At 64.8% G+C, this 46485-nt stretch carries 42 protein-coding genes, 1 tRNA gene and 2 pseudogenes (1 of these 45 running past the window's edge); 23 read left to right on the top strand and 22 right to left on the bottom strand.

Features of this window, described 5'->3' with window-relative positions; all coding sequences use genetic code 11:
* Positions 1-1269, bottom strand: a pseudogene (locus tag ACZY08_RS28845) (multicopper oxidase family protein); it reaches 247 nt to the left of the window's first position.
* A gap of 255 nt (positions 1270-1524) precedes the next feature.
* Between ACZY08_RS28845 and ACZY08_RS28850 the strand changes: the two are divergent.
* Positions 1525-2457 carry a L,D-transpeptidase gene (locus ACZY08_RS28850; RefSeq protein ID WP_463748027.1) on the top strand — a complete coding sequence of 311 codons (933 nt, stop codon included), beginning with the start codon at positions 1525-1527 and terminating at the stop codon, positions 2455-2457.
* Positions 2458-2561: 104 nt separating this feature from the next.
* Here the strand turns inward: ACZY08_RS28850 and ACZY08_RS28855 are convergent, their stop codons facing one another.
* The 3 genes and pseudogenes from ACZY08_RS28855 to ACZY08_RS28865 all read right to left on the bottom strand — a co-directional run bounded on the left by ACZY08_RS28855 (position 2562) and on the right by ACZY08_RS28865 (position 3811).
* On the bottom strand, positions 2562-2879 hold the full coding sequence (locus ACZY08_RS28855) for a hypothetical protein (RefSeq protein ID WP_463748028.1): 318 nt from the start codon (positions 2877-2879) through the stop codon (positions 2562-2564).
* Positions 2880-3068: 189 nt separating this feature from the next.
* A pseudogene (locus ACZY08_RS28860) lies at positions 3069-3271 on the bottom strand (TrpB-like pyridoxal phosphate-dependent enzyme); the annotation flags it as partial.
* A 9-nt stretch (positions 3272-3280) separates the two neighbouring features.
* Positions 3281-3811 carry a CGNR zinc finger domain-containing protein gene (locus tag ACZY08_RS28865; protein WP_463748029.1) on the bottom strand — a complete coding sequence of 177 codons (531 nt, stop codon included), beginning with the start codon at positions 3809-3811 and terminating at the stop codon, positions 3281-3283.
* Between the two features lie 25 nt (positions 3812-3836).
* Between ACZY08_RS28865 and ACZY08_RS28870 the strand changes: the two genes are divergently transcribed.
* From ACZY08_RS28870 to ACZY08_RS28885, 4 genes are all read left to right on the top strand, one after another.
* Positions 3837-5234 carry an MFS transporter gene (locus ACZY08_RS28870; RefSeq protein WP_463748030.1) on the top strand — a complete coding sequence of 466 codons (1398 nt, stop codon included), beginning with the start codon at positions 3837-3839 and terminating at the stop codon, positions 5232-5234.
* 493 nt (positions 5235-5727) lie between these two features.
* Positions 5728-6582 carry an alpha/beta fold hydrolase gene (locus ACZY08_RS28875; RefSeq protein WP_463748076.1) on the top strand — a complete coding sequence of 285 codons (855 nt, stop codon included), beginning with the start codon at positions 5728-5730 and terminating at the stop codon, positions 6580-6582.
* A gap of 148 nt (positions 6583-6730) precedes the next feature.
* Positions 6731-7252 carry a nuclear transport factor 2-like protein gene (locus ACZY08_RS28880; RefSeq protein ID WP_463748031.1) on the top strand — a complete coding sequence of 174 codons (522 nt, stop codon included), beginning with the start codon at positions 6731-6733 and terminating at the stop codon, positions 7250-7252.
* Between the two features lie 189 nt (positions 7253-7441).
* Entirely contained in the window at positions 7442-7750 is a 309-nt protein-coding gene (locus ACZY08_RS28885) for a hypothetical protein (protein ID WP_463748032.1), read from the top strand.
* Positions 7751-7812: 62 nt separating this feature from the next.
* On the opposite strand, the gene ACZY08_RS28890 is transcribed toward ACZY08_RS28885, so the two are convergent.
* On the bottom strand, positions 7813-8679 hold the full coding sequence (locus ACZY08_RS28890) for a hypothetical protein (protein ID WP_463748033.1): 867 nt from the start codon (positions 8677-8679) through the stop codon (positions 7813-7815).
* Positions 8680-8865: 186 nt separating this feature from the next.
* Entirely contained in the window at positions 8866-9513 is a 648-nt protein-coding gene (locus ACZY08_RS28895) for a LysM peptidoglycan-binding domain-containing protein (RefSeq protein WP_463748034.1), read from the bottom strand.
* A gap of 205 nt (positions 9514-9718) precedes the next feature.
* Between ACZY08_RS28895 and ACZY08_RS28900 the strand changes: the two genes are divergently transcribed.
* From ACZY08_RS28900 to ACZY08_RS28910, 3 genes are read left to right on the top strand one after another with little or no spacing between them, the layout of a single operon-like run.
* Entirely contained in the window at positions 9719-10780 is a 1062-nt protein-coding gene (locus ACZY08_RS28900; RefSeq protein ID WP_463748035.1) for a hypothetical protein, read from the top strand.
* Between the two features lie 30 nt (positions 10781-10810).
* The gene (locus ACZY08_RS28905; protein ID WP_463748036.1) at positions 10811-11659 is read left to right on the top strand and encodes an alpha/beta fold hydrolase; all 849 of its coding nucleotides are present in this window, start codon (positions 10811-10813) and stop codon (positions 11657-11659) included.
* A gap of 7 nt (positions 11660-11666) precedes the next feature.
* The gene (locus tag ACZY08_RS28910; RefSeq protein WP_463748037.1) at positions 11667-12740 is read left to right on the top strand and encodes an isocitrate/isopropylmalate dehydrogenase family protein; all 1074 of its coding nucleotides are present in this window, start codon (positions 11667-11669) and stop codon (positions 12738-12740) included.
* A gap of 3 nt (positions 12741-12743) precedes the next feature.
* Here the strand turns inward: ACZY08_RS28910 and ACZY08_RS28915 are convergent, their stop codons facing one another.
* Positions 12744-14132, bottom strand: a complete 1389-nt coding sequence (locus ACZY08_RS28915) for a purine-cytosine permease family protein (protein WP_463748038.1) — start codon at positions 14130-14132, stop codon at positions 12744-12746.
* A 94-nt stretch (positions 14133-14226) separates the two neighbouring features.
* Between ACZY08_RS28915 and ACZY08_RS28920 the strand changes: the two genes are divergently transcribed.
* The 5 genes from ACZY08_RS28920 to ACZY08_RS28940 all read left to right on the top strand — a co-directional run bounded on the left by ACZY08_RS28920 (position 14227) and on the right by ACZY08_RS28940 (position 20131).
* Complete coding sequence (locus tag ACZY08_RS28920) at positions 14227-15693, top strand: MFS transporter (RefSeq protein WP_463748039.1); 1467 nt, start codon at positions 14227-14229, stop codon at positions 15691-15693.
* Between the two features lie 326 nt (positions 15694-16019).
* Positions 16020-17156 (top strand): ABC transporter ATP-binding protein, encoded by a 1137-nt coding sequence (locus ACZY08_RS28925; RefSeq protein WP_463748077.1) that lies wholly within the window; start codon positions 16020-16022, stop codon positions 17154-17156.
* Between the two features lie 58 nt (positions 17157-17214).
* On the top strand, positions 17215-18408 hold the full coding sequence (locus tag ACZY08_RS28930) for a polyamine ABC transporter substrate-binding protein (RefSeq protein WP_463748040.1): 1194 nt from the start codon (positions 17215-17217) through the stop codon (positions 18406-18408).
* Between the two features lie 5 nt (positions 18409-18413).
* A complete protein-coding gene (locus tag ACZY08_RS28935; RefSeq protein WP_463748041.1) occupies positions 18414-19289 on the top strand; it encodes an ABC transporter permease in 876 nt (291 codons plus the stop codon).
* Positions 19286-20131, top strand: coding sequence for an ABC transporter permease (locus ACZY08_RS28940; protein ID WP_463748042.1), 846 nt, complete (start codon positions 19286-19288; stop codon positions 20129-20131). Before ACZY08_RS28935 ends, ACZY08_RS28940 begins: the two co-directional genes overlap by 4 nt.
* A 2-nt stretch (positions 20132-20133) precedes the next feature.
* On the opposite strand, the gene ACZY08_RS28945 is transcribed toward ACZY08_RS28940, so the two are convergent.
* From ACZY08_RS28945 to ACZY08_RS28955, 3 genes are read right to left on the bottom strand one after another with little or no spacing between them, the layout of a single operon-like run.
* Complete coding sequence (locus tag ACZY08_RS28945) at positions 20134-20490, bottom strand: nitroreductase/quinone reductase family protein (RefSeq protein ID WP_463748043.1); 357 nt, start codon at positions 20488-20490, stop codon at positions 20134-20136.
* A gap of 19 nt (positions 20491-20509) precedes the next feature.
* On the bottom strand, positions 20510-21343 hold the full coding sequence (locus ACZY08_RS28950) for an EamA family transporter (protein ID WP_463748078.1): 834 nt from the start codon (positions 21341-21343) through the stop codon (positions 20510-20512).
* Between the two features lie 35 nt (positions 21344-21378).
* Positions 21379-21996 (bottom strand): TetR/AcrR family transcriptional regulator, encoded by a 618-nt coding sequence (locus tag ACZY08_RS28955; RefSeq protein WP_463748044.1) that lies wholly within the window; start codon positions 21994-21996, stop codon positions 21379-21381.
* Between the two features lie 212 nt (positions 21997-22208).
* Here ACZY08_RS28955 and ACZY08_RS28960 point away from each other — a divergent pair, with 212 nt between their 5' ends.
* From ACZY08_RS28960 to ACZY08_RS28970, 3 genes are all read left to right on the top strand, one after another.
* The gene (locus ACZY08_RS28960) at positions 22209-23561 is read left to right on the top strand and encodes an aromatic ring-hydroxylating oxygenase subunit alpha (RefSeq protein ID WP_463748045.1); all 1353 of its coding nucleotides are present in this window, start codon (positions 22209-22211) and stop codon (positions 23559-23561) included.
* 44 nt (positions 23562-23605) lie between these two features.
* Positions 23606-24070 carry a hypothetical protein gene (locus ACZY08_RS28965; RefSeq protein ID WP_463748046.1) on the top strand — a complete coding sequence of 155 codons (465 nt, stop codon included), beginning with the start codon at positions 23606-23608 and terminating at the stop codon, positions 24068-24070.
* An 80-nt stretch (positions 24071-24150) separates the two neighbouring features.
* The gene (locus tag ACZY08_RS28970) at positions 24151-24615 is read left to right on the top strand and encodes a GtrA family protein (protein WP_463748047.1); all 465 of its coding nucleotides are present in this window, start codon (positions 24151-24153) and stop codon (positions 24613-24615) included.
* Positions 24616-24621: 6 nt separating this feature from the next.
* On the opposite strand, the gene ACZY08_RS28975 is transcribed toward ACZY08_RS28970, so the two are convergent.
* Both ACZY08_RS28975 and ACZY08_RS28980 read right to left on the bottom strand, forming a co-directional pair.
* Positions 24622-25440, bottom strand: coding sequence for an acyl-CoA thioesterase domain-containing protein (locus ACZY08_RS28975; protein ID WP_463748048.1), 819 nt, complete (start codon positions 25438-25440; stop codon positions 24622-24624).
* Between the two features lie 44 nt (positions 25441-25484).
* Entirely contained in the window at positions 25485-26183 is a 699-nt protein-coding gene (locus ACZY08_RS28980) for an MBL fold metallo-hydrolase (protein WP_463748049.1), read from the bottom strand.
* A 50-nt stretch (positions 26184-26233) separates the two neighbouring features.
* Between ACZY08_RS28980 and ACZY08_RS28985 the strand changes: the two genes are divergently transcribed.
* The 3 genes from ACZY08_RS28985 (at position 26234) to ACZY08_RS28995 (ending at position 28413) form a co-directional block, all read left to right on the top strand.
* Positions 26234-27055, top strand: coding sequence for a tat pathway signal sequence (locus ACZY08_RS28985; protein ID WP_463748050.1), 822 nt, complete (start codon positions 26234-26236; stop codon positions 27053-27055).
* Positions 27056-27131: 76 nt separating this feature from the next.
* Positions 27132-27908 carry a DoxX family protein gene (locus ACZY08_RS28990; protein WP_463748051.1) on the top strand — a complete coding sequence of 259 codons (777 nt, stop codon included), beginning with the start codon at positions 27132-27134 and terminating at the stop codon, positions 27906-27908.
* Positions 27909-27918: 10 nt separating this feature from the next.
* A complete protein-coding gene (locus ACZY08_RS28995; RefSeq protein ID WP_463748052.1) occupies positions 27919-28413 on the top strand; it encodes an RDD family protein in 495 nt (164 codons plus the stop codon).
* A 31-nt stretch (positions 28414-28444) separates the two neighbouring features.
* Here the strand turns inward: ACZY08_RS28995 and ACZY08_RS29000 are convergent, their stop codons facing one another.
* Together ACZY08_RS29000 and ACZY08_RS29005 are read right to left on the bottom strand one after the other, a co-directional pair.
* Positions 28445-29866 (bottom strand): GntP family permease, encoded by a 1422-nt coding sequence (locus ACZY08_RS29000; protein ID WP_463748053.1) that lies wholly within the window; start codon positions 29864-29866, stop codon positions 28445-28447.
* Positions 29863-30390, bottom strand: coding sequence for a gluconokinase (locus ACZY08_RS29005; protein ID WP_463748054.1), 528 nt, complete (start codon positions 30388-30390; stop codon positions 29863-29865). Before ACZY08_RS29005 ends, ACZY08_RS29000 begins: the two co-directional genes overlap by 4 nt.
* A gap of 123 nt (positions 30391-30513) precedes the next feature.
* Here ACZY08_RS29005 and ACZY08_RS29010 point away from each other — a divergent pair, with 123 nt between their 5' ends.
* Together ACZY08_RS29010 and ACZY08_RS29015 are read left to right on the top strand one after the other, a co-directional pair.
* Complete coding sequence (locus tag ACZY08_RS29010) at positions 30514-31230, top strand: FadR/GntR family transcriptional regulator (protein WP_463748055.1); 717 nt, start codon at positions 30514-30516, stop codon at positions 31228-31230.
* Positions 31231-31238: 8 nt separating this feature from the next.
* Entirely contained in the window at positions 31239-32126 is an 888-nt protein-coding gene (locus ACZY08_RS29015; protein ID WP_463748056.1) for an SCO6745 family protein, read from the top strand.
* Between the two features lie 3 nt (positions 32127-32129).
* Here ACZY08_RS29015 and ACZY08_RS29020 read toward each other — a convergent pair whose 3' ends face one another.
* The 7 genes from ACZY08_RS29020 to ACZY08_RS29050 form a co-directional block, all read right to left on the bottom strand.
* On the bottom strand, positions 32130-32456 hold the full coding sequence (locus ACZY08_RS29020) for a YnfA family protein (protein WP_463748057.1): 327 nt from the start codon (positions 32454-32456) through the stop codon (positions 32130-32132).
* Between the two features lie 3 nt (positions 32457-32459).
* On the bottom strand, positions 32460-33206 hold the full coding sequence (locus tag ACZY08_RS29025) for an ABC transporter ATP-binding protein (RefSeq protein ID WP_463748058.1): 747 nt from the start codon (positions 33204-33206) through the stop codon (positions 32460-32462).
* Positions 33190-34044, bottom strand: coding sequence for an ABC transporter ATP-binding protein (locus ACZY08_RS29030; protein ID WP_463748059.1), 855 nt, complete (start codon positions 34042-34044; stop codon positions 33190-33192). Before ACZY08_RS29030 ends, ACZY08_RS29025 begins: the two co-directional genes overlap by 17 nt.
* Entirely contained in the window at positions 34041-35243 is a 1203-nt protein-coding gene (locus tag ACZY08_RS29035) for a branched-chain amino acid ABC transporter permease (RefSeq protein ID WP_463748060.1), read from the bottom strand. Before ACZY08_RS29035 ends, ACZY08_RS29030 begins: the two co-directional genes overlap by 4 nt.
* Complete coding sequence (locus ACZY08_RS29040; RefSeq protein ID WP_463748061.1) at positions 35240-36277, bottom strand: branched-chain amino acid ABC transporter permease; 1038 nt, start codon at positions 36275-36277, stop codon at positions 35240-35242. The genes ACZY08_RS29035 and ACZY08_RS29040 overlap by 4 nt, the downstream gene beginning before the upstream one ends.
* 83 nt (positions 36278-36360) lie before the next feature.
* A complete protein-coding gene (locus ACZY08_RS29045; RefSeq protein ID WP_463748062.1) occupies positions 36361-37572 on the bottom strand; it encodes a branched-chain amino acid ABC transporter substrate-binding protein in 1212 nt (403 codons plus the stop codon).
* A gap of 197 nt (positions 37573-37769) precedes the next feature.
* A complete protein-coding gene (locus tag ACZY08_RS29050) occupies positions 37770-38396 on the bottom strand; it encodes an ANTAR domain-containing response regulator (protein ID WP_463748063.1) in 627 nt (208 codons plus the stop codon).
* An 83-nt stretch (positions 38397-38479) separates the two neighbouring features.
* Between ACZY08_RS29050 and ACZY08_RS29055 the strand changes: the two genes are divergently transcribed.
* Both ACZY08_RS29055 and ACZY08_RS29060 read left to right on the top strand, forming a co-directional pair.
* Positions 38480-38556: transfer RNA gene (locus tag ACZY08_RS29055), tRNA-Leu, on the top strand.
* Between the two features lie 207 nt (positions 38557-38763).
* Entirely contained in the window at positions 38764-39438 is a 675-nt protein-coding gene (locus tag ACZY08_RS29060; protein ID WP_463748064.1) for a methyltransferase family protein, read from the top strand.
* Here ACZY08_RS29060 and ACZY08_RS29065 read toward each other — a convergent pair.
* On the bottom strand, positions 39332-46485 hold a 7154-nt coding region (locus ACZY08_RS29065; RefSeq protein ID WP_463781872.1), incomplete at its 5' end, for an amino acid adenylation domain-containing protein. The genes ACZY08_RS29060 and ACZY08_RS29065 overlap by 107 nt on opposite strands.

Raw genomic sequence — 46485 nt, forward strand, 5'->3', positions numbered from 1 at the left:
TGTCCTTCACGCACGGTCAATGGCTGCGCATCGGCGAACGCGCGGCCGTTGATCGTCCACTCGTAGTTCGCCATTGACCCGCCCAGTTCGACGGGCAAGTCCGTGTCCGCGGGCTTGGAGTCCAAGGTGGCCTCCGGAATTGCGGCGAACGTGCTCACCGTGCCGAGCCGCCCCTGCAACTGCGGAGGCGCATAGTCGAGCGGTGGGGTTGCGCCGTCAGCGGTGACCAACAGGGCCCGCGTCGACGCATTCTTACCCTCGGCTGCCGCCACGAGCGGGAATACCCCGTCGCGTGCCGTGACCACAACGTCGTAGCGCTCGCCCATCCCCAGCAGCACTGCATCTACCTCGGTGGGGACGACGGGGAACCCGTCGGTATGGGTGACGGTCATCCGGTGCCCGGCCAAAGCGACCCGGAACGCCGTATCGGAACCGGCGTTGATCAATCGGATCCGCACGCGTTGGCCGGGGCGCGAACGGAAGCTGTTGGGGTTCTGAGCGCTACGGCCATTGACGACGTACATCGGGTAATCGACGTCGCCGGCGTCGCCCCCGAGTGCCGAACTTGTATGACCGCCCATCGAGCCCATCTCGCCTTGGCCGTCCATACCCGGCATGTGGTGTCCTGCGCCCGACGGCTTGCGCAACCGGTCGTAGATCTGGGCAGGGCTTTCGCCGACGCCGTCGGTCCAATCGTCGAGCATCACAACCCATTCAGCGTCATATCGGCCGGGGTCATCGGGATCGTCGATGATCACCGGGAAGTACAGGCCGGTGTCGGCATCCAGTCCGGTGTGTGGGTGTGCCCAATAGGTACCGGGATGGGGTGCTGAGAATCTGTACGTGAAATCACGCCCATCGGGGACGTCGGGGGTGGCGGGCGCCGCCCCGTCCATGTCGTTGCGAAGCGCCAGGCCGTGCCAATGCGCCGAGGTCGCACGGCCGAGCCTGTTGCGCACCGTGACCTCCAACTCATCGCCGACCGAGGCCCGCAGCAGGGGTCCGGGCACCATGTCGTTATAGGCGATGGTCTCGGCGACCCTGCCACCGAGATCAATTTGCGTGCGTTGTGCGGTCAAAGTGGTCGACACGGTGCGGCCGCTGTGGGGGCGGCGGGCCTCGGTCGGCGATGGCATCCGGGGAAGTTGCGACGGTAGGGGTGGCGCTGGTTTCCCGCTGGCACGCCGCGATGGCCGTCGCGCTCAAGGTTGCCGTGACCACGAGGAACCCACGACGGCTGAGACGCGGCGGGCTGGTGGTGTCGGGCATGGTCGGCTCTCCAGTGGTTCTTCATGACGGGGTGAGGTGCATGGTGCTCGGTCTCCACCTGACCACCGGAGAACGGTGAATCGGTATGGGTTGTATGAAGATTTGTTGAAGAACGACGCCTCAGCGACGGCACAAGCGACTGCGCGAATCTGGCGCGATCTACTATTCCCGTACGTAGCTAGTAGACTGGTTGCGCAACCATGAATCCGGTCGAGCGGACATGGTCATCAAGGACAGCTCGTCAATGGAGGCCTCGTGCAGCACCGCGCCGGATATGTGTGGATCACCGCGATCGCGGCGACCGTCATCGTCACCGCATCAACCGTCACCGCTACGTCCGCACAGGCGGACCCCGTGGGGCCGCCACCGCCCGTCGAACCGGCACCACACTTCTCGCCGGCCGAAATACCTTGGCCCGCACCGTTCGGTGTGGCAGCTGATGTCGGTGTCCCGGCCGGGCAGAACCCGCTACCGTTCACCGGTGAGGCGCCGTTCTCGCCACCTGCGTTCAACCCGGCCAATGGCTCAATGGTCGGTGTCGCCAAGCCGATCTACATCACGTTTCAGCGGCCGATCGCCGACCGTCAGATGGCGGAGGACGCCATTCACGTCTCATCCAACCCGCCGGTGCCCGGCAAGTTCTACTGGATGAGCGACACCCAGGTGCGTTGGCGTCCCATCGATTTCTGGCCGGCCGGCACCCTGGTGAGCATCGATGCCGCCAGCACGAAATCGAGTTTCCGCGTGGGTGATTCACTGGTGGCCACCATCGACGACGACACCCATCAGATGCAGGTTCACCGTAACGGCAAGCTGGAGAAGACCTTCCCGGTCTCCCTGGGTAAGCCTGGCTACGAAACCCCCAACGGCACCTACTACGTGTTGGAGAAGTTCTCCGACATCGTCATGGACTCCTCAACGTATGGAGTTCCGGTGAACTCGGCCGAGGGCTACAAGCTCAAGGTCAAAAATGCCGTCCGCCTCAGCAACACCGGAATTTTCGCGCACAGCGCTCCCTGGTCGGTTGCCGATCAGGGCAAACGCAATGTCAGCCACGGCTGCCCCAATCTCAGCCCGGCGAACGCACAGTGGTTCTTCGACCACTTCGGCAGCGGCGACCCTGTCGTCGTCAAGAACTCCGTCGGCCTCTACAACCAGCCGGACGGGGCGCAGGACTGGCAGATCTGATCAACGCGTCGGCGCCGAGCCTTTGCGCATTGTCGCGTTTAATTTGTAGTGCGAATTGTCCACATTGAAATGCGAGCAATTGATTGTCAACGTTGGGCAGGCGGTCAGCGATTACACATGAGATCGACATATGCGGTGGTATAGCGCACGAGGTTGTTCACGTTGCCCGAAGGACCCCGCTGCACCCACGAATGCTTGACGTCGGTGCCCTGCCGGACCGCCGTCACGGTGCATTGGTCCATAGGCGCATTACCCACTTTGTTGAGGATCACGCGGAATCCCTGCGCTTCGAGATCGCTGATGGTCGCCTGGGCGGACGTCTGACCACTGGGCGCAGCATTTGCCGGCACCGATGCGGCAAACCCGAGTGCCGCCGCAACCGAGGCAACGGCGACGGTATTCAAGAGCATATTGTTCGTCATCCAATTCCCTTTCCGGCCAGTCGATAAGCCGACCTCGTATTCCTGAGGCGTCTACATCGAGCCTACGTGCGAATACGAATCCAGGGTGAAATTCATAGGCGACCCATACTTAGCCGCATAGGAGTTTCATGGTCAATTCAGGTCGAATTCAAATATGGGGCTGGTGCCGAACAATCCGGCGCGTCGGTCTCAAAAATTCCCGTCCAGGAATTCCGCGTACGCAGGCAGGTCGAGCTGGCCGTGAACTCCGGCGCCGGGACGATGCCCTGGCTCCGCGCGAACAGGACAGTGTGGCCGAGTGCAGGCGCCATCCCGTGGTAGCGCAGCCCACCGGCGTAAATCGGGTCAGGCACGAAATCCATTCCGAGCGTGTGCATCTTGAGCAGCGGGGTACCCTGCGATCACCGCAACGTCCGGGCGGCTGCGGCTCGGTGTCGCCTGACGGCGTCACGGTTGGCGCAGCCGTGGCTGCAGTACTTCTGGCTACCGGGTCGGGTGAAGTCCACGAAAGCCATCGTGCAGTCAACCAGGGCGCACCGGCGGATACGTTGCATCCCGCGTTCGGTGAGAAAGTGGGCAGCCGCAGCGCTTGTGGCGCCGGCCAGGGTGGCCGCGAAGCCCGCGTCGGCGTCGCGGTAGTGCAGATGCCAACCACTGCCGTCATGGTTGGTGATCGACGGACTGGTGGCAAATCGATCCAGCAACCGATTGAGGATGCACGCCCGGTTCTCATCGGTGTCGGCGTCGACGACATCCGTCCATTGCTCGAGATAATCGCCCACCTCTCGGAGGTCGGCGCGCGTGACGCGACAGTGGATCGGCATGCCCAGACCCGTCCAGCGCCGTTCCAGATCGCCCGGCGTCGTCGCAGGTTGATTGACCAGGTTGGTCGCGTTCCGCAGCAACGGCTCGATGTAATGGTTTACACGCATAAGACCATTACAGCAGTGTCGACCCATGCCGTCGACCTCTCCCAATTCCATTCCCGTTCACGATGCCGCAGGCGATCAAGTCACGGATTGGCGCCCCTTGGTGACCTGCTGTCTCGCAACCTTTCTGCTGCTGGCGTTCACCACAGTCGTGACGGTCAGCGCCGAGCCCATCGCAGATGGGCTCGGCGCTGGATTCGCGGTAGCCCAATGGATCATCGACGTCTACACCCTCGCTCTGGCGGCGCTGGTGGTGGCGATGGGCACACTCGGAGATCGGCTGGGACATCGGCGCGTGTTCCTGACCGGGCTGATCATCTTCGGCGTGGCATCGACGGGATGCGCGGCGGCCACCAGCGGCGGGGCTCTGGTCGCGGTCCGTGCCATCCAGGGTGTCGGCGGTGCCGCGATCTTCGGCACCGCCGTCCCGTTGTTGACCCACCACTACCATGCCCGGACACGTGGGATCGCATTCGCGGTGTGGGGTGCAGTGGCCGGGATCGGCAGCACCTCGGGCACGATTGCCGGCGGAGCCGCAGCCCAATTCATCACGTGGCGCTGGTTGTTTCTGGCGGCGGTGCCGATATGTGTGGTCGCCGTGACCGTCGGCCTGCGGTCACTGTCGCGTGACCATCACGCGCCCGTACGACTCGATGTCACCGGAGTAGCGCTCATCACCACGATGATGACGGGGACCACCTACGCCGTGATCAAGGCCGGCGAGTCGGGGTGGGCTTCGCCCGGAACCATGGGTGGGGCTGTGGCGAGCCTCGCCGCGGGCTGGGTTTTCGTACTCGTCCAACGCCGCGCCACGAGCCCGTTGTTGCCCCCGGAACTTTTCGCGACCCGCGGCTTCATCGCTGTCCTCATCGCCGGATTCGCCTACTACTTCGCCGCTTTCGCCACATTGCCGGTCCTGTCGCGGTGGTTACAGTCCAGCTCCGGCATGCGGCCCCTGCAGGCTGCTCTGGTGTTGACGGTGCAGCTTGCGGCGTTCGTGCTGGTTTCGCTCGCATTCAGCGCACGGTTGCACCAGGCACCGCGCAGCTGGGTGCTCGGGGGCGGGACCGGACTCACCGGCCTGGCTTGCCTGTCCGGTGCCGCACTTCTGCTGCGCCCGGAATGGATGTCCCTGGTCGCGATGCTCATCGTCACCGGCATCGGGGCGGCGATCGTATCCCCCGTGCTGCCCGCAGTCGCGGCGACATCGGTCCCGCCGCCACGGGCGGGAGTCGCCGCCGCGGCTGCCAATGCCGCTCGTCAACTCGGTCTGACCATCGGTATCGCATTGTGCGGCACCATCAGCCAGGCAGCAGACGCGGGCAGTGGTCCCGCCACAGGCGCGGTCGTCGCCGTCCTCCTCACGTCGGGCACGGTTGGGATCTGCGGCGGAGCGATCAGCGCCCGGTTGCTCCGCGCCCCATGACCTTCCAATGGGATCAGGTTTAGGGCTCGCCCTGACCGGATAGCCAACGTATCCATGAGATTCATCCGGACGTGGATTGGAGGTCTACAGCCATGAATATCACCCGGATTATCGCCGGCGCAGCGGTCGCAGGTGGGATGGCGGCTGCAGCCGCCGGACTGAGCGCGGCCACCGCGAGCGCGGCCCCGGGGCCTGCGCCGATTCCGAATCAGCCGATGATCGCAATGACCATCCCCGGGGGGCCTAATCCCGGTCAGCCGCCTGCGTCAGCACCACCGGCACCGGCTCCTCCGACATGGGGTGCGGGCAATCCCCAGGTGTGGGATGAAGGCTGGCAGCACTGGGGCGTATGGATGAACGGAGTGTTCGTTCCGACGTACTAACCGGATCGGTGTCCTCCGTCACCGCGGAATCTCCGCGGTGACGGAGCCGCTTCCAGACCGTGTTCCGCGGGGCGGGACTGCTGCCGGTCCGGCACTTCGACACCCGTAGGTTGGTCGGCACGACCGAGCCGGAATTGAAGCAGATCGACACATCCGCCGGAGTGCTGCGGTATTACGACACTGGCGACGGACCAGCACTGCTGTTCCTGCACGGCTCGGGCCCTGGAGTCACCGGTTGGCGTAACTTCCGAGGGATACTGCCGACCTTCGCCCAGCAATTCCGTTGTCTCATACTGGAATTCCCCGGATTTGGGATCACTGATGACATCGGCGGCCACCCTATGATCTCTGCGCAGGGCGTGGTGGGGCCTTTCGTGGATGCCCTCGCCCTCGACCGCGTCCACATCGTCGGCAACTCCATGGGTGGTGGCGTCGGAATCAACTTCGCCATCCGGCAGCCCGACCGCATCGGCAAGCTCGTCACCATCGGTGGGATCGGAACCAACCTCTTCAGCCCGGGGCCCAGCGAGGGCATCCGGTTACTGCAGGAATTCACCGAAGACCCGACCCGCCAACGCCTTGTCGATTGGCTGAACTCAATGGTCTACGACCCGGCGCTGGTGACCGACGAGTTGATCGAACAGCGCTGGGAGCTGGCTACCGATCCCGGGACACTTGCCGCCGCCAAGCGGATGTATGGCAAGGCGGCGTTTGCGGGCATGATGGCCGCCCTACGGTCGTCTGATGCCCCGCTGCCCTGGGCGCAGATGCACAAGGTGGCGGCCCCGACGCTGCTGACCTGGGGCCGTGATGACCGCGTCAGCCCCCTTGACATGGCCCTGATCCCCATGCGGACCATCCCGAACGCCGAACTGCATGTGTTCCCCAACTGTGGGCACTGGGCGATGATCGAGGCGAAGGACGCCTTCGAGCAGACCGTGCTGGGATTCTTGACCCGCAGCTAGGCGGCGTTTGGACTGCGGGCCAGAGCGCATGCACTCATGGAAATTCATCGTTGAATCTGTGATACACCGCTGTATATTACTTATGTGCGCCACGTCGTATGAGCTCGCTGGCCTGCCCCTACCGCTCCCCCAACGGAGAAGGACCGCAATGGATCTGGTCGATCGAATCGCCAAACACCGCCGTATGGCCGAGAGCTACCGGGACAAATACGTACTGCGCAAGGTCCACGAAGGCGAGACTTACGACGAGTGGGAGTTCACCGACGACGCGGTGTACACGTCGCCCTACTTCGTGGCCGGGCAGGAACTCGTCCTCAAAGACGTCGCAACCTCGTTCGACGTCGCGGCCACCGTCGAGGCCAAGGCTTATTCCGTGGCCTTCCCGGACTGGAAACCCGTTGACCACAAGTTCTGGCCGGCAGAGAACGGCCTTGTCATGCGCTACCGCTGGGAAGGCACGACTGCCGACGGCGAAACGATGGGCTTCTACTCGATCAGCTTCATCGACACCAACGAGAACGGCCAGATCACCCACTGGTCCACCTACGTCAACGACGAGGAGTACGGGCCTTTCCTGGAGAAGGCAATCGGCGCTCGCGGGCCATTCCACGGCGACGAGTACATGGAGGTTTTGGCCCGCCACTTCGAAAAACACAACCTGACCTGGTGAGCGTGGGCCGCCGACCCTAACCTGAGAATCGGCTGTCAGCCATCAATCATCTTGACACCCTATGGATTTCAATCTGTTGCCGATTGCACAGCTCTTCCCCACAATCACCACAGGGCAAACACATCGCCTCGAAATAGCTTTGCTCTCCGTGCGGCACCGTCGTCGCACGGTTCAGAACGGAGTAGAGCAATGGGTTTCAAGAGATCCGTGGGCGTATCGGCGATGGCGGCAGGAATCGGAATGGCCGGGCTACTGGGCCTTGGCATCGGTACCGCCGGCGCCGAACCGGGCCCTGGTTGCGACCGTCCGGGAGCGCCGCAGTGCGACCGTCATGACGACCGTGGCTCCCGGCCCGACGACTGGCACGGCCGTGGCATCGACCAGGGCCGTCGCGATCATCAACCCTTCGAATGGAATGGCCAGCGGGTGACCCCGATGCCCTCCGGCGACGGCCGCGGCTGGGGCTTCTGGTTCCTGGATCGATGGGTGCCGATGTAGACAACCGATTCTGGTGGGGCACTCATCCCCTAGTGCCCCACCAGATTCCGGAACGGCGACGGTCAACGCGAGGTAGAGCACACCGCTTTCGCTGCGCCGTCCATTGCGGTGGCCGCGGTCCAGTTCGCATGGTCTGCCGGCACGAACTTCGGCAGCTTGGTGGCGTAGTTGTCCACATACCGTGACTGTGCCCGCAGGAGACCGGCCAGCAACGGATCGGTGGCTTTGTCGGCCAAGGCGCGCAACTCGGCGGCCTCCTGGCGCATGACCGGAACGACAGCCAGTGTCACTGACCGTTGCTTGGGCGACCAGCGCGAGGCCGGAACCCGGTGATCGGTCTTGACCCAAGCCTGCTGCTTGCCGTCGTACCCGACGCTGGCCCGCTGCCACTGAGAGCAGACGGGATCCGGCTTGGTAGCCGCAAACGCCTGCGCGGGCCGGCGTCCCGGCTCATCGGTCACGGTCGACGCAACCACTTCGGCGGGAACGGGTTTCACACTGGTCCGAGTCGCTTCGGCAGTGCTCTGCTCATCGTCGTGTCCGGAGACGGTGACCGCCACGACGCCGCCGACGAGCAATGCGGCAGCGGTGGTCGCACCGATCGTTTTCCACACCCGTGCACCGGTCAACCTGGCGCTCAGGGGCCGACGACCGGCACCACCGGCGCCGAGCGCCACGTTGAAGGCCGCGTCCGGGCGGGCCCGTAGCTCCGCGACAGCCACTTCGACCGCAGCGGTCGGCGTTGCCAGATCCGTGAGTACCTTGACAAACCGCGCCACCGACACCAGATCGCGTCCGTAGAGATTCGCTTGCGGTTGTCCCGCCGGAAGGAACCGCTCGACCAGGTCCTCGCGCAGCTGCGACGCCCGGGCGATTTCAGCCGCGGTCAGCCAGTGCCCCGGAACGTCTTCTGCCCCAAACCCGGTCATCAGTTCGTCCTTCCCACCCGCACCTGATGATTGGTACCGCATGCTGTGCATGCGCGGCAACCGCCAAAGCGCTGCTACGTCACGACGTTGCTGTCACAAGTTGGCCACCGAAAGATCACGGCCCTCCAAAACAAGGGCAACCCGGGATCGACTGGCAAACAACCACTCTGGATCACGGCCGTGTGTTCACGACGGGAAGTACACCGTTTGGTTGGAGAACAAGGTGTGCGGGCGGCTGATGTAATTGGCCGCGGCGGCAACTGCGGCGCGGGTACTCACATCGTGGTCGCCGTACTCCTCGACGCACAGTGACTCGAGGGTGTCACCGGCGATGTGTCGACGACGATTGAGCCCGGGAACGACCAGAACCTGCCCTGGGGCCGGATCGGCAGACGCGTCGAGGTTGTTGGCGTTGGCGACGACTACCGTGAGGTGGTCATCCCCGTACCACCGGCCCGCCAACCCCGCGAAGGTCTCACCGTCGACAACCGTGTGGTGCCCGACGTTGGCGAGATCCGGGAGCAGCAACCAGGTACCACGATGAATTTCCCGTTGTGCCACACCGTTGACCACTTCCCAGATCAACTGGATCGCCGGGCTCTGTGTCCCATAGAAGGACTGCGTGAGCTGCTGGCGGGCGGCAGTGCCGTCATCGGAGGTGAACAGATACCGGTAGGTGACATACGGGATCAATATCTCCTGCCCGATGTTGATCAGGCCCGGATTGCTGAGGTGATTCTGTTCGGCGATGACGGGATACAGACCGCCGTCGCCATATTCGCGCTGGGCGATCCCGAACAGGGTGTCCCCGAGCGCCACGGTGTAGTTCTTCATCTGGCCGTACCTTTCTCATCGGTTGAGTCTCAGTGGTTGAGGCGTCGATCGGCTCAGTGTGGGATCCATCAACGGAGACAGTCGCGCGTAGCCGGCTACCTCAAATGACGGCATCGGATCTGAGGGCGCACATTTGAGGTAGCGCGCTACGCGTGTCCATACCCACCGGTCTGGTCATGCTGGAATTCTCGACCTGTCAGTTCAGATGCCGGACGGTGATGACGATGACGTATGGGATACCGACATGACCGCGCTGACCACACCGCAGTCAGCGGCAGGTGACCGCCCGACGCTCACTCTCGCCGGGTCAGGCTCGACGTCAGCAGGCGACAAACCATCCGGTTCCCCACTCCGAGACAAGCTGCGCCACCAGCCGTTGTCGGTGTGGCGCGAGGTCGCCCGGGGCCGGCTCGCCGATCTGCATGTCGATCTCGACGCACTCCCGATCGACTGCCGGGACAACCCGCGATACCTCGACGCACGGCGCCGGCTCGAGGAGGCCATCCAGATCGTCAATGCGCCGCGTAGCCTTCGTGGCCTGCTCAACGGAGCCGCTGTGGAAGCCACCTGGCTTCGAATTCACGCCGTGGATGTCACCGTCATCCGGCTGGCGACACCAGGAGTGGTCCGGGCTCGGCTACCCGAAATCGTCTCCACCGGAAAGGAATTGCTCGGCGAAAGCCATGAGGCGGTCGTGGCGATCGGGGCAATTCTGGGGCACTCGAAGTGGTCCGACCGCGACCGCGAAGCCCTGGCGCGCAGTACCAAGGCGGTACATGCCGCCTCTGACAGCGAGAGCATGCGGCTACGCAGCTTCCGCAATGTCCTGCTGGGTGCCACCGGCGTGTTGGCGCTGTTGGCCATATGTTTCGGGATTGTCGGTGCCATTCGCCCCGACACGTTCGGTCTCGTCACAACCGGCACATCGACACCCCGAGGTGATATCGCGATCGCCGAGCTCCTCGGCCTGGTGAGCGCCAGCCTTGTCGGTGCGGTGGCCATCCGGCGGATGAAGGGAACATCCACGGCCTACGCGGTGCCGATGGCCTCGCTGATGCTGAAACTCCCCACCGGCGCATTGACCGCTGTCGCCGGACTGCTGATGGTCAAGGCAGGGATCGCCGGAGACGGGGTCAGCGTCACCACCAACGCCCACGTAGTCGGCTACTCGCTGTTGTTCGGGGCGTCGCAGCAGGGCATCACCGGGATGGTGGACCGTCAGGCACAAAGCCTGCTCAACAACATCTCGTCGAAGGACAACGCCTGATCGACAGGCCGGCTTGGCATGATGCTGGATATGGATCAATACCGCCGCGGGGATTTCGTATTCGACGTCACCGACAGCGGACCTCCCGACGGACCGGTGGTTGTTCTGCTGCACGGCTTCCCACAGCAGAACAGCAGCTGGGAGCAAATCATCCCGCTGCTCACCGGCAAGGGCTACCGGTGTTTGGCACCCAATCAGCGCGGCTACTCGCCCGGCGCCCGGCCTACTCGCCGCCGCGACTACCGCGCGACGGAATTGGTGAAGGACACCCTCGCACTGCTCGACGCCAGCGGTGCCGACCGGGTGCACCTGGTCGGCCACGATTGGGGTGCCGCAGTCGCCTGGAGTCTGGCCGGCTACGCACCGGAAAGGCTGGCCTCGCTGTCGGCGTTGTCGGTGCCCCACCCGATCGCCTTCTTGCGGTCGATGATCACCAGCCGACAGGGCCTGGCGTCCTGGTACATGTACGTCAATCAATTGCCCCGGGTCCCCGAGCGGCTCATGCTCGGTCGCGACGGCAAGGGAAAGGCCATGGCCGAATCCCTGATCCGCAGTGGGCTGCTGCCGGAGGCAGCGGCACGTGACACCCGGGCCATGGCGGAACCCGGTGCACTGACCGCGGCACTGAACTGGTACCGAGCCATGCCTCTGAGCCAGTCCGGCCTGGACGCAGTGGACCAGATCACGGTCCCGACGCTGTATGTCTGGAGTGACCGCGACATCGCGATCACCGCCAAGCCGGCACGTGACACCGTGAAGTACGTGAGCGGTCCCTACCGTTTCGAAACGCTCGCCGGAGCTTCGCACTGGCTTCCGGAGGAAAAACCTGCGGAGATCGCAGAAATGCTGTTGCAGTGGTTCGCGACCCATCCCGTTTGAGCGGAAGATGACAAGTGTGCTGACCCTGGGAGTGCTCCTCGGCGACGGTATCGGACCGGAGATCGTGGATTCGGCGACCAGGATCGCCGAACGGGCCTTGTCAACTGCGTCGGTCGATGTGCACTGGCGCGAACTGCCCTTCGGCCTCGAGGCGATCGGTGAGTTCGGAACTCCGCTGCCAGAACCGACACTGGCCGAACTCGACGGGCTGCCCGGATGGATCCTCGGACCGCACGACAACGCCGGCTACCCTGCGCAGTTCCGCGGCACACTGTCGCCCGGTGGGGCAATCCGCAAGCGCTACAACTTGTTCGCCAATATCCGGCCCGCCCGGACCCTGAGTGCCGCCATCGACGCCTTATGCCCCGATCTGGACGTTGTCATCGTCCGGGAGAACACCGAAGGCTTCTACGCCGACCGCAACATGTACGACGGCGCAGGAGAATTCATGCCCACGCCCGACGTCGCGCTGGCCGTCGCCGTTTTCACCAGGACCGCGTGTGAGCGGATCGCCCACCAGGCCTTCCAGTTGGCCGTCGCCCGGCGCAAGTCGGTCACCATCGCCCACAAGACGAATGTCCTGGCCAAAACCACCGGACTGTTCCGCGACGTGTGTCTGGCGGTCTCGAAGAGCTACCCCGATGTCGAAGTGCGTGGCGAACACATCGACGCACTCGCGGCTCGGCTGGTGAGTCATCCCCGCGATTTCGATGTGATCGTGGCGGAGAACATGTTCGGCGACATCTTGTCCGATCTGGCAGGCCAGTTGAGCGGCTCCCTCGGGATGGCGCCGTCGATCAATGCCTCGCACACCCACGCGATGGCCCAGGCCGCACACGGGTCGGCGCCCGACATCGCCGGACGCGACGTCGCCAACCCGGTGGCGATGATCCTGTCCACCGCGATGTTGCTGCGCTGGTTGGGCAGCCACGACGGTGGCACCCCAGAGCTCGGCGTCGTCGCCGACCGGATCGAGGATGCCGTCCGTCGCGTCCTCGATGCGGGTGTCGGAACGCCTGACATCGGCGGCAGCGCGTCGACCTCGTCCTTCACCGAGCACGTACTCGCCGCACTGCGATGACCGCTAGGGGCGACGAGACGCCTGCGTCAGCAGTCGGTAGCCGCCGTAAAAACCCAGCGCTGCAACGAAATTGACAAAGTAGGCGATGTCGGCGCCGTGCCACGCAGTCGCCACTGCACCCTGGATCAGGGTGGTGTTCATGAACGGCACCGCTACCGCGTACGCCACCGCGAACGCGATCAGGGCCACCACCGCGTCGCGACGAACCGTGGATTCGGCACCCGGATCGATGCTCGCGCGGCCCCGGATTCGGTACATCCAATCCACCACTACCACCGCGACAAACGCCGGAATCCAGTAGCTGACCAACAGCAGGACGTCGGTGAACCGGGTCGCGGTGTCGGCGGCGTGCAGCCACAGGATCAAGCCGAACGCCAGCACCGTCACGATGATCGCCGACACCGGCCGACGCACGCGCACACCGATGGTCTGCAACGCCAATGAACCGCTGTAGTCGTTCATCACGCCCGACCCGATCGCCGCGAGGGCGATCACCAACAAGGCCAGCCCGCCGAGCAGACCCCCGCCCATGACGGCGTGAACGCCGTCGGCGGTGTGCTCACCGATGACGGCTGCGGCGGCGATCCCGATGCCCTGGACGAAGATGTAACCCAACACGATTCCGGCGAACGAGTATCCGAACACCTGCCACCGCGACGAATCCGTGGGGAGATAGCGACTGAAATCGGCGGCATAGCTGGCCCACGAGATCGCCAGGCTCAGGGCGATGGTGACCTCGAAAACGAAGGCCCCGGCCAGATCCGCACCGACAGCCGACGGCGGCACCACGATGTCATGGCCGCTGACCAGTTTGACCGTGAAGACCGCGAACGTGAGGAAGAGGATGACGGTCAACACCGCCTGCAGGCGGTGGATCAACTCGTATCCGAATACCCCCACGACGCCCTGGACTGCCAGCACGATCAACACCGCGCTCCAGAACGGGATGCCCAGCAGCGCCGCGAGCGCCTCTCCACCGAACAAGCCGACAAGGGCGTCCCAGGCGATCGACGAGCCCCACTGCAGGATGCCGGGCACCACGACCAGACCGCCAAATGCCATGCGCGCGTTGGGAAGTTGGCCAGCACCAGTGCGCGGTCCCCACGTCGACAGATAGGCGACCACGGCTGAGCCCAGGACAGTGCCGATGACCATGGCCAGCAGGCCCAGCCAGAACCCCAGCCCGAGCGTGATCGCCAATGTGCCGGTGAAAACTCCGGTCATATTGACCTGCGGCGCGAACCAGACCGTGAACAGCCGAGCCGGGTGGCCGTAGCGCTGGTCGGCGGCGAGGGGCGCGATTCCATGGGTCTCGACCGTCAGATCGCCCGAACCGGTCGGGCGACGCCCGCTGAACGTGGACGCGTTGAGTGCGCTGACTCCGAAAGCCATTCGTCTATTCGACCACGCACCCGGTGTGCGGGCACATGCCGGACCAAGGCCATAATCGACCAAACACAAAGATTAGCTATGGATCGGAGCGGAAGTGGCCAGGACCGACACACACCGGTCCGCCTTCCCGGCTTCTCCGGCGCGGCGCCCCGCCGGTGTCCTGATCGCCGGCCTCAGCCTGATCGCCCTGACCGTCGCCATACTGCAGACCGCGGTGGTCCCGATCCTGGGCATCATCGCCCGGCAGCTGAACACCACTTCGGTGGCGGTCAGCTGGGCCGTCACCGCCAACCTGCTCGCCGCGGCCGCCTCGACCCCGCTGATCGGGCGACTCGCCGACCTCTACAGCAAGAAGCGTGTCCTGCTGGGCGTCCTGGTGGTCGTGCTGACAGGTTCCGTGCTGGCCGCGGTCACCGCATCAGTACCTCTGCTGGTGGCGGCCCGCATCCTGCAAGGCGCCTCCTACGCGCTCTACCCCATCAGCATCGCGATCCTGCGTGAGGAACTCGCCGAGGATCGCCTGGTAGGGGCGATGTCGGTCTTGTCCGGAACGCTGGGTTTCGGCGGCGGCGCCGGTCTCGTCGTCACTGGTCTGCTGATGTCCGGCGACGCCGGGTATCACCGGGTCTTCTGGCTCACCACTGCGTTCACCGCAGTCGTGATCGTGGTGGCGGTCGTGGTCGTGCCCAACCGCCGGCCTGATGCCGGTGGTGCCATCGACTGGCTGGGCGCTGCCGGCCTGGCGATCGGCTTGTCGTCGGTGCTGCTGGCGATCACCCAGGGCAATTCGTGGGGATGGCGTCATCCGGGCACCGTCGGGTTTCTGCTCGGCGGCGTCGCCCTACTGACTGGCTGGTGGTGGTGGGAGCGACGAGCCGCCGATCCCCTGGTCTCGACCACGATGCTGGCCCGACGACCCATTTTGCTGACCAATCTCGCCACGATCCTGGTCGGAATGGGCCTGTACTTCGCCTTTCTCGGCCTCACCCAATTCGTGCAGATGTCGCGCCAGGCCGCCGGCTACGGATTCGGGGCCACCGTGCTGCAGGCAAGCGTCTACTTCCTACTTCCCGGGGCCCTCACGGGTTTCCTGGTGGCGCTGGTCAGCGGGCGCTACATCGACCGGTACGGCGCCCGCCGGGTGCTGATGGTGGCCGCTGTCGCGGGAATCGCAGGATTCGTCATGCTCGCAGTCGCCCATGACCGCCCGTGGCAGGTCATCCTGGCCGGCATGTTGGCCAACGCGTACATCAGCCTCGGGTACGGCGCGTTGCCCGCCCTGGTGGTCAGTGAGGTGGACACCAGCGAGACGGGCATCGCCACGAGCATGAACGCCATCGCCCGCACCATCGGCAGCTCGGTGGCGGCGGCGGTCGTGGCCGTGTTGCTCGGTCATCGGATGGTGCCCTCGGAAGTCAGCTTCGTGACCATCTTCGTTGCCGGCGCGGTCACCGCCGCGTTGGCGATGGCGCTCATCGCAATCTCCCGGGCACCGGACCGCCACCGCGACTCCGTGCACACCATGTCGGAGGCCCGCGCGATGAACCACGAGTGGGGCTGACCCCGCTCAGTCGGCGGTTTCTTGTGGTGTCTGGCCGCTGAGCTGCGAAACTCGATACCAGCCAGTGGTTGCTCCCGCGGAACATGGGCCGAACACGGCCGCCGTGGCCGTTGGCCCGCGAGGCTATGGAATCGCGCTGTCAAGGCGGCCCAAACGAAGGATTCCATTGAAAAATTGTTAATTCTCTGCGGAATCGCTTGCGAAGGTCGGCGCAATCGGCGATTGTTTACCGACAGCTTCCGCGGCTGTACTGGAGGAGGAGTCCGCTGACCGGCCCAGATATCACCGCCGTCGACAAGTCGACGGGACACGACGGCGCGCCACGCATCGGCGCCCCCGTCATCGAGATCGACCACGTCACGAAACGGTTCGGTGACTACGTTGCCGTGGCCGAGGCCGATTTCTCCATCGCGTCGGGTGAGTTCTTCTCGATGCTCGGCCCCTCGGGGTGCGGGAAGACCACCACACTGCGCATGATCGCCGGATTCGAGAGCCCGACCGAGGGTGCCATCCGGCTGGAGGGTGTCGACGTTTCCCGCGTGCCACCGCACAAGCGCAACGTCAACACGGTCTTTCAGCACTATGCATTGTTCCCGCACATGACGGTGTGGGACAACGTCGCCTACGGGCCGCGCAGCATGAAGAAAGGCAAGCCCGAGATCAAACGCAGTGTCGACGAGCTGCTGGAGATCGTTCGGCTCACCGACTTCGCCAAGCGCAAACCCGGCCAGCTCTCGGGCGGGCAACAGCAGCGGGTGGCGCTGGCTCGCGCCCTGGTCAACTACCCGAGCGCGCTTCTACTCGATGAGCCGCTCGGCGCCCTGGATCTCAAGCTGCGGCACGCGATGCAGTTCGAACTCAAGCGGATCCAGCGCGAGGTCGGCATCACGTTCATCTACGTCACGCACGATCAGGAAGAGGCGCTCACGATGAGCGACCGGATCGCGGTGATGAACAACGGAAACGTCGAGCAGATCGGTAGCCCCACCGAGATATACGACCGCCCGGCGACGGTGTTCGTCGCCAGCTTCATCGGGCAGGCCAACCTATGGGCGGGCCGACAGACCGGACGCGCCAACCGCGACTTCGTCGAGGTGGACGTGCTCGGCACCACGCTCAAGGCCAAGCCCGGCGACACCACCATCGAACCCGGCGGGCACGCCACACTGATGGTCCGCCCGGAACGGGTCCGTGTCTCGATGGATGCTCCCACCGGGGATGTGGCCACCCTTGCCGCCACCGTCAAAGACCTGACCTTCCAGGGTCCGGTACTTCGGCTTTCCCTCGCCGCACCTGATGATTCGACGATCATCGCCCATGTCGGGGCTGAACAGGACCTGCCGCTGCTGCGTCCTGGAGACGCCGTGCACGTCAGTTGGTCACCGGAGGCCTCGCGAGTACTCCCGGCGGCAGACATACCCACCGCCGAAGACCTCGAAGAGATGCTCGACGACAACGCCTAGACCCTCTCCGTCCAACGCCCGTCATTACGGAAGCGCCCGAATTCCCCGAAAGGTCGCCATGCCCGAGAACCTCGACCCCCGACTGCTCGCCCGACTGACTGCGAACCGCACATCACGTCGCCGTTTCCTGGGAGGCGGCGCGGCTGCCGCAGCCGCACTGGCGCTGGGGCCCTCGGTCCTGGCCGCATGCAGTTCAGGTGAGAAGTCCAGTGCCCCATCCACCTCGGCCGCACCCGACGACGGGTCACCGGCCAGTGGCCTGCTGCGGGTGTCCAACTGGCCGCTGTACATGGCACCCGGGTTCGTCGAGGCATTCCAGAAGTCGTCCGGTTTGCAGGTCGACTACAAGGAAGATTTCAACGACAACGAGCAGTGGTTCGCCAAGGTGAAGGAACCGTTGTCACGCAAGCAGGACATCGGCGCCGATCTCGTGGTGCCCACCGAGTTCATGGCTGCCCGCATCAATAATCTGCACTGGCTCAGTGAGATTCGTGACTCCCGAGTGCCCAACAAGAAGAACCTGCGCCCCGATCTGCTGAACTCGAAGATCGACCCGGGGCGCAAGTTCATCGCACCGTTCATGTCCGGCATGGTGGGCCTGGCATACAACAAGGCCGCCACCGGCCGGCCCATCACCAAGATCGAGGATCTGTGGGATCCCGCCTTCAAGGGCCGCGTCAGTCTACTGTCGGACCTGCAGGACGGCTTGGGCATGGTCATGCTCTCGCAGGGCAATTCACCAGAGGACCCCACCAGCGACGGAGTCAAGAAAGCCGTAGACACGATCCGGGAGAACAAGGACAAGGGCCAGATCCGCAAATTCACCGGCAACGATTACGCCGAGGAGCTGGCCTCGGGCAATGTGGTTATCGCCCAGGCCTATTCGGGTGACACTGTGCAGCTCAAGGCCGACAACCCCGACATCGAGTTCATCGTGCCGGAAGCCGGCGGTACCTGGTTCATCGACACCATGGTGATCCCCTACACCACACAGAACCAGAAGGCTGCCGAGGCGTGGATCGACTACATCTATGACCGGGCGAACTACGCGAAGTTGATCGCCACCACGCAGTTCGTCCCGGTCTTGTCGGACATGACCGACGAGCTGAGGAAGATCGACCCCGCAATCGCCGGCAACCAACTGATCAACCCGCCGGCCGCGACCCTCGCGAATCTCAAGTCCTGGGCGGCCCTCACCGACGAGCAGACGCAAGAGTTCAACAGCCTCTACGCCGCCGTGACCGGAGGCTGACGCCGATGGCAGGTGTGGCCACCAGCAGCCGGCAACGGAGCAAGATCGCCCCTTACCTGATGATCCTGCCGGCCCTGGTGTACCTCGGGATCTTCTTTGTGGTGCCGTTCTTCTCGCTGGCGCGCACCTCGTTGTCGACGTCGGGCGGCTCCGTGTACTTGCCGACGCTGCAGTTCGATTGGAACTTCGGCAATTACGCGCACGCCTTCACCGAGTACCAGGACCAGATACTGCGCACGTTCGGGTACGCGTTCGTCGCGACGGTGCTGTGCGCGATCCTCGCCTTCCCGCTGGCATACGTGATCGCGTTCAAGGCGGGCCGGTTCAAGAACCTGATCCTGGGCTTGGTGATACTGCCGTTCTTCGTCACCTTCCTGATCCGCACGATCGCCTGGAAAACGATCCTGGCCGATGACGGCTGGGTGGTGAGTGCTCTCGGCACCATCGGTCTGCTACCCGACGAAGGCAGACTGTTGTCTACCAGCTGGGCCGTGATCGGCGGCCTCACCTACAACTGGATCATCTTCATGATCCTGCCGCTGTACGTGAGCCTGGAGAAGATCGATCCCCGGCTGATCGAAGCATCCAAGGACCTGTACTCGTCGAACGCCCGCAGTTTCACCAAAGTGATTCTGCCGCTGTCGATGCCAGGAGTGCTGGCGGGCAGCATGCTGGTCTTCATCCCCGCTGCGGGTGATTTCATCAACGCCGACTATCTGGGCAGTACCCAGACCAGCATGATCGGCAACGTGATCCAGAAACAGTTCCTGGTGGTCAAGGACTATCCCGCCGCCGCAGCGCTCAGCATGGTGCTGATGGCCATCATTCTCGTGGGGGTGCTGCTCTACACCCGGGCGCTGGGGACGGAGGACCTGGTATGACCGCCGCCGCAGTCGAGGCCGCCACCAACCCGGCCGAACCGAAAGTCGTCAAAGGCTCCCCGCGATGGGGCGACCTGCTGTTACGGCTCATCGCCGGGCTGGTGTTGTTGTACCTGTTCCTGCCGATCTTCGTGATCGTGTTGTTCTCGTTCAACGATCCGGCCGGCAAGTTCAACTACACCTGGCAGGGATTCACCCTCGACAACTGGGCGCACCCGTTCAAGTATCCGGCGCTCACCGAGGCTCTGAAATTGAGCCTCAACGTGGCCGCCGTGTCGACCGCCATTGCCTTGGTGCTGGGCACCCTGGTGGCAATCGCCCTGGTGCGCCAACGTTTCCGTGGCCAGAAAGCTGTCGACACCTTTCTCGTGCTACCGCTGACCGCCCCCGAGGTGGTCATGGGCGCCTCGCTGTTGACGCTGTTCCTCGATCTGGGTTGGGCCACCGGCTACACCACGATCGTGGTGGCCCACATCGCCTTCCAGGTCAGCTTCATCGCAATGACGGTGCGGGCCCGGGTACGCGGTTTCGACTGGACGCTTGAGGACGCCTCGATGGATCTCGGTGCGAGCCCCACCCGGACATTCTTCAAAGTGACTCTGCCGCTGATCGTTCCGGGCATCGTGGCTGCCGCGATGCTGTCGTTCGCCTTGTCGCTCGACGACTTCATCATCACCTACTTCGTCAGCGGATCCACCGTCACCTATCCGCTGTATGTCAACGCAGCGGTCAAGGCCGCAGTGCCTCCGCAGATCAACGTGCTGGCCACCGCCATCCTGGTGGTGAGCCTGCTGTTGCTCATGGTCGGCACGCTGTACCGGCGCAAGCGGATCGACGCCTGAATTCAGGGTGTGTCCAGTCGCACCGTGACAGCCACTTTGCCCTGACTGTCACGGTGGGCGACGGCATGTCCGGTCCGGTCGCGACCGTCCAGGTTCAGCAAGGTGAGCTGACCGCCCTCGCCGAGGAAGTTGCGCCACCAGGTCTTGCTGTCCGGCGTCATCGCGTGGATGGTCACCTGGTCGCCGTCGCGCTTCACGGAAACCGGCGTCTCGAACGTGCGGCCCGACCTGCGCCCGGTGTATCGGATGACCACCACACCGTGACCGATCCAGCGGCCGAGCACCGGAACACGGGTGAGGCCCACGGCGGCCGCATTGAACCACCGGGCGACGGGGGAATTGAAGATTCCGCGTGACATTGGCGCCAGCGTAACCCGATCAGCCGACTTCGGCGGGGACCGGTGTGGCACGCGCTCCGGTGCGTGCCGCGCCGATCCCGGCGGCCACCACGAAGCAGATGCCGAACACGGCGGCCGGGGACGGAATCTGGCGCAGCAGGACAAGACCGACGAGCATGGCGAACGCCGGCTCGAGGGCCATCAGCGTGCCGAACGCGGCGGTGCTCAGATGGCGCAGTGCAGACATCTCCAGCGCGAACGGGACCACCGGTAGCAGGATCGCCAGGCCCACACCGATCAGCAACAGCTGCGGCGTCAGCTGCGGAATCACCGAGGGCCCGACGACCGCGGTGCCGACCAGGCCGGCGACCGGCATCGACACCCCCAGGCCCTTGATACCGGCCACCTCGTCGCCGACCCGTTGGGTCAGCAGGATGTAGCAGGCCCAGCACAGCGCGGCGCTCAAGGCGTAGAGCACACCGATGAGGTCGACGTCTCCCGTCCAAGGCTCGGTGAGCAACACGACTCCGGCCGCCGCCAGCCCAGGCCACAGAATCCGATTGCGGCCCTTGCCATGCGCCACCGCGACCCCGAGCGGGCCGAGGAACTCCAGTGCACTGGCTGTGCCGAGAGGGATCCGGGACAGCGCAGCCATGAACAGCATGGTCACCCCGGCGGTGACCACGCCGAGCGCGACGCAGGCCCAGAAGGCAGATTTGGTGAACGCCGAAGGGCGTGGCCGCACGATCAGCAACATGAGCACGCCGGCCCAGGCCAGGCGCAGCCACGCGGCCCCCTCGGCACCGATGTCGTCGATCAGGCCGACCGCCACGGCCAGACCGATCTGCACGCACAGCATGGAGGCCATGGCCATCAGGGCGCCGGTGCGCGCCGGATGTCGAACCTGGGTCACTCGCCATTCCCCTTGGGGACAACGATATTCGCCAGCACCATCCGGAGGAACGGACGGTAGACCGCCTGTTCATCGAGGAGGCTGTTGAGGGTGACGCCGTCGTTGGCGGCCAGAACCACCCGGGCGAGATCCTGCGCCGGGATGCCCAGGTGACCACCCAGGCGGGCCGCGCCCTTGGAGATGTAGTCCGCGAGGGCACGGACCGTCTCCTCCCGCTGTGCGGCCACCCGCTCCCGCGCGTCCGGGTTACGTAACAGAAACAGCGTGTATTCGGATCCGAGCGCGGCCCGGTCCGGCCCCTCGGCGGCGACCAGATCCCGCCAACGGTCACCGAGCTCGTCAGCGTCGAGATCGTCGAGTCGGTGAAATGTCGCGATGACATCGGCGAAGCCGTCGAGGAATTGTTGACGTTGCCGTTCGACCACAGCCAGGAACAACTCGGCCTTGCTCCCGAAGTGGGAGTAGATGGCACCGCGGGTATATCCCCCGACCTCGGCGATGTCTTCGAGCGCGGCCCCGTCAAACCCCTTGCGCGCAAATACCTCCTCGGCAGCATCCAGCAGAACGTTGCGCGTGTGCTCCAAGCGGCGTTGCTTCGTCCAGCGTTCGGCCATGACCCCATCCTGTCAAACGTTAGCCAGCGGGCGCGGCGTGCTCCTCCATGATCGTCGCTAGTCGAACCCATATATACATATTTGTATTGAATATACGTCTATGTATAGTAGTGACCACAGTCACAAACAGCGGCCCCGACTGTCGCCAGGCTCGGGGCACACCGACGTCACCAACACCTCACAGCCCGGATATCAAATGAGGAGGCCCGCTCGTGCAGACAGCACGCCCCGGAAACTGGGTGGACAACGCCACCCGCCTGGACGACATCGCGCCGGACGCCTATCGGATGGAGATTCCGACGAGTCGCTATATTGCGCCGGAATTCGTTGCTCAGGAACGTGATTCGATCTGGAAGAAAGTCTGGCAGGTGGTCGGCCGGGTGGACGAGTTACCCAACGCCGGCGACTGGAAGCAGTACCAGATCTTCGATCAGTCCTATCTGATCGTGCGGGGCAAGGATGGCACGATCCGAGGCTTTGTCAATGCCTGCAGGCATCGGGGCAACGTGCTGTGCCGCGAAACCCGTGGAAACGCCAAACGCGGCTTCCTGTGCCAGTACCACCTGTGGTCATATGACCTCGACGGCCGACTCAAGGGCATGCTCCGGGAAGCGTTGGCCGGGCCGATCGACAAGGACACCCACGGGCTCATCGACGTCTCGGTGGGCACGTTCGCCGGGTTCATCTTCCTGAATCCGGATCCCGATGCCGCGCCCTTGGCCGACTTCATCGGCGACGAGGTCGCGACCATGCTGGCGCCGTATCACCTCGACCAGATGGTGACCGTGATGGACGTGACCGAGGCCATCGACTGCAACTGGAAGGTCGTCCTCGATGCCTTTCAGGAGGGCTATCACATCGACGGCATCCACCCGCAGTTGCTGCGAGTGATCAACATCGACCCGGCCACGAGCCGGTACCGGTTCTTCGATCGGCACAGCGTGTCGATGGCACCGTTCGATGTTGTCGGCGCCACGCCGGAGCAACAGGTCGACGGCATCATGGACCTACCAGAGACCTTCCCGTCGACCGTTGCGGTGCTCCCCCGCTTCCAGGAGCTGGTCGCCGAGTACCGCGCCGATGACGGCTCGTTGAACTTCCCCGACGGAGTGACCGCGCGCACGCTGCTACAGAGGGCAACGCGAGATACGTTGACCGGCATGGGACTTGATGTCAGCGGTCTGACCGACGCCCAGATGAGCGACAACCACGGGTGGGTGTGGTTCCCGAATTTCTTCATGACCATCCGGGCCGGGGAAGCCACGATCATCATGGCGCTACCGCATCCCGACGGAGACCCCAACCGGTGCATCTGGCACGTGGCCAGCTACATGTGGTTACCCGACGAGCACAAAGCCGCGTTCACCGCGGAACCGATCGTGGTCGACCAGGCGGGCAGCTACAAGTATTTCGAAGCGCTGCAACAGGATTACGAGCAGATGCCGCGTCAGCAGATCGGATTGCGCAACACCGCTCTCGAACACATGGCCTTGGTCAAGGAAGAAGTCGTCATCGCGCACTTCCATTCGGTCGTAGACAGATATCTGGCGACAGCCGGATTCTGAGCCTAACCGACCGCCATTCCGACCACAGAAGAGGAACTTCCCCGTTGAGAGACGTCAGCGAAGTTGTCGAAGAATACACCGGCCGCCGCCGCACCGTGGTGCAGTACGCCGTCACCACCAAGCAATTGGTAGGCGCCGCAAAACAACCCGGCTTCGGGGCCGACGGTTGGGCCCCGCTGGCCGCCTTGGTCGCCGTTGGCGAGTTCGAACGCGTCGGCAATTTCAAGGAGGTCATGAACTGGGAGCAGTACACCGACTTCATGACGAACTGGGCCGCGACTTCCGAGTGGGACGGCTTGTTCAAACGCGTCAGCGAGGTTGACGGCATCGTGTTCCTCGAACTCGAGGAGCACACCAAGATGGGCGACTTCGAGTCGGTGGTCAACTCGATCTCGGTGTACGAGTTCACCGCCGACGACAAGATCCGCCACATCGACCTCTATCTGCAGATGGCGCTGCCGAACACCGAGATGCTGACCAGCTATGAGGGAGTTGCGATCTCGGAGTGACTGCCACCCCGTGCGGACACCGCCGGTGGAGTTCGCCCGGTGCTCACGGTCCCGACATCTTCCGATGCCACAGTGTCCATGTGCGGAGCGAACCGAGCCGGGTATCCTCGGCCGAGCGATTCCACCAGAGGTGCGTCGTGTCGGTGCGTATCCTGCCCGCGCCACTGAATTCTCTTGTGGCACCGACCTTTCTCGGTTTCGCCTTGATCAACACCTTCACCTTCGGCGTCGATCTGGCCATCCTGACGATGCTGCACGGCGGGTTGCGGGCGCCGCTTCCTGTCGCGGTGACCGTCGGATACGCCGCGGCCTTCGGCCTGGCCTACCACCTCAACCGGACCCTGAACTTCCGTTCGCATGCAGCCGTAGGTCCCCAACTGACCGTCTACGTCGTGGTTGTCGTTATCAACTACCTGGCGTTCATCCTGGGAGTGTCCAGTGGCCTGGCAACTCTGGGGGTCGAGTACCACCTGGCGCGGATCGTCGCCGGCGGCTGCGAGGCCGCCTTCATGTACAGCGCGATGCGATGGGTGGTGTTCCGGTGACCCGGGCTACCGGGGCGCCGTCCGTTCTGGAAACGGATCATTGGAGAAATCGATCTGAGCCGCGGGGTTGCTGATCGCCGTGACGAGGCCGGTGCCGAACGCTCCGGCGCTGTCGTACAGCGTCGAAGCCCCCACGGCGACGCCGTCGGCGGCCCAATGCGAGTCCGCCTGCACACCGATCCACTCGTCACCGGGGAGTCGGGACAGCGCGACGGTGAGGTCACCGTTGATGTAGCCGACGCCGGCGGTTCCCAGGTTGGTGACCAGGCTCGTGCCCTCAGCCGCCATCGCTGCCCGCACAAACGGTGAATTCGGGTGCCCCTGCACCACGGTGATGGTGCGGTTCATGAATCGCTTACGCGACGCGTTCTGATGGTCGGCGATGGCGCGGCCCCACCCTCCCGCGTCACTGCCCATGTACGTCGTCCGGTCCCCGTCGAGCGCGGCGGGCGGTTCGAAGTCGGTAGATGCAGTCCACTCCTCGCCCCGCGGCGGTGCACTGAGCCGGTATTGCACCAACGTCGCACGCGCCACGGTCACGCCGTCCTGAACCAGTTCGCACTCGGAATTACGGACCCGTCGGCCATCGCGGATCAAAGCCACCTTTGTCGTGGTCGGCAGCCCACGCGCGGCTTTGAACAAATCGACCGTCAACCGCGCCGGCAGATACTCGGGAAGCCCGAAGGCCGACTCCAGCGCCCGGGCGGCCAGGCCGACCAGCGCCGGCCCGTTGAGGTGGTCCTCACCCCAGTGGCTCTGCGCAAACCGGGTCGGCTGGAACCTGTCCTGCTCGGACTGCACAAAATGGGCGTCGACCTCCGTCATCGGCGAATCGTCGCATATGGGCTAACTAAATCGGTCAGCGGGGATCACGTAACGCGCCGGGCGCTCAGCCAGCGCTGCTGGAGCCGGATGAAATGGGCATCGACGACGGCGCCGTGGCCGGGCACGAACGCCCCGTCCTCCCCGCCCGCGGCCAGCACCACCTCAAGCGTGGCCGGCCAGGCCACCAGATCGGAGTCGGCGTCGATCACCGGGTCGCCCGACTGTTCCACGAGATCTCCGCAGAACACCACCGTGCGGTCGTTCGGCACCGTCACGATCAGGTCATGGGCGGTGTGGCCGGAGCCGGGACGGCGGATGCTCACGGACCGGCCGCCGAGATCGATATCGGCGCTGGACACCTGGTGGGCAGGAATCGACATCGCCGCAATCGCCCGGTCGACGTCGTCGGTGTCGGCACCGTGTCGGATCGCATCCGCGCGCAGGTGGGCCCGACGCCGCACCATGGTGACGGCAACCTCTGGGGCGCAGTGGATTTCGGCGACCTTGAACCAGGAGCAACCGAGGATATGGTCGAAATGGTTGTGGGTCAGGACGATATGGCCGACGGGCTGCCCCGTCAGCGAAGCTACGTCGGCTTCGATTCCCGCGGCCTCGGCCAACGTGGTGCCGGAATCGATCAACAGGGTCTGCGCGTCGCCGCTGACCAGTCCGACCGTCACGTCAAGAAATGGCAGGCGGGTGCGCCATACACCTGCACCCAACCGCTCCCAGTCGAAGTTCATCGTCCACCGTGAATGCCGACAATGCGCCGCACGCCTGCGAAGCTACTCCTGTGCGCCGCATCCTGTTCTGTGTTCTTGTACTCGCCGCCGTCGCCTGCGGTATCACCGTCCCGTCGGCGTGGGCGGCCTGCGCGACCGCGACCGACTGCGGCTTCGCCGAACGGATCGCCGCTGCCGACGCCTATCTGACGACGCGCCCCGGCACGGTCGGATACGTACTGCGCGACCGGACCACCGGTGCCGTCTACCGGAACAGTCACGCCGGCGAACAGGTGTGGACGGCATCGACGATCAAATTGGGCATGGTGGTCGACCTGTTGACCAGACAACGGGCGGGCACTGTCACGCTGACTGATGCGGACCGGTCCCTGATGGCGGCCATGCTGCATTCTTCTGACGACGATGCCGCCGACACCCTGTGGTCCCGGTACAGCGGCGCCGATCATCAGGCGTTCAACGCCGATTTCCCGGCCTACGGGCTGACCGGACTTCAACCGCAGCGCGGATTCAGTCGGATCTACCCCTATTGGGGCTTCCAGAAGGCCACACCCGAAGATCTGGACCGATTGATGACCTACACGCTCACCAGCCTCACCACAGCCGAGACCGCCGGCATCGTGGATGCGCTGCAGCACGTGGACGCGAACCAACAGTGGGGCGTCTGGGGCGCCGGACCGGCGATGAATCCCGGCAACAAGGACGGCTGGTCGCTCGAGCAGGGCGGCTGGGTGGTCAACAGCGTCGGTTTCGCCGGACCGCAGCAGCGCTACACGTTGGCGATCATGAACTCCCTCGGCGATCAGGGCGGCTATGACGAGGGAGTACAGACCACCACCCACCTCAGCGAAGTACTGCTGGCCGGGCGCCGGTGAGCTGACCGCGCAGGTTTGCCGTGCCGGGCTAGGGGGCAACTACTAGCTCATGTTGATCAGACGAATCGCCCGCCCTATGTTGTCTGCGACCTTCATCGCCCGAGGTGTCGAAACCCTGCGCGACCCGAGTGCCTCCACCGAAACGACACGCAGAACGCTCGGCGCGCTGAGTGCCCTACCCGGCCCGGTCGGCGCAGGAGTACCCAACAACGCCGACGCGGTTGCACGGGTCAACGCGGCGGTTCAGGTGGCGGGCGGACTGCTCTTCGCGCTCGGCCGTGCTCCCCGGCTGACCGCGGCGGCGCTGGCCGTCACGATGATTCCGAGAAGCATTGGTTCCCAAGCATTTCTGAAAGATTCCGACCCGCAACACGCCGCGGCGCAGCGGCGTGAGTTCCTCACCGACGTGAGTCTGCTGGGCGGCCTGATCATCGCGGCGGCCGACACCGCGGGCAAACCGTCCCTGGCCTGGCGCGGACGCCGGGCCGCACGGCAGGTCTCGGCCAGCGTCGCCGCCGCTGTTCCCGGTGTGACGACCGGCAGCCTCAACAACAACGCCCTCACCGACAGTGCGTTCGCGGAGAAGGTCGGGCAGGGCCTGGCCGTCGGTGCCGAACGGGGCCGTGAGCTGGCCGATGTAGCGGTCGAGCGGACGAGCGAATTGGCCTCCGAGTTGGCGCAACTCGCGCGGGAACACGGGCCAGAAGTGGCCGACGCGGCCCGTGAACGTGCCACCGAGTTCGCGCACATCGCCCGTGAGCGCGTACCCGAACTTGCCGAGGCGGCCCGCGAACGTTCTGCCGCGGTGGCCGATATCGCGCGAGCTCAACTTGATCAGCGCCGCAATCGGTAGCGTTGGGGGCATGAGCACGGGTGACTATCAACCGGGATACGGTCAGTACGGACAACAGGGTGGCTATCCGCCGCCTTACAGCACGCAAGCACCTGGGGGCCTGGGCCGGCGCTGGCTCGCCAGGGTGATCGACGGGATCTTCGTCATGATCGTGGCGTTCTTCCTGTCGTTCGTCACCGATTCGCTGTCCAGCTATTGGGTAACCGGACTGTTCACCGGACTGCTGATGTTCGTCTACTACGTGGCTTTCGAGGTGGCGATGGGCGCGACGCCCGGCAAGAAGCTGCTCGGGCTCGTGGTGCATGGTCCGGCCAATGCGCCGAAGCCGACGGCCGCGCAGTCGGCGATCCGCAATGCCTTCACGCTCCTGACGATCATCCCGTTCGTCGGCGGCTTCCTGGCCGTTGTCGCGATGATCATCATCGCGGTGACCATCAGCTCCAGCCCCACCAAACAGGGCAAGCACGACGAACTCGCCGGCGGCACCCAGGTGGTCCGGGGCTGAAACCCGTTGTGTGGCGGCTCGGCTTACCCGTTCAGACGACGAGCCCCAGCAACAGCACGAAGAGCAGGCCGGACACCGACAGCACGGTCTCCATCAGTGACCAGGATTTGATGGTCTGACCCACGGTCATCCCGAAATACTCCTTCACGAGCCAGAATCCGGCGTCGTTGACGTGCGAGAAGAACAGCGAACCGGCACCCACCGCGAGCACCACGAGTGATACCTCGCCGGTGCTCATCCCCTCGACCAAGCCGAGCATCAGTGACGAGGCGGTGATGGTGGCCACGGTGGCCGAACCGGTCGCCAACCGGATCAGGACGGCCAGCACCCACGCCAGCAGCACCACCGACAGGTTGGCGCCCTTCGCCCATTCGGCGAGCAGGGTGCCGATACCGGTGTCGACCAGAACCTGTTTGAAGCCACCGCCGGCTGCCACGATCAGGATGATGCCGGCCACCGCCGGGAGCGATGACTCGATGCATTTCACGATCTGGTCACGGGTCATCTGTGCACCGCGCCCGAGGGTGAACATGCCGACCACCACCGCGATCAGCAATGCCATCAAGGGCTGACCGAGGATGTCGAACGTCTGACGCAGCAGATGGGACTTGTCGTCGACGAAGATGTCGACGAGCGCCTTGCCCATCATCAGGGCCACCGGCAGTAGAACGCTGAACATGGTGATGGCGAACGTCGGCCGTGCCTTCGTGGCGGTCGTGGTGGCCCCACCGGAGTCAGCGCCTGCGGAGTCCGCCGCGTCGAACCGGTCCGGGACCTCCAACACCACCCAGCGACCGGCCAACTTGCCGAACAACGGACCTGCCACCACGATCGTCGGGATTGCCACCAGCACACCCAGCGCCAAGGTGACTCCGAGATCGGCGTTGAGCAAGGAGATCGCGGCGACCGGTCCGGGATGCGGTGGCACGAAGCCGTGCATGGCCGACAGGCCCGCCAGCGCGGGGATGCCGACGGTGATCAAGGACAGTTGAGAACGGCGGGCCACCAGGTAGATCACCGGCATCAACAACACCAGGCCGATCTCGAAGAACATCGGTAGTCCGATGATGGCGCCCACCAACGCCATTGCCCACGGCAGCGCCCGTGGCGAGGCATGCCCGACGATCGTGTCCACGATCTCGTCGGCGCCCCCGGAGTCGGCCAAGAGCTTGGCGAACATCGCACCGAGAGCGATCAGGATCCCGACGCTGGCAGCGGTGGATCCGAAGCCGGTGGAAAAGGAAGCGAGTACATCGCTCACGTTCTCGCCCGCAGCGATGCCCACGGTCAGCGCGCCGAAGATGAGGGCCAGGAACGGATGCAGTTTGACGATCGTGATGAGCACGACGATCACGGCGATGCCGGCCAGTGCGGCCAGGACCAACTGCGCGCCGCCGGCCACCGGCTCGACCAGCTCGGTCCCGGCCGCGAGATGAGTGAGCGCCGAGGTCATCGGTTCTCCTGTTCTGTTGTCGCAGTGTCGGATCGGACTGTGCCCCGGTGCACGTACTCGTCGACGATGGCGTCGATGCTCTGATCCACGTCGATGGCGACACCGACCTCATCAGGGCCGAGCGGCTCCAGCGTCGCGAATTGCGAGTCCAGTAGGGCGGCCGGCATGAAATGCCCCGGTCGGCTGGCCTGGCGCCGGCGGATCACCTCGGGTGATCCGCTCAGATACAGAAACACCACATCGTGGCAGTGCTGCCGCAATTGGTCGCGGTACTTGTGTTTGAGCGCCGAGCAGCTCATCACGCCGCCATGGTGGTGCTTGGCGAGCCACTCACCGATCGACTCCAGCCAGGGATAGCGATCATCGTCATCGAGGGCGTGCCCCGCAGACATCTTGGCGATGTTGGCGGCGGGGTGAAAATCGTCCGCGTCGGCGAACGGCACCCGCATCCGCTGTGCCAACGCGGCCCCGACGGTCGACTTGCCCGACCCCGATACGCCCATGACCACGACTGGTGAACCCATACATCCGCCTCACAATGTGTGTCTGCCGTCACACAGTTTGGCGTAAAAAGCATACGATTGCAACACCGTCACAATTAGATCTGTTTATTAACCACTCCATGCGAGATATGACAGGATGTGAACGTGTCCTCGCCCTCAAACGTCGGCGCGCTGCATGCCAGTCTGCTGACCGCGCTCGGCACCGGAATCGTCTCCGGCAAACTGGCGGCTGAGCAGGTACTGACCCTGGACCGGGTCAGTGCCGAGCACGAGGTATCCCGCAGCGTCGCGCGCGAGGTCATCCGGGTACTCGAATCGATGGGCATGGTGGAATCTCGGCGCCGGGTAGGGATCACCGTCCAGCCCGCGCGCAAATGGAATGTGTTCGACCCCATGCTCATTCGCTGGCGACTGCAGGCCGGCGACCGCGCCGCCCTGCTGGCATCGCTGTCGGAACTTCGGCGAGGTTTCGAACCGGCCGCCGCAGCACTCGCCGCCAGGCGGGCGAACCCCGATCAGTGCCGAATCCTGGCGGCCGCGGTTTCGGACATGGTGGTGCACGGACGGTCCGGCAATCTCGACGCATACCTGTTGGCGGACAAGGTTTTCCATCACACACTTCTCGATGCCAGCGGCAACGAGATGTTCCGCGCACTCAATGACGTGGTGGCCGAGATCTTGGCCGGACGCACCGAACACGGTCTGATGCCGGACTCCCCCAACCCGGCCGCCATCGAGTTGCACGACGAGGTGGCCCGGGCGATCCGGCTGCGTAACGAGGACGCCGCCGAACGAGCGATGCGAGCAATCATCGACGAGGCCGCCACCGCGGTGACCGACGGTGACGCTCCCGGTGCTTAACTAGCGGTATGGGTCGTTCTCCCGCTTTGGCGCGTCGTTTCTTCGACCGGTTGGAGCCGGTACACGGGGTCACCTACTTCGCGCCGGAATCGCTCGCGGCATTCGCGGAATTCGGCTACCCCGGCTTCTGGATGGGGTACTTCGGTGCCCGCTCGGCGCCGCTGGGCATCGTGCCACCCGAAGTCGTCGCCGCAGCGTTCTACAACTTCACCATCGAGCGCGTGGCCAGGGCGCTGCCCGCGGCCTGGGACAAGGCGAGTCCGGCAACGCTTTTGCGGGTGCGGTCGGATTCGGCTGTCGCGGCCCTGCGCCGCTCCGGGGTAACCGACTCCGAGTCCACCCGACTCGCGGCCGAGCTGACGGCAAAAGCCGCCCGCACCGCACCCTTGGATGGCCGGCCTCTCTATGCCGCCAACCGAGCGCTGCCGTGGCCGGAGGAACCGATCGCGAAGCTCTGGCATGCGGTCACCCTGCTGCGCGAGCAACGCGGCGACGGCCATATCGCTGTGCTGGTCTCCGAGGGGATCAGCGGTCGGGAATGCAACGTGCTGCACGCCGCGGCCGGTCGGGTGCCGCGCGAGATGATCATGCGCGGCCGCGACTATGACGATGAGCAGTGGTCGGGTTATGTCGAACAATTGCGCTCGCGCGGTTGGCTCGACGGTGAGGGTGAGCTCACGGACGCCGGGCGAGACGTCAAGCAGGCCATCGAGGATCGCACCGATGCCCTGGCTCTGAGAGCACTGGATGCGTTGACCGACGACGAGATCAGCACCCTGTTCCGGGTGCTGACGCCGATCACCCGGCAGGTGGTGGCCGCCGGCGACGTTCCGGCCGCCACGCCGATGGGCCTGAACCGTGACGACCTCGACGACGACAGCGCCCATCTGGGCTGACGGTCAGCGCGGGGCGTACATGATCAGTCCGACGCCGACGAGGGCTACCAGCGCACCGGCGACATCCCAGCGATCGGGCCGGAAACCGTCGGCCACCATGCCCCACAACAACGAACCGGCGACGAACACGCCGCCGTAGGCAGCAAGGACCCGGCCGAAATGAGCGTCGGGCTGGAACGCCGCGACGAAGCCGTAGGCGCCCAGTGCGATCACACCGGCGCCCATCCACGTCCAGCCGCGATGCTCGCGCACGCCCTGCCACACCAGCCAGGCGCCGCCGATCTCCAACACCGCGGCGAGGACGAACAGCGCGACCGACTTGCCTACCATTGCTCAAGCCACTCCGAGGTAGGCGGCACGAATGCTGTCGTCCGCCAACAACTCCCGCGCATCGCCGGTTCGGGTGACATTGCCGGTCTCCAGGATGTAGGCCCGGTCCGAGCGACTCAGCGCCTGTTGGGCGTTCTGCTCGACCAGTAACACCGTGGTGCCCTGCGCGTTGATCTCGGAGATGATCTTGAAGATCTGGGAGATCACCATCGGCGCCAACCCCATCGACGGCTCGTCGAGCAACAGCACCCTGGGCCGGGCCATCAACGCGCGCCCGATGGCCAACATCTGCTGCTCACCGCCGGAGAGGGTGCCGCCCACCTGGGAACGCCGCTCGGCCAACCTGGGGAACGTCTCGAACACCCAGTTCAATCGCTCGTCATGCTCGTGGCGGGACGCGAATTTGCGTCCATAACAACCCATCTCCAGGTTTTCCACCACGGTCATGCCCGGAAAGACCCCGCGTCCCTCGGGCGCCTGGATCAGGCCGTCGATGACGCGCTGGTGGGCTTTCACGCGCGTGATGTCGCGTCCTTCGAACCACACCGAGCCCGAGGTCAGCGGCCGTAGACCCGAGATCGCCCGCATCATCGTGGTCTTGCCGGCCCCGTTGGAGCCCAGCAGGGTGACCAACTCCCCCTCGTGCACCACCAGCGAAACCCCGTGCAACGCCTTGATGCGGCCGTAGTGCACCACCGCGTCGCGCACCTCGAGCAGCACCCGGCGGCCGGCGTCAGCCGAGTTCGTCATCGGGCACCCCCAGATACGCGGCGATGACCTTCGGGTCCTCGCGGATTTCATGTGGTGATCCGTCGGCGATCTTGCGGCCGAATTCCAGCACCACGATGCGGTCGGTCACGCCCATCACCAGGCGCATGTCGTGCTCGATCAACAGCACGGTGTAGCCGTCGTCACGGATCTTGCGGATCAGCTCGATCAGCGACGCCTTCTCGGCCGGGTTGAACCCCGCGGCCGGCTCGTCCAGGCACAGCAGCTTGGGCTCAGTGGCCAGTGCGCGAGCGATCTCGAGACGCCGCTGATCTCCGTAGGGAAGATTCTTGGCCTTCTCCTCCCCGCGATGTGCGATGCCGACGAAGTGCAGGAGGGCCACGGCGCGTTCGACCGCCGATCGCTCCTCGCGACGATGCCGTGGGGACCGCACCAGGGCGCCCGGCACCGAGGTCTTGTGCCGCGCATCGGTTCCCACCATGACGTTCTCCAGTGCGGTCATCTCACCGAAGAGGCGGATGTTCTGGAAGGTACGGGCGATGCCACGACGGGTGATCTGATGACGTTTGATCCGGCCCAGCGGGGCGCCATCGAACATGACCGACCCCGAGCTGGGCCGGTACACGCCGGTGATCGCGTTGAAACAGGTGGTCTTACCCGCACCGTTCGGGCCGATCAGCCCGAGGATCTCCCCGCGGCGGATGCTGAAACTGACCGAGTCCAGGGCTACCAGTCCGCCGAACTTCACGGTGAGATCCCGGGTCTCCAGCAGCACCTCACCCTCGGCCGCCTGGATGTCCCGGTGTACCCCGGCCAGCTCCTCGATACTCTCGCTGACGCCGGGCATGGGCTCGCTCATCCCACCGGCTCCTTGTCCGTGGTGCCGCGCAACAACTGTCGGGCCGATCTGCCATAGGTCAACAGCTGCTGGCGTACCGGGAACAGCCCCTGCGGCCGGAAGATCATCAGGACCACCAGTGCCAAACCGAAGAACAGGTACTTCAGGTCACCGAGGTTGATCCCGAGGAATTCGACCCCCAGCAGGCGGTTCGGCAGATACACGACGATGAAGGCGCCGAAGATCACGCCGAGCTTGTTGCCCTGCCCGCCGAGAACCACAGCGCACAGGAACAACATCGAGTTGATGATGTTGAACGTCGGTGGTGCGACGTACTGGACCTGGCCGGCGTAGAGCGCACCGGAGAGCCCACCGATCGCGGCGCCGATCACAAAAGCCCACAGCTTGAACCGGAAGGTGTTGACGCCCATCACCTCTGCGGCGTCCTCGTCCTCGCGGACCGCCACCCAGGCGCGACCGACCCGGCTGCGCTCCAGGTTGCCGACCAGCAACAGGATGCCGATCATCAGGATCAGGCCGAGCCAGAACCACCAGGTGCCGTAGTTGGCCTCGCCGACCGAATTGCCGCTGGAGAACACGCCGTTGGGCAGCTTCTCGCTCTCCCCCACCCGCGGATAGGCAACCTGATTGAGCCCGCGCGAACCGTTGGTGACGTCGGACAGGTTGTCGGCCAGCAGCCGGATGATCTCCCCGAAACCGAGGGTGACGATGGCCAGATAGTCACCGCGCAGGCGCAGCGTCGGCGTTCCCAGGATCAACCCGGCCAGCGCGGTGACGGCCATGGCCAACGGCACGCACGACAGCCAGGCCCAGTCCTTGCTGAAGAATCCGTTGGGACCCACCTTGTTCCACGGACTGTCAGGACTGGTCAACAAGGCGACGGTGTAGGCGCCGACGGCATAGAACCCGACATAACCGAGGTCGAGCAGGCCGGCCTGGCCGACGACGACGTTGAGGCCGATCGCGATGATGGCGATCATGGCGAACTGCGCCATGGTGCCGCCGAAACTGATGCCAGGAGTGTTGAGGAAGCTCGGGGTGAACAACGGCAGCAGTGCCAGCAATCCGAAACCCGCCACGCCGACAACCCATTTGGCCACCCGCGGCAGAGTGGACCAGGAATCGCGAATGGCGTCGCCGGGGGCCAGCAGTGTCTTTGTCACCGAACCGGCGGATTCTGAACCGTGAGACTCGCTCATACCCGTGCCTTCCCGAGGCTTTCACCGAGTATCCCGGTCGGCCGGAACAACAGCACCAGCACCAGCAGCACGAACGCCACGACGTCACGCCATTGCGTTCCGAATACCGCCTGCCCGTAGTTCTCCATGATGCCCAGCAGCAGACCGCCCAGCAGAGCGCCACGGAGATTCCCGATACCGCCGAGCACCGCCGCCGAGAACGCCTTGATGCCGAGTAGGAATCCGCCCGAGTAGATGATGCCCTGAGGCACCTTCAGCGTGTAGAGCAGCGCCGCAGCTCCGGCCAGCAGGCCACCGATGAGGAAGGTCCGCATGATGATGCGCTCCCGGGAAACACCCATCAGCGTGGCGGTGGTCGGGTCTTGGGCCACCGCACGGATCCCGCGTCCGAACTTCGTGCGGTTGATTGCGATGTCGGTCAGAAGCGCCAGCACGAGCGCGGCGCCCACGACCACCAGCGTCACGTTCGACACCGTCGCGCCGAAAATCGTGAACTGGGATTTCGGCTGGACCAGGACGATGGGTTGTTGCGCGTTGCTCCCGCCGTAGCCCTTCATCAGCTTCGGCAGCACGAAGTGCACGAACTCCTGCAATACGAATGACATACCGATGGCCGTGATGAGAAAGGTCAGGGCACGGGCATTGCGTTTTCGCAGCGGTCGGTACGCGATGAGTTCCAGACCGACCGCCGCCGACCCCGAGACCAGCATCGCGAACAGCAGGGCGATGCCGAGATACAGCACGGTCAACGCGACGCCCTTGTTGTAGGCGTTGCCGCTCGCGGTGAAACCGAGAATCACGTCCAGGCAGAAGTAGGCGCCGAACATGCCCAGCATGAAGATCTCGGAATGGGCGAAGTTGATCAGACGGAGCACACCGAAGACCAGGGTGTAGCCCACCGCCACCAATGCATAGATCGCACCCCAGGAGAGGCCGTCGATCGTCAACTGCCAGAACCCGTCTCGCAGGCCATCCAGGTTGAAACTGATGTTGGCTGCCAGGCAGGCGGACTGCTCGACGCACTGGTGAATCATCCGGCGGCGGCTCCTGACTGAAGTGATGTGTAGCGAAACGCGTCCGAGTCCTGGGACGGTCTCGGACGCGTTTCGTATGGCGACTACTTGACTTCGTACATCCAGATCAAGTTGGTGGTCAGTTCGCCCTTGTCGGTCCACTGGTACTTGCGCGCCACACCTTGGCCCTCGTACTTGCGGACGTAATCCAGTAGCGCCGGCCGGGTGATCGCACCGGAGTCGATGCCCTTGAGCAGGATGGTGCCCAGGTCATAGCCCTCGGTGCTGTAGGTGCCGGGCGCCTGACCGAATTTCTTGGTGTACTCGTCGGCGAATGCCCCGGTGGCCGGACCACACGGGCAGGACAGCAGTGCGCCCTTCGACGATTCGCCGGCCTGGTCGACGAACTGTTGGTCCTTGGTGCCGTCGGCGCTGACGAAGGTCGCTGTCACACCGCCGTCCTTGAGCTGCTGCACGAACGGCGCGGCCTCGGAGTAATAACCGCTGTAGAAGACCGAATCCGGGGCGGCGCCCTTGATCTGGGTGACGGCGGCCGAGAACTCCTTGTCCCCCTTCTTCACCGAGATGTTGCACGACGGATCGGCCACCGGGCCAAGGGTTTCACGCACCGCCTCGGCCAGGCCGAGACCGTAGTCGGTGCTGTCGTCGACAACGCAGACCTTCTTGTTGCCGAGCGTGTTCTTGAGGTAGTTGGCCACCGAGGGCCCCTGGACGCCGTCATTGGCCAGACCGCGGAAGAATGTCCGCCACCCGTTCTCGCTCAACGTGACGTTGGTGGCCGATGCGGTGGCGGCGAGCAGGCCGGCCTGGTTGAACACATCACCGGTGGCCTTGGTCTCGCCGGAGAACGCGGGGCCGATCAGACCGATGATGAACGCCTCGTCGACGATCTGCGGCGCTACGCCGGTGGCCTTCTGCGGATCACCTTCGGTGTCGAAGCTCTTGAGTTGCACCTGGCAGCCGGCGTTGGCGGCGTTGTGCTTGTCGATCGCCAGCTGCACGCCGTTCTTGATGTTGATGCCCAGGGCGGCGTCAGGACCGTTGAGGGCACCCATCATGCCGATCATCACCGGCGGGCAGGTGGCCTTACCGTCGCCGGCCGGGTCGGCGGGCGTGACATCCTCGGCGGGTTTGACCTCAGCACCGTTCTCGTCGATCTGAACCTTCTCGACGATCTTCAAATTGGTCTGCGATGCCTCGCCTTCTGGCGAGGATTGGTTACAGCCGGCAATCGCCAGGGCAACCACACCCGCACTTCCGAGAGCAAACGCTTTCCGTGCCACGCGACCGCGCACGCTTCACCTCCGGGTCAGAGTTCTCAGCGGCACCGGCGCCCTGACCTTGTGAGGGCTGGGCGCCGGAGCTTCGGGTAGAACATAGCCAACCACCGGCCCGAGTGCGGGATGTTGAGTGAATGCTTCTTCCGCGCGTACTGGCTGAACGCGGAATTTGGGCCCGGCAGAAACCCACAATTAACAACCGGCGTGGTCGGTCAGTTCTCGGGAGCGGGTGCTTCCTCGGATTCGTCCAGGGTTTCCAGCACCACCTCGGCCACCCGTTTCATGGTGGTACGGCGGTCCATCGCGGCGCGCTGAATCCACTTGAAGGCCTCGGGCTCGGTCATCTTGTGTTTGCTCTGCAGCAAACCCTTGGCCCGCTCGACCAGCTTGCGGGTCTCCAGCCGGTCCCCCAGCGTCGCCACCTCGTTTTCCAGCGCGGCGATCTCACTGAACCGGCTGACCGCCACCTCGATCGCCGGGACCAGATCGGTGACACTGAAGGGCTTGACCAGATAGGCCATCGCCCCGGCGTCGCGGGCACGTTCGACCAGCTCCCGCTGGCTGAACGCCGTCAGGATGACGATCGGGGCGATGCGCTTGCCGGCGATCTCCGAGGCCGCATCGATGCCGTCGCGCCGGGGCATCTTGACGTCCATGATCACCAGGTCGGGCCGCAGGGCCTCGGCGAGCTCGACGGCCTCTTGACCGTCACCTGCCTCACCGACGACCTCATATCCCTCTTCACGGAGCATCTCGGCGAGGTCGAGGCGGATTAGCGCCTCGTCCTCGGCGATGAGCACGCGGCGGGGGCTGTCAGCGTCGTTCGGTGACCCGGTCATGGGGAACATTGTGTCGTGGAGGCCGCTGTTCGGCGACCTCGGGGCCATCCTCTAAGGTGATAGGCCGCAGTACCGAACGGGACGCCCTCGTATCCCAACTGGCAGAGGAAACGGATTCAAAACCCGTACAGTGTGAGTTCGAATCTCACCGAGGGCACCAGGCCGTCACTGGTAGCAGTGAGGCACACGAAGAGCGCGACGGAAACGTAACCGACCAGCGCCGCGTCGAACAGCCCGCAAAGCGCCCTCCACTGGGTCGCGGCTTGTCCCCAATCGCACCACCTCGCGGATAACCGACGGTAGGTTAGGCCGAGCGCTGCGTGACGCCCGCCGGTAGCCGGTGCTGCGGCGGCCGACAAGGAGGATCGTGAAAGCCGTTGCAAGAGTAGTGGGATTCGGGATAGTCGAACTCATCGTGTTCGGCTTGGTGCTGTTCTCCCTCGCCGGCACCGTCAACTACTGGCAAGCCTGGGCGTTCCTTGTGGTGTTCGCTCTCTCGACGTGGATCCCGAGCATCTACCTGCAGCGCGCCGACCCCGACGCGCATCAACGGCGCAAGCATGCCGGCCCGGCCGCCGAAAGCCGAACGCTGCAAAAGATCCTCATCGCCGGGTGGTACGCCTCACTGGCGGCGATGGTCGTGGTGAGTGCGCTCGACCATCGCTTCAACTGGTCGTCGGTGCCGGCGGCGATCTGTGTGGCCGGTGATGTCCTGGTGGCCGTCGGTCTGGGGGTCACCAGCCTGGTCGTCATCCAGAACAGCTTCGCGGCCTCCACGGTTCAGGTCGAGTCAGGTCAGAAGCTGGTGTCCACCGGCCTCTACGGGCTCGTGCGCCACCCCATGTACACCGGCAACGTGCTGACCATCCTCGGCTTCCCGCTCGCGCTCGGGTCCTACTGGGGGCTGTTGCCCGTCGTACCCGGTCTTCTCATGCTCATCGTCCGTATCCGCGATGAAGAGAAGCTACTGGTCGAACAGTTGGACGGATACCGCGAATACGCCGAGAAAGCGCGCTACCGCCTGGTGCCCTATATGTGGTGACCGCAGCGTCGACCCAACCGGGTCGACGCCGCTGTTTTTCCCCACCAAACATGTTTGCCAACTCCCTCTCCCAACCCCCTCCCCACCGGGCGGCCGACAAAATGAGCACCACCAACCCCACGTCAAGGGCTCCGTTGATCGCGGCGATGGCACGCATCGCGGAAATCGAATCGCCGCCCGACTCGAAGAACGACTCCTCCACTCCGACACGGTCGACGCCCAGCACCTCGGCAAAGATGCTGGCCACGATCTGCTCGATCAAGGTGGCCGGGGGGCAGTAGGCATTGTCGGTCTCGGCGACCTCGGATACCGGCACCGGCGTGGCCCCGGGCTGAGCGGGAACCGCCCTGCCGACGATCCATCCGTGCAACCGTCGCTGGTCGGGGCCTTTGACAAAGTCCAAAGACGACACGCGGCGCCCCGGATGGGCGACCATCTCCACCAACACCTTCTTGAACCGCTCCATCAGTGCGTCGATGGATTCGGCGTCGAACACATCGGTGTCGTACTGGACGCGCAGTTCGAGCTCCCGGCCCGGCCCGGCCTGCACCGAGATCGGGTAGTGGTAATAGTCGCGGCTGCTGAAACCGGTGATGGCCAATCCGTCGCCACCCGGCTGCGTCCCCGCCTCGGTCGGATAGTTCTCGTAGACGAAGACGGTGTCGAACAGCCTGTCCTGGCCGGTGATTCGGTGGATGTCGCTGAGCGCCACGTGCTGGTGCTCAAGCGTGTCGTTGTGGGCACTCTGCAGTTGAGCCAACAGATCGGCCGTAGTCGTGTCCGGTGTGAAGGTGGCCCGCACCGGCACCGTATTGATCAGTAGACCCACCATCGAATCCGCGCCGTCGACCTCGGCGGGTCGGCCCGAGACAACGGTGCCGAATGCGACGTCAGGCTGGCCGGTCAGTGAGCTGAGCAGTAGGGCCCAAGCACCCTGCAACACCACATTGACGGTGGTGTGATGCGAACGCGCCAGCTTGGTGAGCGCCCGCGTGGTCCTCGCCGGCACCCGATACGAGTCGACGCGACGCTCACCGAACCGCAACTTCTGCGGCGGGCCGACCAGAATCGGGGTGTCGAAACCGGCCAGCACCTCACGCCACGCTCTATGGGCGGCATGGTGATCGCGTTCGGCCAGCCACGTCATGAATCTGCGATACGGCGAGGCCGCGGGTAACCGCAGCCCGTGGTATCCGGCGAAGATCTCCTGCATCAGGATCGGCATCGACCAGCCGTCGAGCACGATGTGGTGATTGGTCAGGACGAAACGGTGCCGGTCGCGGGCGACACGGATGAGGGCGACCCGGAACGCGGGCTGGTTCTCGAGGTCGCACACTGCTGCCCGCTCGTCCGCACAGATCTTCTCGATCTCCGCGTCGACGCCAATACCGTTGGCGTCCAGTTCGATATACCGCCAGGGCGCCACTGGGTCAGCGGGTATCGCCTGCACGGGCTGCTCGAACTGTGGGCAGAAACGGGCAGCCAGATGCGGATGCCGGCCGACCACCGTCTGCACGGCATCGCGGAGTTGCTGCACATCGAGCGGGCCGCTCAACGCCAGATCCAGCTGCACCGCATAGACGTCGTCGCCGGAGCTGCTGGCGATACCGGCGTGATACAGGAGTCCCTGCTGCAACGGCGTCAAATGCAGCACGTCAGAAAGGGGAAACTCTCCGTGCAGCGCATCGATCTGCTGTTGGCTCAGCCGGGCCGGGGCGATATCCGACGGGGTCAACCCGCCCCCGCCTCGCCTGACATGGGCGCAGATCCCCGCCAGGGCGTCAAACCACAGGCGGCTGATCCGGGTGACGGCCGTCTGATCGAGTGCCGACGGCGCCCACGTCCAGGTGGCATTCAGATGCGGGCCGGTGTCGGTGTCGATCGTCACGGCGTTGAGCTCCACGGAGTGCGCCAGAGCAATCGGCATCGCCCCGGCGGCGCCGGTCAATGACAGGCCTTCCTGGCTGAAACGCCACACGTCACCGGAGGCAAAAGCTGCCGGAGAGCCCAGCCGGCCCAGATAGTTGAACCCGATGACCGGATCGGATCCAGCCAGGTCCACCTCAGGGTTGAGGTATCGCAGCAGACCGTAGGTCAGCCCGTCGGGCAGCGCTCGAAGCTGCTCTTTGGCGTCTTTGATCACCGCACCGAGCGCGGCATCGCCGGCCACCACCTGCGTCCAACGCAGCCCGCCTCCGCGGCCGCCGAAGCTCAATGACACCGGGTACTTGGTGGTGAACCACCCGACCGTGCGTGACAGGTCGATCTCTCGATCGTCGCCCAAACCTGCCAATTCCTCTTGGCGCCCATGACCTTCCACATCAATGGCGACCGGCACACCGCCGGTCCCCAGGTATTGCGCCCACGCTAGGGCAAAGGCGATCAACAAGATCTCCTGCACGCCGGCGTGGAATGCCGACGGCACCTCGCCGAGGAGCATGCGGGTGGTCTCGGTGTCCAGAAACTCCGTCAGGTATCCGGCCGTGGCAAACGTATCCTCGGCCGGTTGGGGTGCCGGCAATGCAGCTGGGACCGAGGTCACCTGCCGCCACACGTCCGCCTGGCCCACCACGTCGGGGTGACGGGCGTATTCAGCCAGCAGGTCGGCCCATCCTGTGAACGACGTTCCGGCGGGCGGCAACAGCACCGGCTGACCGCCGCGATGCTGAGTCCAGGCGATGTTGAGGTCCTCCAGCACAATTCGCCACGACACACCGTCGACGGCCAGATGGTGAACGACCAATGCCAGTTGGCCCGTCAAGGAACTCCACAACGCGCTGACCATGGCGCCGGTAGCAGGATTCAACCGCGACCGCGCCGCCGCCAGCGTGTCTTCGGTCAATACGTCCACCGTGTGCAGGTACGCGCGGGCGTCCATCCCGTCCGCCGGTGGCACCGTGAGAGACCATCCACCCGCGCTGTCGTCCTCGGCACGCAATCGGAGCATGGCGTGCCGATCGAGCAAGGCCTGCAACAGGATTACGACATCGTCCTCGGACGCGCCTGCGGGTGCCTGCAACACCACCGTCTGATTGAACTCGTCGATCGGGCCGTCGGCGGTTTCCAGGTCCTTCAACCACCGCATGATCGGGGTCGGCACCACCGGACCGAGTCCCTCGTCGATCTCGCTGCCTGCGCCGTTGGCCATCCTGACCACCCGCGCCAGCCGAGCCACGGTCTGCTGGACGAAGATGTCGCGCGGGCGACCGGTCAGGCCGGCACCGTGCGCCCGCCATATCACCTGCATGGCCGAAATGCTGTCGCCACCAAGGTCGAAGAACGAGTCGTCGACTCCGACCTGCTCCAGCCCGAGGACTTGCGCGAAGATGCCGGCCAGGATTTCTTCGAGGCCGGTGGCCGGGGCGCGGTAGTGGTCGACGTCTTGGTATTCAGGTGCCGGCAGGGCACGGGTGTCGAGTTTGCCGTTGACGGTCAAGGGCAACGCCTCGATCGCGACGACTGCTGCGGGCACCATGTAGGGCGGCAACGTCTCCCCCAACATGGCGCGCAGGTCAGCGGGGTCGGCGGCCCCGGTGATATAGCCGACCAGGCGCTTGTCGCCCGGACGGTCCTCGCGGGCGATCACCACGGCCTGCTCGACTCCGTCCAAAGCCGTTAACGCCGACTGGATCTCACCGAGCTCGATGCGATAGCCCCGGATCTTCACCTGCTCGTCGGCGCGGCCCAGATATTGCAGTTCCCCGTCCGCACGCCAACACACCAGATCCCCGGTGCGGTACATCCGTTGTCCCGGCGCTCCGAACTGACACGCCACGAACCGCGATGCGCTCAACCCGGGGCGGCCCACGTACCCGGCGCCCAAACCCGCACCGCCCACATACAACTCCCCCACCACGCCGACCGGTACTGGCTGCAGCGAGCGATCGAGCACGAAGAAAGCCAGATGGTCCAGCGGCACACCGATCGGGCTGACGCTGCCCTCGACATCGGCGGCAGTGATCTCACGGAACGAGGCATGCACGGTCGTCTCGGTGATCCCGTACATGTTGATCAACCGTGGTAGTACCGGATGGTCCTGCAACCACTCGCCCAGCCGGGCGGGCTCCAGTGCCTCCCCGCCGAACACCACCAATTCGAGTTGGAGTTCAGATGCCGAACCGGGGGAAAGCTCATCCGCAGCTTGCAGCGCGTAGAACGCCGATGGGGTCTGGCTCAACACACTCACGCGTTCATCGACCAGCAAAGCATGGAACTCTTCGGCCGATCGCGCCACCGAATCGGCGACCACCACGAGTCGCGCCCCGTGCAACAGCGCGCCGAAGATCTCCCACACCGAGAAATCGAAGGCCAGCGAATGACTTTGTGACCACACCTGATCCGCTGACAGCTCCAGCTCGGTGTCCAGCGCCTCCAGCAACCGGGTGACATTGCGGTGCGGGATCGCCACACCTTTCGGCACGCCCGTGGTGCCCGAGGTGTAGATCAGGTACGCGATGTCATCGGGAGCGGGCACCGGCAGGACACCATCGGGACGATCGCCGGTCGCACGAGACGCGAGCTGGCAGACATCGATCACCGTCAACGCATGCCCGGCCAGCCGGTGGGTCAGATCGGTGGTGGTGACCACGGCCACCGGCGCGGAATCGGTGAGAACGAACTCCAACCGCGAATCGGGCACCACCGGATCGATCGGCACATACGCCGCACCGGACTTGAGAACTGCGAAGATCGCGACGATCGCCTCAACCGACCGGGAGAACAGCAGCGCCACCCGCTGCCCCGGGCCGACGCCCTGCTCGACGAGCAGGTGCGCCAACCGGTTCGCAGCCTCGTCGAGCTCTCCGTACGTCATCCGGCGTCCGTCGAAACTGACTGCTACCGCGCCAGGATCGCACGCCACGTGCGCCTCGAACACTGCCGGAATCGACACCGGTGCTGGCGCCGGACGGGTCAGCGTCGCCCGATTGCCCACCTGATCCAGCCGCGCCTGCTCATCGGCGTCGAGCACATCGATCGCCGATAAATGGCTGCTCGGGTCGGCAGCCATCGCCTCGAGCACCCGACGTAACCGATCGACCAGGGCCACGATGCTGCCGCTGTCGAACACGTCGGTACGGAACTCCACCGTCCCCGAAATGCCTGCGGCCTCTCCGGTTTTGGCCCAGCGTTCGGCCAACGAGAACGACAGATCCATGCGGGCGGTGTGGGTGTCCAGCGGTAGCGAAGTGACCTGCAGATCCCCCAGTGCCACCCCACCGTCGGCGTCACCGGTTTGTCCGGGAACGTTCTGCCAGGCCAGCATCACCTGAACCAGCGGGTGATGGGCCAGGGACCGGGTCGGATTCAGCCGCTCGACGAGCACCTCGAAGGGCGCGTCTTGGTGCTCGAACGCACCGAGACTGCGCGCCCGCACCTGTGCCAGCACCTCGGCAACGCTGGGATCACCCGCGAGGTCCACCCGCAGCACCAACGTGTTGACGAAGAATCCGATCAGCTCGTCGAGAGCCGGGTCGCGGCGCCCCGCGATCGGGAAGCCCACCGCGACATCAGAACTCGAGCAGAGTTTCGACAACAACACCGCCAGGGCGGCCTGCATGACCATGAATTTGGTCGCGTCGTGATCGCGAGCCAGGCGCGCGACCTGCTGTTGTAGATCGGCGGGCCACTCCACGTCGACGCGGTCGCCGTTTTGGTCAGCGACCAAGGGATAAGGTCGGTCGGTCGGCAATGCCAGGCGTTCGGGCATCCCGGCCAGGGTGTCCGCCCAGAACCTCAGCTGCTGGGAGATACGGCTGTCGCTGTCCTCCAGATCGCCGAGCTGCGCGCGCTGCCACAAGGTGTAATCCGCATATTGGATCGACAAGGGCTGCCATCCGGGAGCCTGCCCTGCGCTCCGGCCGGCATAGGCCACCCCCAGGTCGGCGACCAGCGGAGTGATCGACCAACCATCGGCAGCGATATGGTGGACCACCGCCACCAGCACATGCTCGTGTTCGGCCAGTCGGAAAACCTTTGCCCGAAAAGGGATCTCGTCTGCCAGGTCGAAGCTGTACCGCGCCGCTTCCTCGACTGCCTGCTGCAACCGCTCTGCCTGCCATCCGACGGTATCGACGACTTCCCAACCGAATTCGATCTTCTCGGCGGGGATAATCAGCTGTTGAGGTGTCCCGTCTACCGTCGGGAACAGTGTGCGGAGGCTCTCGTGACGATCCAGCAGATCGGCGAACGCAGCACCCAGTGCATCGACATCGAGCGGGCCGGCCAGGCGTAGCCCCGCCGCCAGGTTGTAAACCGGTGAAGGCCCATTCAATTGGTCGATGAACCACAGCCGGCTCTGGGCAAACGACAGCGGCATCACTGCCGGCCGCTCGCCGGCCACCAAGGGCTGCTGTCGACCTTCATCACCACCGATGCGAAGCATCAATTGGGCGACCGTGGGAGCGTCGAATACGACGCGCTCTTCCAGACCGGCGTCCAGGGTCCGGTTGAGCGCAGCGACCAGCCGCATGGCCTGCAGCGAATCACCGCCGAGATCGAAGAACGAGTCGTTGACACCGACGCGGTCCAATCCGAGGACCTGGGCGTAGATGCCGGCCACGATCTCTTCGGTCGGTGTGGTCGGAGCGCGGTAACCGTCGAGGTGCTGGTATTCGGGTGCGGGCAAGGCTTTCTTGTCGAGCTTGCCGTTGACGGTCAACGGAAACCCATCCAATGCGACGACCGCCGTGGGCACCATGTAAGACGGCAACCGCTCGGCCAGCATGGCGCGCAGGTCTGCGGGGTCGGCGGTGCCGGTGATGTAGCCGACCAGGCGCTTGTCACCGGGACGGTCCTCCCGGGCAATCACCACCGCCTGCTCGACACCCGCCAAAGCCGTTAACGCAGCCTCGATCTCACCAAGCTCGATCCGATAACCACGAATCTTGACCTGCTCATCAGCACGACCCAGATACTGCAGTTCCCCGTCTTGTCCCCAGCGCACCAGATCACCGGTGCGATACATCCGTAACCCCGGTGAACCGAAGGGGCACGCCACAAATCGGGTCGAGGTCAACGGCGCCCGACCCACATAGCCATAACCCACAC

This window comes from Mycobacterium sp. IDUB_9, from assembly GCF_055419505.1.

Coding starts and splice junctions, on each gene's coding strand:
- ACZY08_RS29025 (WP_463748058.1), bottom strand. CDS start 33,206: ATGACGAACTCGGCTGACGCCGGCCGCCGGGTGCTGCTCGAGGTGCGC.
- ACZY08_RS28980 (WP_463748049.1), bottom strand. CDS start 26,183: ATGAACTTCGACTGGGAGCGGTTGGGTGCAGGTGTATGGCGCACCCGC.
- ACZY08_RS28945 (WP_463748043.1), bottom strand. CDS start 20,490: ATGTCACGCGGAATCTTCAATTCCCCCGTCGCCCGGTGGTTCAATGCG.
- ACZY08_RS28880 (WP_463748031.1), top strand. CDS start 6,731: ATGGATCTGGTCGATCGAATCGCCAAACACCGCCGTATGGCCGAGAGC.
- ACZY08_RS28990 (WP_463748051.1), top strand. CDS start 27,132: ATGTTGTCTGCGACCTTCATCGCCCGAGGTGTCGAAACCCTGCGCGAC.
- ACZY08_RS28950 (WP_463748078.1), bottom strand. CDS start 21,343: ATGGCCATGGCCTCCATGCTGTGCGTGCAGATCGGTCTGGCCGTGGCG.
- ACZY08_RS28905 (WP_463748036.1), top strand. CDS start 10,811: ATGGATCAATACCGCCGCGGGGATTTCGTATTCGACGTCACCGACAGC.
- ACZY08_RS29000 (WP_463748053.1), bottom strand. CDS start 29,866: ATGACCTCGGCGCTCACTCATCTCGCGGCCGGGACCGAGCTGGTCGAG.
- ACZY08_RS29040 (WP_463748061.1), bottom strand. CDS start 36,277: ATGATTCACCAGTGCGTCGAGCAGTCCGCCTGCCTGGCAGCCAACATC.
- ACZY08_RS28890 (WP_463748033.1), bottom strand. CDS start 8,679: ATGACCGGGTTTGGGGCAGAAGACGTTCCGGGGCACTGGCTGACCGCG.
- ACZY08_RS29005 (WP_463748054.1), bottom strand. CDS start 30,390: ATGGGTTCACCAGTCGTGGTCATGGGCGTATCGGGGTCGGGCAAGTCG.
- ACZY08_RS28915 (WP_463748038.1), bottom strand. CDS start 14,132: ATGGCTTTCGGAGTCAGCGCACTCAACGCGTCCACGTTCAGCGGGCGT.
- ACZY08_RS28955 (WP_463748044.1), bottom strand. CDS start 21,996: ATGGCCGAACGCTGGACGAAGCAACGCCGCTTGGAGCACACGCGCAAC.
- ACZY08_RS29035 (WP_463748060.1), bottom strand. CDS start 35,243: ATGAGCGAGTCTCACGGTTCAGAATCCGCCGGTTCGGTGACAAAGACA.
- ACZY08_RS28995 (WP_463748052.1), top strand. CDS start 27,919: ATGAGCACGGGTGACTATCAACCGGGATACGGTCAGTACGGACAACAG.
- ACZY08_RS28935 (WP_463748041.1), top strand. CDS start 18,414: ATGGCAGGTGTGGCCACCAGCAGCCGGCAACGGAGCAAGATCGCCCCT.
- ACZY08_RS28870 (WP_463748030.1), top strand. CDS start 3,837: ATGCCGTCGACCTCTCCCAATTCCATTCCCGTTCACGATGCCGCAGGC.
- ACZY08_RS29030 (WP_463748059.1), bottom strand. CDS start 34,044: ATGAGCGAGCCCATGCCCGGCGTCAGCGAGAGTATCGAGGAGCTGGCC.
- ACZY08_RS29020 (WP_463748057.1), bottom strand. CDS start 32,456: ATGGTAGGCAAGTCGGTCGCGCTGTTCGTCCTCGCCGCGGTGTTGGAG.
- ACZY08_RS29015 (WP_463748056.1), top strand. CDS start 31,239: ATGGGTCGTTCTCCCGCTTTGGCGCGTCGTTTCTTCGACCGGTTGGAG.
- ACZY08_RS29050 (WP_463748063.1), bottom strand. CDS start 38,396: ATGACCGGGTCACCGAACGACGCTGACAGCCCCCGCCGCGTGCTCATC.
- ACZY08_RS28900 (WP_463748035.1), top strand. CDS start 9,719: ATGCCGGACGGTGATGACGATGACGTATGGGATACCGACATGACCGCG.
- ACZY08_RS28975 (WP_463748048.1), bottom strand. CDS start 25,440: ATGACGGAGGTCGACGCCCATTTTGTGCAGTCCGAGCAGGACAGGTTC.
- ACZY08_RS28895 (WP_463748034.1), bottom strand. CDS start 9,513: ATGAAGAACTACACCGTGGCGCTCGGGGACACCCTGTTCGGGATCGCC.
- ACZY08_RS28930 (WP_463748040.1), top strand. CDS start 17,215: ATGCCCGAGAACCTCGACCCCCGACTGCTCGCCCGACTGACTGCGAAC.
- ACZY08_RS28865 (WP_463748029.1), bottom strand. CDS start 3,811: ATGCGTGTAAACCATTACATCGAGCCGTTGCTGCGGAACGCGACCAAC.
- ACZY08_RS28855 (WP_463748028.1), bottom strand. CDS start 2,879: ATGACGAACAATATGCTCTTGAATACCGTCGCCGTTGCCTCGGTTGCG.
- ACZY08_RS28940 (WP_463748042.1), top strand. CDS start 19,286: ATGACCGCCGCCGCAGTCGAGGCCGCCACCAACCCGGCCGAACCGAAA.
- ACZY08_RS28910 (WP_463748037.1), top strand. CDS start 11,667: ATGACAAGTGTGCTGACCCTGGGAGTGCTCCTCGGCGACGGTATCGGA.
- ACZY08_RS28885 (WP_463748032.1), top strand. CDS start 7,442: ATGGGTTTCAAGAGATCCGTGGGCGTATCGGCGATGGCGGCAGGAATC.